Source organism: Actinacidiphila yeochonensis CN732 (assembly GCF_000745345.1).
Taxonomy (GTDB): Bacteria; Actinomycetota; Actinomycetes; order Streptomycetales; family Streptomycetaceae; genus Actinacidiphila; species Actinacidiphila yeochonensis.
Map to the genome: position 1 here is coordinate 1,268,423 of NZ_JQNR01000004.1, position 57,671 is coordinate 1,326,093.

Sequence of the window (57,671 nt, forward strand, 5' to 3'; positions counted from 1 at the left end):
CGGGCCGTCCCGGGCTGTCCGAGCCTGTCCGAGGCCGTGCGGGACGGTGATCCAGCCGGAAGGGGTTCGTCAGAGGGGAACGTGCCGGACCAGCCGCCGCGACTCGCGCCGCCGCGAAAGCTCCAGGCCGCGGCGGTAGCGTGGAGGACATGACCGCCAGCGGCCGGCGCGCGGGCCTCGCCGTGTCGCGCTGCCTCTCCTCGCCCCGCGTCCGGCTCGCGGCGCCGTTCGCGGCGCTCGCCGTGCTCGTCGCCGTCGACTTCGCCGGGGGCCCGGACATCCGGATCAGCGGTCTCCTGATCGCCGTACCCGCCCTGTCCGCCGTCTTCCTCGCCGCGCTGCCCGTGCTCGTGATCGCCGTCGTCGCCCTGGGGTGCGTGGTGGCGACCGCGGTGGAGAACGGCACCGTCGGCACGGAGAACTTCCCGGTGGTCATGGTCACCACCGTGCTGGTCGGGGCCGGATCGGTGCTCGCCGCCCGGCTGCGCAGCAGCCGCGAACGGCAGCTCGCCCAGGTGCGCAGGGTCGCCGAGGTCACCCAGAGGGCACTGCTGCGGCCGCTGCCGCCCCGCCTGGGCCGGGTCACCATCTCGTCGATGTACCTCGCGGCCGACGAGGAGGCGGCGATCGGCGGCGACCTGTACGCCGCGGCCCGCACGTGCGGCGCCTCCCGGGTGATGGTGGGCGACGTGCAGGGCAAGGGGCTGGGCGCCGTCGAGGTCACGGCGCTGCTGCTGGGCGCGTTCCGCCGCGCCGTCCGCGACGGTACGGCGCTCGCCGCCCTGCCCGCCTACCTCGACGCCGACCTGCGCGCCGACCTCGCCGACCTGGCGCGGGACGCCCCGCCGACCCGCCCCGCTGCCGCAGGGCCCCGGCGCGGCCCTCGCCGAACCCCGCACGATCTCCCGCACCGGCCCCACGTCCGAGCCGGTCCCAGCCGCCTCCCCCGGACCGGGCTCCGGCTACGGCGAGCTGTTCGTGACCGCCGTCGTCATCGACGTGGCCGACGACGGCTCGGTGGTGCGGGTGGCCAACTGCGGCCACCCCCCGCCGCTGCTGATCCACGACGGCACCGTGGCCACGCTCTTCCCCGGCGCGCCGGAGCTGCCCCTCGGCCTCGGCGACCTCTCCGAGGGCAGGCACCACATCGACGTCCACCCGCTCGCCGTCGGCGACATCCTGCTGCTCTACACCGACGGCGTGATCGAGGCCCGCGACCCCGCCGGGGAGTTCTACCCGCTGGCGGAGCACCTGGCGCGCTGGACCGCCGACACCCCCGAGGCCCTGCTGGAGGACATCCGCGCCGACCTGCTCCGCCACGCGGACGCCCGGCTGTCCGACGACATCGCCATGGTCGCCGTCCAGCGCGTCGCCTGACCCGGCCGCGCCTGCCCCCGGCCCGCCGACACCCCGCCCCCTCCGCGGCCGTCCTCGTGCCTCTCCCGGCAGGGTGTGCCCCTCTCGCCGCCCTGGCACGGACCCTCGCGGCGTTGGCCGAAAGAGCCACGTAGCCGACTACGTGGCTTTCCGGCCGCCTGGTGACGACCCGCGCCAGCGCACCTCGCCACCGGGCAGACCCTGCCGGTCGCGGCACGAGCGGAACCGGCTCCGGGGGCGGCGCGTCGGACCCGTACAGCAGCGACGGCGGACATGGGGGCGGGCATGCGCGGGGGAGCGGGCGGACAGGGAGCGGCGGCGGTGGTCCTGCTGGCCGCGGGGGCGATCGGATGCGGCGGCGGGACAGGGCACCTCGTGGTGGCCGGCCGTCCGCCGGCGGTGCCGTACGGCGGACCCCTGCACGTCCCCCGCAGGGACACGGCCGGGCGGGACGACCCCGCCTCCGCGAAGGCAGCGGCGGGGGCGGCCGGGCTCGCGCTGGAGTGCTCGGGGGAGGTCTACTCCGGCGGTACCAGAGACCCGTGGAGCAAGGGCGACGGCGGGCGGACCCCGGAGGAGGGGCTGAAGGCGTACTTCTCCGTCGAACAGCCGGACCTGCCGCGCTACGGCTACCGGGTGGAGCGCAGGGACGCCCAGCGGGTCCTCTTCTCCTTCGACGTCGGCGGCCGGACCAAGGTCGCCGTCATCGTGGCCAGGGACCAGCCCGGCCGGCCCGGCTGGGGTCCGGAGACCAGCGCCTCCTGCGACCCGGCTGAACTGCCCGCGAGCTTCACCGGCAAAGAGCCCTACGAGATCTGGTCCGACCGGGCCGGCCACCGCGTTCCGGTGGCGAAGGTCAACAGCACGGCCGGCCCCGCGCACTGCGGCTGGCAGCAGGCACACTTCCTGGAACTCGACGAGGCGGCGGCCGACCGGCTCTACGCCCGCGACCCCGAGGGCGTCCTGCCGCCCGGCACGCTCACCTCCCGCTACGAGGGCGACGCGACCCTGCCCGCCGACGCGCGGGACACCGGCTACCACTGGCACGACGAGGAACTGTGGACCTCGGCCGACACCTCGAAGGTGTACGTGCGCACCTCCGACCGCGTCGAGGCATGGCCTGCCGTCGCCCCGGACCACGCCTGCCAGTGACGCCGCCGACATCCGTACGGAGGCCGGAGAGTGCCCGGGCGGAGCCCCGCTCCTCGTCCAGGGCGGGGCTACCCGGGTGTGCGTCACATGACCTGGCGCCGAGGGTCCGTGGGTGAACCGGAGTCCCGTGTCCACGGGGCCGGTTCCGCGCTGCCGGGCCGAGCCTCGCGGCCGGGAGCCGGGGGCACCGCCCCGGCCTGCGCGGGCACGGCGGCGGTCGCCGGGAGCAGCGCGCGCACCAGCAACGTCGCGCCGGCCACCGCGCCCGGCATCAGCACCACCGCGGCCACCGGCACCAGGAAGGCCAGCACGAGGGGCACGCCGAAGCCCAGCACCATCGGCAGATGTCCCCGCAGCAGCCGCAACTGCTCCTTCACGGGCACATCCCGCCGCTGGAAGGCGACGGCCGCCAGCTCCAGCACCAGGAAATAGCCCGACACGCAGAAGCCGGCCACGGGCACCGCCGTCTGGCCCAGCACCGGAACGAAGCCCAGCGCGAACAGGACGACGCCGAACGCGGCGACCCGTATCAGCACCCGGACCGCGTCCCGCAGCCCGATCCACAGCTCTCGCCACCAGGGCCGCTCCGGCGCCTCCGGCGCCCCGCCCTCGGCGGCCTCCACCCGCTCGGCCAGCGCCTCGTAGAACGGACCGCCGACCAGCAGTGCGACGGCCGTGAACGACACCACCGCCAGCAGCAGCCCGCCGCCGACGACCACCGCCGTCAGCAGGTCGCGGAACGCGCCCCGCCAGAGGGAGGGCCAGTGCGCCGCGAACGGCGTGGCCCAGGCCACCAGGTCGTCGCCCCACACCACCAGGGCGACCAGCGCCACGGCGTATCCGGCCAGGGTGATCAGGGCCGGCAGCATGCCGAAGCGCCAGTCCCGCCCGTGGCGAGCCACCCACCGCTGACCCTCGACGAGCAGCCGAAGACCCGTCACCACCTCACCCATGCTGGGATCGTACGCGCCCCCACCGACAGGGGTACCGGTGACGGGTTCCGGCGGTCTCAGCTCTCCGCTGACCGGCGTCCCGCTGGGCTGCCTTCGGGTTGTCCGGGTCGTTCTGTCCGCCCGGCCGGAGCCCGTTCCCACGGCTCCGGCGGGGCGGAACCCGACCTGGCAGGAGCTCGGCCGCAAGCCTCCGACGTCCTCCCCGCGCCGCCCGGCCGGTGCCTACCCTCGGGCGGGAAGGGTGTGTTCGGCGGGGTCCGCTCCCAGGCCGGCTCCCGTGTCGACGCCCTGGGGAGCGGTGTCCGCGCCGGACGCTGACGGAGTCCGCGGTGCCGTCCGGTGGGTGCGTTCGACGGTCTGGCCCCAGGAGGTTCCGGCGATCATGAGCACGGCGCCGAGAGCGGCCCAGAGGGTGAGCCGTTCGCCGCCGACGCTGATCCCGACGGCGACGGCCCAGATCGGTTCGGTGCCCAGCAGCAGGCTGGCCCGGCTGGCTGAAGTGCCCTGCACGGCCCAGGTCTGGGCGAGGAAGGCGAACACGCTGCAGAACAGGGCGAGATAGATCAGCTCGGCCCAGGTGGCGGCACCGCGGTGGACCAGGCCGGGCAGGCGGGTGACGGCGAGCGGCAGGAACAGCGCCGAGCCGACGAGGGTCTGTGCGGTCGTCAGGTGCAGCGGGTCCATGGGGCGGCCCGCGGTGAGCCGTCCGACGAGAGCGACATGCCCGGCCCGGACGACCGCGGCGGCGAGCACCAGCACGTCTCCCAGCCGTGGTGCGTGCAGCCCGGTGCTGGAAGCGAGCAGGCCGACGGCCACGACGCAGAGCCCGGCGGCCAGGAAGAACGTCCACGGCAGCCGGCGGCTGCCGGTGCGGTCCAGAAGCGGTGTCAGCACGATGGTCAGACTGATGATCAGCCCGGCGTTCGCGGCGCTGGTGTGCGCCACCCCGTAGGTCTCCACGACGAGCACGGCCGCCTGGGTGACTCCCAGCAGCGAGCCGACCCGGACCTCCGCGCGGGCCCAGCGGCGCCGCCGCCTGCGGGAAGCGAGCAGGGCTCCGCACGCGAGCGCGGAGATCGCATACCGGGCGAACAGGACCACCAGGACCGGGAGCGCTTCGGTGGCCGTCTTGGCCGCGAGGTAGCTGGAACCCCAGACCAGTGCGACCAGGAGAAGTACCGCGTCGGTGCGGCGGGCAACATGCATGCGCCCACGCTGCCCCACCACTACCGTGAAGACCACAACCAACCTCTCAACCTGAGGTGTAGCAGCCCTACACTGTCAGGGGTGGACGAACGGCAGCTGCGCATCCTGCGCGAACTGGGAGACCTGGGCAGCGTCACCGCGGTCGCCGAGGCACTGCACGTGACGCCGTCCGCGATCTCCCAGCAACTGCGGCTGCTGCAGCGCGCGATCCCCGTCCCCCTCACCGAACGCGCCGGACGCCGCGTGGTACTGACCGACGCCGGGCAGGCCCTGGCCGCGGCGGCCGTCAAGGTCGAGACCGCCCTGGCCCAGGCCCGGCACACGATCACCGACTTCGCCGAGCAACCCGACGGCGACGTGTCCGTGGCCGCGTTCCACAGCGCGGCGTCCGCGTTCTTCCCGTTGCTGCTGCGCGGCCGAGTCGTTCCCGGCCGACCCCGCCTGGCGCTCGCGGACGAGGACGTCGCCCAGGACCGCTTCCCGGCGCTCACCCGGACTTACGATCTCGTGCTCGCCCACCGCCTCGACCACGCTCCGCCGTGGCCGCGCAGCGTGACGGCCACGACGCTGCTGCGCGAGCCCCTCGACGTGGCCCTGCCGGCCGGCCATGAGCTGGCGTCCAAGCCGCAGCTCACACCGCGGGACGTGGCGGACCAGCCGTGGATCACGGTGCACGACGGCTTCCCGCTGATGTCCACCATCGAGGCCATCGCGAGCGTCGCCAACCGCCGACTCGAAATCGTCCACCGCATCAACGAGTTCGCTGTGGTCGCCGAGGCCGTCGCCGCCGGCGGCGGCCTCGCGCTGATGCCCCGTTGGACCGCCCGACCACACCCCGACGTCGTCCTCAGGCCGCTCGGCGGAGTGCACGCTCGACGCGACATCGACGTCCTCCACCGGCCGGAGCGCACCGCCCGAAAGGCCGTCCGAACGGTCCTTGACGAGTTGCGCCGCGCCGCCGCACAGATCCAGGGCCCCGGCCGCTGAGCCACCCGCCACCGGTATCGGTGTGCCCATGCCGAGGAAGAGCCGGCAGCGACCGGACGGCCTCCGCCCGTCCGGTCGGATCGGCCGCACCCGCCGGTGCGCACGGTGCGGGAACGGAGACCGGCGGAGAACAGGGCCGTCGGTCCACGCCCGTCCTCGACGATCGGCTTCTCCGCCCCGGCCCATCGCCCAGGCGGTCCGGGCCTGGGCGGACGAGGCCCGGAACGCGGCGGATCAGCCCGGGGTGATCACCGTGATGCCCGTCGGCGAGCCCTGGCTCAGCGCGGCCAGCGCCCGCGGCGCCTCGTCCAGGGTGATGGAGCCGCCGAGCAGCAGATCGGGCCGGAGCGAGCCGGCGGCCACCTGCCGCAGCATCTCGGGGTAGGCGTGCGCCGCCATGCCGTGGCTGCCCAGGAGTTCGAGCTCCAGCGCCAGCACCCGTCCCATCGGGACCTCCACCGCGCCCTCGGCCAGCAGCCCCACCTGCACGTGCCGTCCCCGGGCCCGCAGCCCGAGCACCGAGGCCGCGCACGTCGCCGCCGAGCCGAGCGCGTCCAGCGACAGGTGCGCGCCCCCGGAGGTCGCCGCCCGCACCGCCTCCGCCGTCTCCGGCGCCGAGCCGCCCGGCGCCAGGCACACCGCGGCGCCCAGCGTCCCGGCCAGCCGCAGCGCGCCGGGCGACGGGTCGACGGCCACCACCCGCGCCCCGCAGGACGCCGCGACGGCCACCGCCGAGAGCCCGACACCGCCGCAGCCGTGCACGGCCACCCACTCGCCCGGCCGGGCCCTGCCCCGCGCCGCCACCGCCCGGTAGGCGGTGGCGAACCGGCAGCCCAGCGCCGCCGCCACGGAGTACGGCAGCTCCTCGGGCAGCGCGACGAGGTTCACGTCCGCCCGGTGCACGACCACGTACTCGGCGAACGATCCCCAGTGGGTGAAGCCCGGCTGCTCCTGCCGTTCACACACCTGCTGGTCGCCGCGGGCGCAGGCCGGGCAGTCGCCGCAGGCGCACACGAAGGGCGCCGTCACCCGCTCCCCGCCCCGCCACCGCCGGACGTCCGCGCCCACCGCCACGACCTCGCCGGCGAACTCGTGGCCCGGAACGTGCGGCAACGCGATCCCGTCGTCGTGGCCCATCCAGCCGTGCCAGTCGCTGCGGCACAGCCCGGTGGCCGCCACCCGCACCACCGCGCCGCCCGGCGGCGGCGCCGGGTCCGGCACCTCGCGCACCTCCGGCAGCACTCCGAACTCCCCGAACCACACGGCCCGCACCGCCCACCGTCCTCCGCATCCGACCAGCACACCCGGCGCGGCGGCACGTCCGGTGCCGCCGCGCCGCCAGCATCGCAGGCGGCCCCACCGCCCCCGTCGGCGGCACCCCGCCCACCGCCGTGCGGCGGGGTGCCCCAGCCCGGCCCCGTCGAGCGCGGGGGACACGGCCCCCTCGGCGTGGACGGTACCCCGCGCGACCCCGCCGGGGCCGGGCCGGACAGCGCCTCGCGCCCCTCCTGACCTGGGAGTTCACCCGCCCACAGCGCTCCTCGCACACCTGCGTGTGACGATATCCACAGCACGCCGACAAGACGGTCGAACGTGGCTATACCCTCATCTTCGTGACGACTAATCAGCGACGGCGCCGCTCAGGCCCCCCCGATCGCCGGCGCGGCCTCGTGAACTGGTCGCCGGTGCTGCTGGCCTGCCTGATCGGCGCCCTGGCGCTCGCCACGCCACGCCAGTTCGCCATCAGCCGGCTGCTCGCCGCCGCCCCGGCACTGGCCGCGTCGATGTGGTCGGTCGCCGCCACCGTGCTGCTCGGCCTGGCCACCCTCGCCGCCGTGGTCTGCGTCCAGTTGGCCTTCCACATGCCCGCCACCGCCACCGCCTTCGCCGCGGCGGCGCTCGCCGCCGTCACCGCCGCGGCGGGGTACGCCGCCCACGTCCGGCTGCACCGCGAGCACACCCTCTCCCAGGTGAGATCCGTCGCGGAGGCCGCCCAGGCGGTGGTGCTGCGGCCGGTGCCGCCGCGCCTGGGCCCGGTCGGCATCGAGACGCTCTACCTCGCGGCGGCCGAGGAGGCGCGGATCGGCGGCGACTTCTACGAGGCCGTCAACACCCCGCACGGGGTACGGGTCCTCATCGGGGACGTGCGCGGCAAGGGGCTGTCCGCGGTGGGTGTGGCCAGCGCCGTCACCAACTGCTTCCGCGAGGCCGCCTACGACGAACCCGACCTGACCCGTCTCGCCCGCCGCCTCGACACCAGCATGGTCCGCTACACCGCCACCATGGCCCCCTCCGCCCTGCCGGACGCGGGGGAGGGGTTTGCCACCGCCGTCCTGGCCCAGATCCGCCCGGGCGTCGGCGGCCTGGACCTGGTGAACTGCGGCCACCCCCCGCCGCTGCTGATGCGCCGGGACGGCGTGGTGGCGCTGGAGCCGGCCGCCGCGTCGCCGCCGCTGAACATGGCCGCGCTCATCGGCGGGGAGTACACCGTGGACACCGTGCCGTTCGTCCTCGGCGACCGGCTCCTGCTCTACACCGACGGCGTCACCGAGACCCGCGACGCCGCCGGGGTGTTCTTCCCACTGGAGCAGTGGGTGGACCGCCAGGACGGCGTCTCCGACCGGAAGCTGCTGGAGCTGCTGCACGAGCGACTCCTGGTCTACAGCGGCGGCGCGCTCGACGACGACATCGCCGCGCTCGTCGTCCACTACGACGCGCCCGCCACCGCGGTGCCCGCCACCCCGACCAGTGCCAGCCGCCCCTGAGCCGGCGCCATCAACGACACCCGCCCAGGCCGACGCCTTCCGCTGGGAGTCGGGCGTCGGGCCTCCGGCGCACGGGTCCGCTTCCGCCCCGTCCCTCCCCGTGCCGCCGCCACCCCCCGTTCCCCACCCGACGGCCCGTGTCCGCCGACCCCCCGCCGGACCCCCTGGGCCCGACGCGGGCGCCCCGCCGCGCCCGTCGGACGGCGACGCCCCGTGACACCGGACCCCGGCGCGTGCGCGCGACCACTGCGGCCCTGCCGGGACGCGAGAGAGGCGCCCGCCGCCATGGCCGCACCCCGCCACGTCCCCGACCTGCTGCCGGACGCCGTCCTCTCCACCCGAACGACCCGCGGAGCTCCGCCGACTCCGCCGACTCCGCTTACTCCGCCGACTCCGACGGCGACGGCCACGGGATCGGCGACCTGCCCGACCTGGCCGTGCGTGCGTCCCGCGCCGGCCGTGCACGGTGCGCGGCTCGGCGCCGCGGGGCCGCCATCGGCCCCCGCCCCGCGGCGGCTACGCGCGGCCGTCCCCGTCCCGGATCATCCCCGCGTCGCCACAGGTGGCGGCTCCGTCCGTCCGTCCGGGTGAACGCGGACGGCGGCCTCGGACGGTCGCCCGCCCGTGCCCGGCTGGCGCGGCGACAGTAGGTGCGCCCATCAACGTCGAACGGCGGGAGTCAGCGCACCATGGCAGTCCGAGTTGCCGTCATCTACTACAGCGCCACCGGAAACGTCCACCAGCTGGCACAGGCAGTCGCCAAGGGCGCCCAGAGCCGGGGTGCCGAAGTGCGCCTGCGCCGAGCCGCGGAACTGGCGCCCGACACGGCGATCGACTCCAACCCCGCATGGCGCGCCCACGTCGACGCGACGAAGAACTCCGTCGAGGAGGCCACGCTGGAGGACCTGGAGTGGGCCAGCGCCTACGCGTTCGGCACCCCGACCCGCTTCGGCAACACCTCCGCCCAGCTGAAGCAGTTCATCGACTCGGCCGGTGGCCAGTGGCAGGCGGGCGTCTTCCACAACAAGCCCGTCACCAGCTTCACCTCGGCGATGAACCGGCACGGCGGTCAGGAGTCGACGCTGCTGTCGATGAACAACGTCTTCTACCACTGGGGCTGCATCATCGTCCCGCCCGGCTACACCGACCCGCTGCTGTTCGCCGCCGGCGGCAACCCTTACGGCACCAGCTGGCCGAGCGGCGGCGGCGAGGGCCCGGACCAGGCGACCCTTGCCGCGGCCGAGTACCAGGGCAGGCACCTCGCGGACATCGCGACCCAGCTGGCGAGCTGACGCGGGGCCGGTCCCGAACGGCGGCCTGATCGGATGCGGCGCGCCGCCGGCCCGTCCGCCCCAAGGACCGGGACGGTGCTCCGGGCACGCCGAAGGACGCCCGATCCCGCCGGCCGCGCACCCCGCGCCGGCCGGCGGCGGCCACCGCCGTTCCACGGGACACGTGCGCCCGGCCGCGGTCTGACGGCACGACCGTTCCGCCGGCGCCTCGCCGGGCGACACGGACCGCGTGGCCGGGAACCCGCGCGGCCGGGAACCCGTGCGGCCGCCTGCCGCCTGCCGCCTGCCGCCTGCCGCCTGCCGCCCAGCCCCCGCCGCTCCAGCCGCTCCCGCCGTGCCCGCCGCGTCCGTGCTGTCCGGTGCCGCCGCCTCGGGCAAGACCGTCCCCGGTCCCCGGCCCCGTCCACCTGGCCCCGTCCACCCGGTCCCCGTCCACCCGACCCCCGCACCGGGCTCCGTGAGGACCCCGGCAGCCGGCCCCTGCCATCGCCCCCCTCCTCGACACTCCGGGCCCGCCCGCCGGGCTCGCACAACGACATGAACCTCCGCACCGGCTGAACGGCCGTCAAACGTCTGCCCCGCCGTTCGCCTGTTCGGCGTACCACCCGGCCGGTCGTACCACGGGACGGCGCGGCCAGGTGGTACGCATGACCGGGCCCGGTCCGGCACGCACGCGTCCGAGCCGCGTCACGGCGACCGCCGGCCGGCGCACCACCGAAACGGGGGCGGCCGCCGCCCGGCACCCGCCGTCCGGCCGCCGTGCCCCGGCACGGCCGGGCCCGGAACAGGTGCCCGCCCCGAGCACCCCCGTCCGGCCGCGACCGTCTCCACCCGCCTGATCAGCCCGAACCACCCGAAACCGCCCAACGGAAGGACCGCAGCCGTGGGCTCAGCGCAGACCGCACACTCCCCCGCCGCACAGGAGGGGCAGGGCCCCGACCGCCGGTGGCCGGCCCTGGCGGTGTGCCTGATCGCGAGCTTCATGACGCTGCTGGACGTGAGCATCGTCAATGTCGCGCTGCCCTCCATCCGCACGGGTCTCGGCGCCTCGCAGAGCGGCCTGCAGTGGGTGCTCTCCGGCTACGCGCTGACGTTCGGCCTGGTCCTGGTGCCCTCCGGGCGGCTCGGTGACGTCCGCGGCCGGCGGACGGTCTTCATGACCGGGCTGCTGCTGTTCACCGCCGCCAGCGCCCTGGCCGGGGCGGCCCAGAACGAGGGGTGGCTGGTCGGCGCCCGGCTGGTCCAGGGCATGGCGGGCGGCGTGCTGGTGCCGCAGGTGTCCGGGTTCATCCAGCAGATGTTCCGCGGCGCCGAGCGCGGCCGCGCCTTCGGGATGCTCGGCGCCACCGTGGGCGTGTCCACCGCCGTCGGCCCGCTCCTCGGCGGGCTGCTGATCCAGGCGTTCGGCACCCACGAGGGCTGGCGCTGGGTCTTCTACGTCAACCTGCCGATCGGACTGGCGACGCTGCCGCTGGCCCACCGGCTGCTGCCCGGCCCGCCCCACCGCGAGGGCGACCGGCCCCGGCGCAGCGACCTCGACCCGCTGGGCGTGCTGCTGCTGGGGGCCGGCACGGTCGTCCTGCTGCTGCCGTTCGTCCAGGAGGCCCAGTGGCACGGCCCCGAGAAGTGGCTGCTGATCCCGCTGGCGCTGCTGATCCTGGCCGGTTTCGTCGCGTGGGAGCGCCACTACCGGACCCGGCACGACCCGCTGGTGGACCTCACGCTGTTCCGGCAGCGGTCCTACGGGCTGGGCACGCTGCTGTCACTGCTGTACTTCGCCGGCTTCACCGCGGTCTTCTTCATCCTGACGCTCTACCTGCAGAACGGGATGGGCTACACCGCCCTGGAGGCGGGGCTGTCGATCATGCCGTTCGCGGTGGGCTCGGGGGCCGCCGCGGCGGTCGGCGGCCGGGTGGTCATCCGGATCGGCCGTCCGCTGGTCGTCGCGGGGCTGTGCATGGTGATCATCGGCCTGCTCGGCGCGGCGCTGGCCGTCCACCTGGACAGCACCCGCTCCATCGGGTTCCTGACGGCCGCGCCGCTGCTGTTCGCCGGGCTCGGCAGCGGTCTGGTGATCTCCCCGAACCAGACGCTGACGCTGAGCGAGGTGCCGGTGGTCCGCGCCGGTAGCGCGGGCGGGGTGCTCCAGACCGCGCAGCGCATCGGGTCGGCCGCCGGAATCGCCGCGGTCGGCTCCGTCTTCTTCACCAAGGTCGGCACGGGCAACAGCGACTGGGCGGGCGGCTTCGAACTCGGCGTCCTCACCGCGACCGGGCTGGCGGCGCTCGCCCTCGTCGTGGCCCTCACCGACGTCCTCACCGGTCCGCCCAACGCCCCCCAGAGCCGGGACGAAACCCAGGGCCAAGGCCACCCGCAGGGCGACGGTGATCCCGCCCGCGCCTGACGGGTCCCCCCGCCTCCGTCGTACGGAATCGCCCGGGGGCCGGACCGGCCCGAGGTGAACGGCAGCCCCGGAGGCGGGATGCGTCGGGCCTGCCCGCGAGCGGTCACCGAGCGCCGTCGGCGCGCCCGCGCGAACGGTGTCCGCCGGGCTTCCGGGCCCCTACCGCGCACCCGTCGGCCGAGGGGCTGACGACCACCGGTCTTGACTTGGAGTAGTGGTTTGGAGATGCTCACTTGTGGGAGCGCTCCCATTCATCGCCGCACCGGCCCCCGCCGATGCGGCCCCATGGGCGTGCTCCCGCGGGCACACCCCTGGTTTCCGCCGAGCACTGCCCGTCGTTGTACCTGCTGTTCGAGTTTGCCGTTGCTGTCTGCTGTTTGGGAGCGCTCCCGTATGAGTATCGCTGATGCTGCTGATGTGTCAGGCCCTTCCGAGGCTGTCGGAACAGGGGTGACCGCGGTGTCCGACGCGCCGGGCGGAGCGTTCCCCGCGGGGTTCGCGTTCGGCGCCTCGACCGCGGCCTACCAGATCGAGGGCTCGGTCGACGTCGGCGGGCGCACCCCGTCGATCTGGGACACCTTCAGCCACACTCCGGGCAAGGTCGCCAACGGCGACACCGGCGACGTCGCCGTCGACCACTACAGCCGGTTCCGCGACGACGTGCGGCTGATGGCGGACCTCGGCCTGACCGGCTACCGCTTCTCGCTGTCCTGGCCGCGCGTCCAGCCCGGCGGCAGCGGCCCGCTGAACCAGACCGGCCTGGACTTCTACCGGGCGCTGGTCGACGAGCTGCTGGAGCACGGCATCACCCCGGCCGTCACGCTGTACCACTGGGACCTGCCGCAGGAGCTGGAGGACGCGGGCGGCTGGCCGAACCGCGACACCGCCTACCGCTTCGCCGAGTACGCCGCCGGCGCCGCGGAGGCGCTCGGGGACCGCGTCTCCACCTGGATCACCCTCAACGAGCCGTGGTGCAGCGCCTACCTCGGCTACGGCTCGGGCGTGCACGCCCCCGGCCGTACCGACGACGCCGACGCGCTGAAGGCCGCCCACCACCTCAACCTCGGCCACGGCCTGGCGGTCGGCGCCATGCGCTCGGTCCTGCCGTCCGACGCCAAGCTGGCGGTCTCGCTCAACCTGCACGCGGTGCGCGCCCTCACCGACCACCCGGACGACCTGGACGCCGCGCGCCGGATCGAGGCCGTCGGCAACCGCGTCTTCACCGGACCGATCTTCAAGGGCGCCTACCCCCAGGACCTGCTGGCGGACACCGGCCACATCGTCGACTGGGACGCCCTGGTCCACGACGGGGACCTGGCCGAGATCTCCCGCCCGATCGACCTGCTGGGCCTCAACTACTACAACCCCACGCTGGTCTCCGCGGTCTCCAACAACCACCCCGTCGACCGCCACGAACTGCACGGCAAGGGCGCGCACTCGCCGTGGCCGGGCGCCGAAGGGGTCGCCTTCCACCAGGCGCCGGGCGAGGTCACCGCGATGGACTGGCCGGTGGACCCGTCCGGCCTGTACGACAGCCTGACCGGCCTGTACAAGGAGTTCGGCGTCCCGCTGATCGTCTCGGAGAACGGCGCGGCCTACGAGGACACCGTCGACGCGGACGGTGTCGTCGACGACCCGGAGCGGATCGCCTACGTCCGCGGGCACCTCGGGGCGGTCAGCGACTCCATCGCGGCCGGCGCGGACGTCCGCGGCTATTACCTGTGGTCGCTGATGGACAACTTCGAGTGGGCCTACGGCTACGAGAAGCGGTTCGGCGCCGTGCGCGTGGACTACGAGACGCAGGCCCGCACTCCGAAGGCCAGTGCCCGCTGGTACGCCGAGTTCATCCGTACCCACCGCCGCTGACCCCGACCGCCGGCCGGCCGCCTCGCCGCTCCCATCGATCCCGGTGCTCCCCCGCCGGGTCCGTACGGGGAGCGGGCGCGGCGGGCGGGCGGCCCCACGGACGCCAGGCCCTCCCCGACGTCGGCAGACGTCGGGGAGGGCCTGGCGCCGCTCCGGGCTCCGGAACCGGGTCCGACTCCGCTACGAACCCGCCCGCTCCACGTCCCTCCCGCCCACGGCGTGTCCGCCGCCGCCCGCCAACCATGGACGGTTCCACCCGCCCACCGGCCGCAAGCGGACCCGGCCGGGCCCGATCTGACCTGATAGGGCCCGACCTGACCTGACCCGGCCCCCGCAAACCGTTGGACAACGTCCGGGCCGGGGGTCAGCGTGGACGGCATGCAGCAGGAGCAGATCTGGAACGCCGACGTCGCCCAGAGCTACGACACACCCGGTACCGGCCAGTTCGCGCCCGAGGTCCTGGGGCCGACCGTGGACCGGCTCGCCCGGCTCGCGGGGGAGGGGAGCGCACTCGAGTTCGCCATCGGGACCGGCCGGGTGGCCGTCCCGCTGGCCGAACGCGGCGTCCGCGTCACCGGTGTCGAGCTGTCGCTCCCGATGGTGGAGCGCCTGCGCGCCAAGGTGGACGAGGCGACGATCCCCGTGCTCATCGGCGACATGGCGACCACCCGGGCACCGGGGACGTACACCCTCGTGTACCTCGTCTACAACACGATCTCCAACCTGCTCACCCAGGACGAGCAGGTCCAGTGCTTCCGCAACGCCGCCCGCCACCTCGCGCCCGGTGGCCGGTTCGTGATCGAGCTGTGGGTACCCGAGCTGCGCACGCTCCCCCAGGGCCGGAAGGCCACCGTCTGGCAGTCCGAACCCGGCTACATCGGCCTGGACACCTACGACGTCCTGAGCCAGCACGTGGTGTCGCACCACTTCCACTTCGACGAGTCCGACGACACCGAGCCGGTGCGGCTGTTCCGCAGCCCCCACCGCTACGTCTGGCCGGCCGAGCTCGACCTCATGGCCAGGCTGGCCGGATTCGAGCTGGAGAGCAGGCACGCGGACTGGTCCGGCGGCGAGTTCACCGCCGAGTCGCCCTCGCACGTCTCCGTGTACCGGCTCCCGACGGAGCGGTAGCCCCGGGTGGACCGCCGCCCCGGCCGTCGAGCGGACCGGGGCGGCGGAGTACGGGGCGACGGCGGCCGACCTGTGGCCGACCTGTGGCCGGTCAGTGGACGTCAGTAGTCGATCGACGCGCTGCCGGTGACTCCGGTGGGCTGGAGCGGTTGGAAGCCGCGGGCGAGGAGCTCGGCGGTGACGGTCAGGGTGCCGTGCTCGCCGCCGCCGCCGCCACCACCCCCGCCGCCGCCCCCGCCGTAACCTCCGTGGCCGTAGCCGGAGCCGTAGCCTCCGTGGCTGGAGCCGTGACCGCCGGAGCCGTAGCCCCCGCCGCTGCCGCCTCCGTCACCGTCGCCGTCTCCGTCCCCGGAACCGGCGGGGAGGGTGACGGTGAACGCCACGGTCAGGGTCCCGCCGGGAGGCAGGCGGTCGGCCAGGGCGTTCGGCAGCTCGGCGACCAGGCGGCCGTCCTGCTCGATGGCCTCGACCGGGGTGCCGTCGATGGTCACGTGGACGTCGGCCGGGTCGGCGCCGCCGGCGTCGATCGTCAGCCGGGCGCCGGGGTCGAGGAAGTCCGGCCCGTCGGCAGGGCTGTGGAAGACGGCCGTGCCGTCGAAGCGGGTCCCGTCCGCGCCCGCGGACTCCTCGCGCAGGCTCACCCGCGCGGTCGCCGTTCCGTCCACGGCGAAGTCGTACGTGGTGCCGTCCACCGTCAGGTTGTCCACGTAGGTGTCCAGCGAGGCGGTCGTGTCGCCGAGGCTGCCGACGTTGCCGATCAGGCCGATCACACCGCTCTGGTCGCCCTGGCACGCGGCCGCGAAGTCGCTCAGCGGCGCGTCGCCGCCCGCGGCCACACCGCCGACCGCGCGCGAGGTCCGCCAGACACCGGACGGGCCCGACACCCAGTGCTGCCACACGTCCGGAACGACGCCCTGCCGGCCCTGGGCGTCCACCGCGAGCTGGGGCTGGAAGCTCAACGTGGTGAAGGCGCCGTCGCAGAACATCGGCAGCTGGAGGTTGGGCCCGGTGTCCGTCACGGTGGAGTGGGCGCTGTCCACGTACGAGTCGTACGAGATCTCGGACTCCAGGACGGTGCTCAGCTGCACGGCCGCGCTGTAGTAGTGCGCGGCCTGCGACTGCTGCCCGGGCCCGATGGCCAGGTGCAGGCTGCCGTTCCAGTTGACCGGGTCGGCGAACGGCGACACTTCCTCGACGCCGGGCGGCCGGGTGGAGGCGGGGTCGTCCTGGAGCCGGATCCAGGCGCGGCCGGGGCCGAGGTCGGCCGCGGTCACGCGCTGGGTGGCGGCCTGCGCCGAGGGCGCCAGGCAGAGCACGGACGTGCCCGCGGCCAGCGCGGCGGACACGCACGCGGTCAGTCTGTTCATGCGCACGGGAAACTCCCATCGGGGGTGGCCGAGCAGGTGTGCGGAGCCGGCCGAGTTCAGTTCGCCATACTCTGACCGGAATCGTCCCGTAGCTCCCGTCAACGGCACCCTTGCACCGCTCTGTCTCACCCGATGGGCCCAGCGTCGAAGGACACGCGCGGGCCGACCGGGACCGGGCGCCGGGGCCCGGTCCCTGCCGTTCGGCGCAGGGGAGGCGGTCAGGACGCCGTGGTCGGGCTGTCCCGCAAGGTGACGTTGGCGTGGCTCTCCTGGAAGCTCTGGTCCGAGACCAGGGTGAGCCGGGCCGTGGCCTGGAACTCGGGCAGCGTGGCGGAGCCGCAGGAGACCATGGTGTTCCTCAGCTTGGCCATGGTCGTGGCGAGGCCCTCGCTGAGGTCTCCGGCGTAGGGGACGTAGCCGTCGACCCCTTCCTCGAAGACCAGCCCCTGCCCGCCCTGCCCGTAGCGCTGCCAGTTGCGGGCCCGGTTGGAGCCCTCGCCCCAGTACTCCTTCACGAAGCCGTCGCGGGTGGGGAGTTTGGCCCCGGCCGCCTGGTCGAAGCGGGCGAAGTAGCGTCCCATCATGACGAAGTCGGCGCCCATCGCCAGCGCCAGGGCGACGTGGTAGTCGTGGACCAGGCCGCCGTCGGAGCAGATCGGCACGCGGGAGCCGGTGCGCTCGGTGAAGGCGTCCCGGGCCGCGGCGACGTCCAGCACGGCGCTGGCCTGGCCTCGTCCGATGCCCTTCTGGTCGCGGGTGATGCAGATGGAGCCGCCGCCCACACCGACCTTGACGAAGTCCGCCCCGGCCTCGGCCAGGAAGGTGAAGGCCGCACCGTCGACGACGTTCCCGCCGCCGGCCGGAACCTCCGGGTGGTGCTTCTTCACCCAGGCCAGGGCCTGGGCCTGCCAGTCGCTGTATCCGTCGGAGGAGTCGAAGCACAGGACGTCGGCCCCGGCCTCCACCAGTGCGGGAACGCGCTCGCGGTAGTCGTGGGTGTTGACGCCGGCGCCCACGCGCAGGCGCTTGGCGGAGTCCACGAGCTGGTCCGGGAAGCGCTTGTTGTCGGCGTAGTCGGACCGGAAGACCAGGTACCGCAGGCGGCCGTCGGCATCCACCACGGGCAGGCAGTCCAGCCGCTGGTCCCACAACCGCGCGTTGGCCTCGGAGAGCGTGGTGTCGGCCCCGGCGCGCGGCAGCGCCTCGACGGGGGTCATCCGGCCGCTGACCGGCTCGTCCAGTCCGTGGCGCTGGGGATGGAAGTCCCGCGAGGTCACCAGGCCGAGCAGGCGGCCGGTGCCGGTCCCGTCGTGGGTGACCGCCGCGGTGCTGTGGCCGGTGCGGCGCATCACGTCCACCAGGTGGCGCAGGCTGTCGTCGGGGGCGACGTTGGTGTCGCTGACGACGAACCCGGCCTTGAAGTTCTTCACCTCGCGTACGGCCGCGGCCTGGTCCTCGATCGGCTGGTTGTGGTGCAGGAAGCTCAGCCCGCCGGCGCGCGCCAGGGCGATCGCGAGCGCGGGTGTGCTGACGGCCTGCATGATCGCCGAGGTGAACGGGGAGGTGAGTTCGATCGCCGGGGTCTCGCCGACGCGGTGGCGTACCAGCGGAGTGCGGAGATCGACGGCGGCCGGCGTGCAGCCGGCGCGGGTGCGGTTCGGCAGGAGCAGGAACTCGTTGAACGTCCGTGAGACCTCGGCGATGATCTGTGCCACTCTTCCTCCTGGGCCGTCGACCGGGGCCCGACCGCCCGGCCGTGAAGACCGCCCCCCGTGGCCGAACGTCCGGGACCGGGTGAGGAGGCGCCGCGGTGGCGCGCCACCGTGCCTGCGGAGCCGAGGACCCGCGGAGGAACCCGCCGGGGCCGTCGACGGCACGTCGATCCAGGGGGTGCGACCGTGGCTCAGCACCCTACTGATCGCCCTGCCCGCCGCACGAATCCGCGCCGGTGGACACGCGCGTGCCGCCCGGAGCGGTGACGGCCACGGTGTGCTCCCCGGGGCCGGCGGCGCGTCGGCCGCCCGCCCCGGGGGCACCCCGCGCTACCGCCCCGCCGGGGACAGCCGCAGGGTGAGGATCTGGAACGGCCGCAGGGTCAGGGCCACCCCGCCGTCACCGGTGTCGACCGCGGCGCCGTCCTGGTCCTCGGCGTCGGTCCACGGGCGCTCCAGAAGGTCGGTCACGGTGGCCGAGGCGAACGGGAAGGACGCGCTGAGCGTGGCGCGGGTCCGGCGGCCGTGTGCCTCGTACAGCCGGACGACCACGTCGCCCGTGCGGTCGTCGGCGAGCTTCACCGCGGAGACCACCACACCCTCCTGGTCGACGGCGACCAGCGGCTCCACCGGAGCCGAGCCGGCCACCGAGCGCTCCGGCAGGTTCATCCGGTAGCCCTCGCGGACGGCGTCGCCGATCCGCGCCCCCACCACCAGCCCGTACCGCAGCCGGTGCCGGCCCTGGTCCTGCTGGGGGTCGGGGAAGCGGGCCGCGCGCAGCAGGGACACCCGCGCCGTCGTCGTGGTGCCGCCGTCGGGGCGGATGTGGCGGGTGATGTCGTGGCCGTAGCTGGAGTCGTTGACCAGCGCCGCACCCCAGCCGGGCTCGCCGAGGTGGAGGAAGCGGTGCGCGCACACCTCGAACTTCGCCGCGTCCCAGCTGGTGTTGGCGTGCGTGGGCCGCTCGACGTAGCCGAACGGGATCTCCGCGGAGGAGTGGGCGGCCCGCACGTCCAGCGGGAACGCCGCCTTCAGCAGCTTCTCCCGCTCGTGCCAGTCGATCACCGTGTCGATGTCCACCTGCCGCCGCCCCTCGCGCAGCGACAGGACCTGCTCCACCCGGGAGGCGCCGAAGGTGCGCACCACGCGGACGCCGTGCCCGTCCTCGGTCTCGACCGCGGCCACGGAGTCGGCGGCGTCCAGGTCGCGCACGGTGTGGCGGTAGAAGGCGTCGAGGTCCCAGGCGTCCCAGCGGTTGGGGAAGTCCTGGTGGAGCTGGAGCAGGTTCCCCGCCGTGCCCGGCGCCAGCGCCTCCCGCCCGGCGCCGATGTCGTACGCCGAGACCAGCAGCCCCCGGCGGTCCACGGTGAACCGCACCACGCCGTTGTCCAGTACGAAGCCGCCGTCCACCGGCTCCGGAACCACCGTCCCGGCCCCTTCGGCCCCGGCCCGGAGCACCGCGCCGAACGCCGGGACGCCGTCCCTGGCGTGCGGTGCCGCGTTGAACACCAGCCGGGTCCCGGCTTCGGCGCCCGCCCGGGTGCCGCCGTCGGCTCCGGCACCGGCCAGCGACCGCTGCGCGTCGCCCACCAGCTCCAGCAGCTCCCGCGTCACCTCGGCGTGGGTCTGCTCCGCCTCCCGGTGCACCCACGCGATCGACGTACCCGGCAGGATGTCGTGGAACTGGTGCAGCAGCACCGTCTTCCACAGCCGGTCCAGCGCCTCGTACGGGTACGCCGCCCCGGCCCGCAGCGCCGCCGTCGCCGACCACAACTCGGCCTCGACCAGCAGGTGTTCGTTGCGCCGGTTGCCCTGCTTGGTGAGGTGCTGGCTGGTCAGGGTGCCGCGGTGGAACTCCAGGTACAGCTCGCCCACCCAGACCGGCGCCTGCGGGTAGTCCGCCAGCGCCTTCGGGAAGAACTCCGCCGGCCCCTCGATGTCCACCCGCGGCGAGCCCTCCAGGCTGGCCAGCCGCTCCGCCCGGGCCAGCATCTCCCGGGTCGGGCCGCCGCCGCCGTCCCCGTAGCCGAACGGCACCAGGGAGCGGTGGGTGTGCGCCTTGTCCCGGAAGTTCCGCTCGGCGTGCGCCACCTCGGCGCCGGTCAGCGCGCTGTTGTAGGTGTCGACCGGCGGGAAGTGGCTGAAGATCCGGGTGCCGTCCACGCCCTCCCACCAGAACGAGTGGTGCGGGAAGGAGTTCGTGGTGTTCCAGGAGATCTTCTGGGTCATGAACCAGCGCACCCGGGCGAGTTTCATCAGCTGCGGCAGCGCCGCGTTGTAGCCGAAGGTGTCCGGCAGCCACATGTCCTCGGTCTCGACCCCGAACTCGTCGAGGTAGAACCGCTTGCCGTGGACGAACTGCCGCACCAGCGACTCGCCGCCGGTGATGTTGGTGTCCGGCTCCACCCACAGGCTGCCGGTCGGCACGAACTGCCCGGTCCGCGCCTTCTCCTGGGCCCGCGCGTACACGTCGGGGCGGTGCTCCTTGAGCCACGCCAACTGCTGCGCCTGGCTCATCACGAAGCGGAAGCCGGGGTGCGTGTCCATCAGCTCCGTGACGTTGGAGACGGTGCGGGCGACCTTGCGCACCGTCTCGCGCAGCGGCCACAGCCAGGCGGAGTCGATGTGCGCGTGGCCGATCGCGGAGATCCGGTGCGCCCCGGCGGAGGCCGGCGCGGCCAGGGCCGGCGCGAGGGCCTTGCGGGCCCCGGCCGCGGTGCCGCTGATGTCCTGGAGGTCCACCAGGTCCAGGGCGTCCTCGACCGCGCGCAGGATCTGCCAGCGCCGGGTGGACTGCTCGGGAAGCTCCCGCACCAGCTCGCCGAGCACGTCGAGGTCCTGGACGAGCTCGAAGACCTCCGCGTCGAACACCGCGAGGTCCAGCCGCCGCAGCCGGTACAGCGGATCGCCGGCCGGTACGGCGCCGTCGTCCTGCCCGTTCCCCGCGTCCTCCCGTCGCCGGCGCCGTCCGGGAGCCAGCCCGCCCGGTCGCCCGCGGCGGTCACCGCGAAGGTGTGCTGCTCCGGGCCGGTGCGCATCACCAGCGGGTTCGCCGCGGCCTCGACGTAGAAGACCACCTCCTCGCCGCCGTGGGCCGAGGCGGCGACCGGGAGGTGGGTGTTGCGCGGGTTGAGCGCCTTCACCGCGGTGCCGTCGGGCCGGTACGCCAGGCCCTCCGCGGAGAACCCGGGCTCGATGGTGCTGAACCCGAGGTCCACCACCGCCTCCACCGGCAGGCCCGCCCACTCCCGCGGCACCCGCCCGGTGAGCCGGAACCAGCTGGTGGTCCACGCCGGCCCCCACCGGTCGCCGACCCGCGCCGGCTCGTAGGCCGCGGCCAGCCCGGTCTCCACCGGCACGGGTTCGCCGGCCACGTGCCAGACCTCGACGGTGAGCGGCACCGCGCGGGCGTGCACCGCGGGACGCAGCCGCTGGTCCAGGACGCGTTCGAGCCGTTCCTGTGTGCTTGCCGGATCGCTGTGCATGGAAGGTGGCCTCCCTCTCGTTGAACTCTCGTTGGGTGTGCCGGGACACCGGCCGCCGTGCTCGGCCGAGGACGAGGCCGAGGCTGATGACGGGGCCGGGTGATCGGGTTGCCGGCGGACGGCGCGGGGACGCCGTGAAGGCGTCCCCGGGGTCAGCCCTTGAGCGCGCCGCCCAGGGCGAAGCCGCGGCCCAGCCGGCGGGCCAGCAGCAGGTAGAGCATCACCACGGGGAGCGAGTACAGGATCGAGAACGCCGACAGCTGCCCGTACTGGGTCTCGCCGTGCGCGCTGAGGAAGGTGAACACGCTCACCGACGCCGGCAGCTTCTCCGGCGACAGCAGCAGGATGAACGGCACGAAGAAGTTCCCCCACATGCTGATGAAGGTGAAGATCGTCACCACGGTCACGCCCGGCCACATCAGCGGCAGGACGATCCGCCACAGCACCTGCATGGTGTTGGCGCCGTCGATCCGGGCCGCCTCCTCCAGCACCACCGGAACGCCGTCCATGAAGTTCTTCATCAGCCAGATCCCGAACGGCAGCGCCGAGGCGGCCAGGAAGAGCGTCGCCGCGGGCATCGAGTCGATCAGGTCGACCTGGACGAACATGCTGTAGACCGGGATCATCACCGCGGTGATCGGCAGGCCGGTGGAGAAGAGGATCGTGTAGAGGAACGGCCGCCGCAGCCGCGAGCGGAACCGCGACAGCGGGTACGCGGCCAGGATCGCGCAGACCACGCACAGCAGGGTGCCGCCCCCGCACAGCAGCAGGCCGTTGAGCATCGGCCGGTAGGTGGTGTCGTAGTTGAGCGCGTGGCGGAAGTTCTCGGTGGTCGGGTGCGGCACGGAGAGCGTGAAGTCGGCGTGCGCGTTGACCGAGGCGAGCAGCATCCACGCCAGCGGCACCAGGTAGAGCACGGAGAAGAGCAGCAGCAGCGTGTTGACGCCGGTCCGCGCCGCACGGGCCCGCCCGCGCCGCGACCAGCCCGGCCGCGAGGCCGACGGAAGCGGCCGGGGCCGCTCCAGCCGCGGGCTCTCGGTGACGGCCATCAGTCCTCCTCCACGTTCAGCAGCCGGATGTAGACCACGGAGAACAGCGCGCCCACGACCAGCAGCACCAGAGCGACGGCCGTTCCGTAGCCGATCAGGCTGTCGTTGAACGCCTCCTGGTACATGAAGATCGGCAGCGTCTCGCTCTTCCTGCCCGGACCGCCCTGGGTCATCGTGTAGATCAGCCCGAAGACGGACAGCGTCTGCAGGGTGATCAGCATCAGGTTGGTCAGGATCGACCTGCGGATCAGCGGCAGCGTCACCCGCCACAGCCGCTGCCACGGCCCGGCGCCGTCCATCTCGGCGGCCTCCACCAGCTCCTGCGGCACGTCGCCGAGCGCGGCGGAGAACACGAGCATCGAGAAGGCCGTCCCGCGCCAGACGTTGGCGAGGCACACCGCGAGGATCGGCAGCGTGTACAGCCAGTCCTGCTGCGGCAGGTGCAGGAAGTGCAGGATCGCGTTGAGCGAGCCCCGCTGGTAGAAGAACGCGTACATCAGGTAGCCGGCCACCACCTCCGGCAGCACCCACGCCGCGATGACCACCCCGCTGGTGATCGAGCGGACCGGCTTGGACGCCTTCTCCATGAGCACCGCCAGCGCCAGGCCCACGGTGTTCTGCCCGATCACCGCCGAACCGACCACGAACAGCAGGGTCAACTCGACCGCGTTGAGGAAGTCGGAGTCGCCGAAGGCGCGGGTGAAGTTCCGGAATCCGACGAAGTGAGTGCCGACGGCTCCGGTCAGCTGCATGTCGGTGAAGGCGTAGTAGACGCAGTACCCGATCGGGCCGGCCAGGAAGACCAGCAGCAGCACCAGCGAGGGCAGCATCGGCAGCCCGCGCAGCAGGCCCGGCAGGAAGGTGGCCCGCCGCGCGGGGGCCGCCGCGCCGCCGTCCTTCCGCCGGCCGGCGGAAGGCGCGGTGGCGGCGGCGCTCACTGCGCGTCCTGCGTGGTCTTGTCCGCGCCCACAACGGACTTGACATCGTTGTCGTACGTGCTGGCCGCCTTGTCGACCGACGCCTGGCCGGTGGTCACCGATTCCATGGCCTTCTGGATGGCGGAGGAGACCTGGGTGTAGGCGGGCAGGCCCGGCCGGTAGAAGGTGTCCGCGACGAGGGAGTTGAAGAACGCGTTGGTGGGCAGCGCCTGGAGGTACTTGGGGTCGGCGGCCACGTCCGAGCGGACGGCGATGGTCGCGTTGACCATGTTCCACTTCGCCGAGGCCGACTCGGTCTCCAGCGACTCGACGAACTTCCAGGCCAGGCTCGGGTTCTTGGCCTTGGCCGGGATCGACCAGGCCCAGCCGCCGGACATGCTGACCTTCCCCTTGCCCTGGCCGTTCTGCGTGGGCATCGCGGCCTCACCCATCGTGTTCTGCCACTGCGACCACGGCTTCTGGCCGGTGCTGATCCAGCTGTTGGGCATCCACGAGCCGTCGACGTCGATCGCGAGCTTGCCCTCGGGGATCAGCTGCGTGTTGAGCTCGGTGTTGAAGTTGGCGCTCAGCGCGTCCTGCGCCTTCGGCGCCAGGCCCTGGTGGTAGATGGTCTGTACGAAGTTGAGGGCGTCCTTGAACCCGCTGCTGCCCACCACCCACTTCTGCTGGGTGCTGTCGTAGAGCGAGTTGCCGGCCGCCGGGGTACCGTACAGCAGCATCTCGAAGCCCTGCATGGACGACTGCTCACCGCCGGCGGTGCCGGTGTAGAGGTTCATCGGGGTCACGCCCGGCAGCTTCGACTTGATGGTGCGCGCGGCCGACAGGATGTCGGCCCACGTCTTGGGCTGCCACGGCACCGGTAGGCCCGCCTGCTGGAAGAGCGCCTTGTTGTACCAGATCCCGCGCGTGTCGGTGTTGTCCGGAACTCCGTAGGTCTTGCCGTCCGCGGCGTACTTCATCGCCGCCTTCGCCGCCGACGCGTACCTGGACCAGTCGCTCCACGTGGAGAGGTAGGAGTCCAGCGGCTTCAGGTAGCCGCTGGCCACGTCGGAGTTGATGGTGGCGGTGTCCTCGTAGACAAGGTCTGGCGCGGTCGCCGGCGAGCGCATCATCAGCTGGATCTTCGTGTAGTAGTCGTTCTCGCTGGCCGTGACCGGCACGAGCTTCACCGTGGTGCCGGGGTTGGCCTGCTCGAACTGCTTGACCTCGGCGGCGAGGTAGTCCGGCTGGACGGTGTTGCTGCTGTTGAGCTGCTTCTGGTACACGACCTTGATCGTCTTGCCGGAGCTGCCGGAGCCGGAACCGCAGCCCGAAAGGGTCGTCGCCAGCACGGTGGCGACGACGGCGATGCCGGTCGCGACGGGGAGTCTCGTACGCACGCTAATCCTCCGGAGGTTGCCCGATCGGGCCCGCAAGCGGCTGCGGGACACGCCGAGAGGCGGGGCCTCCCGCACGGGAAACCCCTGTACAGCCAGGGCTACGGCGCCCGGCATGTCGGCGAAACTAAATCCATTGGATGGAGCAAGTCAACGGATGTGACATGTAAACTTCCCCTGCGCAAACGGCAGTTGGGGAGTGCGTCGGAGGCGTCAGCAGGAGTTCCGGGGGTGCGCCAGCAGCGGTGGAGCGCGGTGCCCGGCCGAGGGAGCCGGCCGGTCAGGTGCCCCGGGTGCCCACCGGTGGCGTCCGTACGCGGCCGCGGCGGAGTCGGGCCCGTATCCGCGCGGCCGAACCCGACGACCGGCCGGGCGGGCCCGGAAAGGAGACGTGACGCGGTGACGCAGGGTGGTACGAACCTGCCCCGGGTGGGGGGCTACAACCAGGCGGTCGTGCTGGACGCGATCCGCACGGCGGGCCAGGTCAGCCGGGTCGAGCTGGCGCCGCTGACCGGGCTCACCAGCCAGACCGTCTCGAACGTGGTGCGGCGGCTGCTGACGGCCGGCCTGATCACGGAGTCCGGGCACGCCCCCTCGAACGGCGGCAAGCGCCGGACGCTGCTGTCGCCGCGGGCCGACGGGGCGTACGCGGTCGGTGTCCAACTCGACCCGGACGCCGCGGTGATCGTCGTGGTGGACCTGGCCGGCACCGTCCTCGGCACCCGGCGGGTCAGGCTCACCGAACCGGGCGATCCGGCCGCCGTGGTGGAGAAGGTCGCGGCCGCCGCCCGGCGGCTGACCGCCAAGGTCCAGGTGGACCCGGCCAGGCTGCTGGGCACCGGCATCGCCACCCCCGGACCGATCGACGGACCCGCGGGCGAGGTCGTGCTGCCGCCCAACTTCCCCGGCTGGGGCCGCGTCCCGCTGCTGGAGATGTTCCGCGCCGCGACGGGCATGCCGGTCGCCATGGACAACGACGCCACCGTCGCCGCGATCGGGGAGCGGTGGATCGGCGGCCGCGAACGGGCCGGCAGCTTCCTGTTCATCTACCTGGGCACCGGCATCGGCGCCGGGATCGTACTGAACAACACCGTCCTGCACGGCGACTCCAGCAACGCCGGGGAGTTCGCCCACATGGCCGTCGCGCCCGGCGGACGGGAGTGCCACTGCGGCGGTACGACCTGCCTGGGCCCCTACGTCTCCCCGGCCGCCGTGGTGGCCGACCTGGTGGAGCGGTACGGCCGCCCCGCCGCCGTCCGGCTCGGCCTGGAGGGCACGCCCGCCGCCGTGCACACGGACTGGCAGCGGCTGAGCAGGGCCGCCCGCCGGGGCGACGCGGTGGCCGAGGGAGTGGTGCGGGAGGCCGGCGCCCGCATCGGCCAGGCCGCGCGGGGCGCGGTGGCGCTGCTGGACGTCAGCCGGGTGGTGCTGGGCGGCGAGGCGGTGCGCGGCATCGAGGAGCTGATGTGCGAGGAGATCGAGTCGGCGGTCAACGCCACGGCGGTCGCCCGGGCCATCCGGCCCATCGCGGTGGAGAAGAGCGTGATCGGCGACGCGGTGGGCGCGGTCGGGGCGGCCTCGCTGATCCTGCACGGCGCCTATGCGCCGGGCTGGCGGATGCTCACCGAGCGCTGAACGGGAGAACGGGAGCCCGCTCCCGGGCGGCTCGCAGCCCGGCCGCTGGGGGCGGCCGACCCGTCCCGGCCGCTCAAGTCACCGGGGGGCAGCCCACGCGGCGCGGCGCCGCGCCGCGTCCGAAGCCGCACCGCTGACGGGTCCACCCCGGAGGGATGACCCCGGAGGGACGAGCGTTCGATGACGGGGCGATCTCGCCGGCCGCCAAACAACGAGGGGAAGCGCATGGACGCAAGTGAGCGCATCGCACGTGGTCTGCTCTACACCGAGAGCGACGCGGTGCCCATGAGCGGGCGGCGCCGCGCCGACCTGCTGCACGAGTACAACCTGACCGCACCGTCCGAGACCGGACGGCGGGCCGAACTGCTCGGCCGGATACTGGGTTCGGTCGGGAAGGGGGCGTCCATAGAGACCGGGTTCAACGCCTCCTACGGCAGCAACACCCACATCGGGGACGACTTCTTCGGCAACTTCAACCTCTCCATCGTCGACGACGTCGAGGTGAGGATCGGCGACGGCGTCATGGTCGCCCCGAACGTCACCATCACCACGACCGGCCACCCGGTCCACCCCGACCTGCGGTACGACCACAACCGGTTCTCCGAACCCGTCACGATCGGGGACAAGGTGTGGATCGGCAGCAACGTCGTCGTCCTGCCCGGCGTGACGATCGGGCACGGGTCGGTGATCGGGGCGGGAAGCGTCGTCACCCGCGACATCCCGCCGATGGTCGTCGCCTTCGGATCACCGTGCCGGGTCGTCCGGCCGATCACCGACGACGATCTGACGCGGCGTCGGTAAGCGCCGTCCGGACCGCTGTCCGGTCGTCCGGTCGTCCGCTCGTCCGGTCGTTCGCGAGCTTCGGAACGCCGTACGGAGGCGCTGGAACGCCATGCGGATGCTTGGGAACGCCGTTCGTAGCTTCTGAACGTCGTATGTGAGCTTAGGAACGCCGTACGACGGGGCCGCCTCGCTCAAGGAGACACGCTGCCCGCCAGGAGGACGCGCGGGTGCGGGGCCGGGGAACGAGGCGCCGCTGCCCGACGCCCGCCAGCCCGAGGCGGCCCGGCCCGGCGGGTGAGCCGCCTCACCGCCCCAGGGCCGGCCCGCCGCCGTCCGCGGCGGCCAGCGGCCGCCGCAGCGCCGACCGGCCCTCGCGCCAGGCCCGCAGCAGGACGGCGCCCAGCCGGTCCTCCAGCAGCTCCGTCGCCTCCACACCGAACGCCGCGTCCGCCGCCAGCCGCGGATCGGCCTCGGCCAGCGGGCCGACCACGTCGTGGCGCACCACCTGCTCGTGGACCGCGTCGGCCTCCACGTGCTCGTCGTAGAAGCGTTCGGCCGAGGCTCCCGCGCCCACCCGCCGCATCGCCGCCGCGAGCAGGCGGGAACCGGGCGAGGAGGCGGTCTCCACCGCGGCGAAGTGGCCGGCGAGCGCACCGCGCAGGGATCGGTGCAGGCCCAGCAGCGACATCAGGTTGACGGTGGCCAGCGCCTCGGCCGGGGCGGCGTCCACGTAGCGGCCGTACGCGTGGTCCAGACCGAGGCCGTCCATCAGGTCGGCGAACAGCCGCGCGTGCACGTCCTCCGCGCGTCCGGCACCGAACTCGTCGAACTCCACGGCCACCATCGCCGCCTTGGCGCGGCCGTGCAGGCGGGGAATGGCCCAGGCGTGCGGATCGGCCTCCTTGAGGTGGTAGACGGAGCGCAGGGCGGCGTACTCCCGCACCTGCCACAGCTCGCCCTCCCGGGCCAGGTAGGCGCTCACGCCGGGGTCCTCGCCCGGCGGGGGCTCGCGCAGGACGCCCTCCATCGCCTCGTCGAGACCGCCGCCGGGAACGCCCGCCCGCAGCGCGGCGAGGAACGGCTCCTCCAGCGCGTTGCGGGCCCGGATCACCTCCGGGTCCCACTCGGCGCCCTCCGCGACCTCGGCGAACCCCTGGTAGTGCAGCTCGTAGAGCATGTGCAGCGCGAGCTGGAGATCGCCCCGGTACGGATCGGCCCGGTCGGCGTCCGCGGGCCCCGGCAGCCGGTCCGGCCCGCCGGACAGGGCGTCGCCGACCGCCCCGGACAGCGCGCCGCGCGGCTCGGGCAGCGGAGGGCTGGCGGCGCGCGCCTCGCGGTAGCCGGCCGGCGTCACGGCTGACCGTCCCGTCCCCGGCGGGGCCCCGCGCAGGGGCGGCCGGCGCGGCGGTGGCTGGTGTCGCACCACGGATAGGCGCGGCTGCGGCGGCAGGTGCACACCGCGACGACGAAGCGGTCCGACCGCACGGTCACCCCGTCGTCCCCCGTCACCTCGACCGGCCCCTCGACGAGCAGCGGCCCGCCCCGCTCCAGCCGGATGCGGCGCGCACGTCCGCGGCCGGACCCCCGGACCTTGTCCTGGCCCGGTTCCCGGTCCAGCCCCTGCCCTCGCTCCCGGCCCTGCTCCGGCGGGTCCCCGGCCGGGCGGGGCCGCCCGCCGGTCCGGCGGCCGGTCCGCCGGCCGCGGTCATCGCTGTTCGGCACGGATCACCACCAGCTCCTCCGTCTGCTGTCCGTTCCCCACCAGGCCCCGGTCGCGCAGCCAGGGCAGCCGGTCGCGCACCACGGGCCCGAACGGCACCCGTCTGCTGTCCACGACACCGCCGCGCATCCCGGCCTCCGCGAGCCGCGCCAGCGTCGCCCGCGCCCCGCACATCCCGGAGTGGACCATCAGCAGGACCCCGCCCGGCCGCAGCGCCGTCGCCGCGGAGCGGCAGGCCCGGTCCACCAGGGCCCGCCCGTCGGGGCCGCCGTCCCAGGCCCGGGCCCTGCCGTGGCGGCCGGGCGCAGGCAGTGGACCAGGGAGGTACGGCGGGTTGCTGACCACCAGGTCGTAGCGGCCCGCCGGTCCCGCCGCGGCCAGGTCCCGGCGGCGCACCGCGACGCGCTGGCGGGACAGGACCGCGTTGAGCCGGGCGCACAGCACGGCCCGGTGGGACACGTCGACGGCGGTGACCCGGGCGCCGAGCCGGGCCGCGCACACCGCCAGCGCCCCGCTGCCCGTGCCGAGGTCCAGTACCTCGCTGCCGGCGCCGATCGGCTCCCGGCGGATGGCGCCGATCAGCAGGCGGGTGTCCTCCTGGGGCGGGTACACACCCGGCAGGGTCACAGAGGGACGGGTCGTGCCGCCCACGAGCAGAGGCATGGGCCACCGCCTTCCCGCCGCCGCGCCCGGTCCGGGGCCCGCCGACCACGTCCGGGTACCCAGCACCCGGCGGGGAACACCCCGGCTCCGGGGGTACCGACCGCATGCACGGACTCGACGGACTCGGGCCTCGTGTCACGCACGGGCGGTGTGATCGGGACGGCCGCGGGTGCGCCGCCGCTCCTTCGGCCGTGTCTCCGGCAGGTGGCGCCCGCCGCCGGCCCGGGTCTCCCGCAGGTGCCGCTCGGCCGCGACGAGGGCGGCGCGGTACGTGTCGTCACAGCCTCGACAGGGTGGAAGGTCCACCTTCCGGCGACCACGTCGCGCCCGACGGTCTCCCGCTCCGGCAGGTCGGCCTCGGCGGCCGCCTCGGCCGCCCGCAACTGCTCCACGCCCCTCCCCGGCAGCAGTTCCGCGCCGCCGGTGAGCTGGTGGAAGACGTGACAGCCGCCGCCGGGCCCATTCCACCGGCTCCAGCGGCTCCGTCAGCGAGCCCAGCGCCTCTGCCACTTCCCGGCTGATCCCCTCCGGTGGTGTGTGCTCCGGACCGACGGGGGTACCGCGTTCTCGCTCACGGATGCCCGCCCCCGCGGTGAACGGGGTGGATGCGGTGGATGGGGCAGACGGGATAGACAGGGTGGACGGGGTGGACGGGGTGGACGGGATAGGCAGGGCGGACGGGGTGGACAGGGCGGACGGGGTGGACGCGGTCGGGCGGTACGAGCCGAGACGGCAGCGGAGTTGCCGGACCGACGGGCGCGGCTCCGGCGCCGCCCGCCCGCGCCCAGCCCGGACCGGGGCACCGCCGACGGGGCGCACGCCCGGCCCGGTCGCCCGGGAAGTGCGGGCCTGCGCGCGGCCGTACGGCGCCGCGCGAGACGTGGCCGACCCCGCGCGGGACGCCGCGGCGACGGCCCCCGCGCTGCCGGAGGTGCCCGTCTACCTGCCAGAACGCCGGTAGGGGGCCCACTTTCACCCCTTGACGCCCGTACGTCGGTAAGCGTTCGCCATACCGCATTTGAGTAGCAAGGTTGCAGTACCCAAACGCCCTTAGCGTTGCGCCGTCCGATCCCCCGTACCACCCCCAGCACTTGGAGCGGGAACATGCACGCCTCCCCAGCGGACGGCCGCCGCAACACCGGCCACGACGACCACGAGGGCCTCGGCCCGGAAGGCGGCCACGCCGTCGACTGCGGCTGCCCGCGCACCGCCGACCTCGACGGGAACGGTCTGGCCGCCGCGAGCCGCCGCACCTTCCTGCGCGGAGCCGGCGCCCTGAGCGCGGGAGCCGGTGCGGTGGCCGCCGGCCTGCTCACCGCGACCCCCGCGCTGGCGGCCGACCGCCCCAACGGGGACACCGGTCCGCTCGGCAAGAAGGACGCGGACGACCTCTACGGCCAGACCTCCATGACGCCCGCGCCGCGCGGCACGTGGAAGCCGGACGCCGACGACCCGCGGTTCACCGTCGTGGTCATGCCCGACACCCAGTACATGTTCGACCAGGACCGCATCCACCCGGTGCCGATGGAGGCGTCCTTCGAGTACGTCCTCGACCCGCAGTCCCGCGAGGGCGGCGACGACGAGAACATCGTCTTCCTGGCCCACCTCGGCGACGTCACCAACAACGGCCTCGCCGAGGAGTACGCGGCGGCCACCAAGGTCTTCGACATGCTGGACAAGGCGGGCGCCTCCTACAGCGTGCTCGCCGGCAACCACGACGTCAGCGGCGACGACCAGCGCGGCACCACGCCGTACCTGGAGACGTTCACCACCGCGCGCGCCCGCCGCTCGCCCGGGTTCCTCGCGGCCAGCCCCGACGGCTACAACACCGCGCACGTCTTCACCGGCGGCGGCCGCCAGTGGATGCTGCTGGCGCTGGACTGGCGGCTGTCGGCGCAGGGCTTCACCTGGGCGAAGTCGGTGCTCGCCGCGCACCCGACGCTGCCGGTGATCCTCACCACCCACGAGATCGTCGGCTCCTACGACGACGGCACCGCCGGCCTGTCCGACTATGGGCAGCAGCTGTGGGACGGCCTGATCAAGGACCACGACCAGATCTTCCTCACCCTCAACGGCCACTACTGGCCGCCCGGGAACACGGTGCTGAAGAACAGCGCCGGCAACGACGTCCACCTGCACATCACCAACTACCAGGACCGCTACTACGGCGGCGCCGGCATGATCCGCTCCTACCGGTTCGACATGAACCGGGGCCGGATCGACGTGGCCACCTTCTCGCCCTGGATCCGCGGGCTGGCCGCACGCGACGAGGCGAACGCCCTGGCCGCCCAGGAGGTGGAGCTGACCTCCGCGGTGGACCGCTTCTCCATGGACATCGACTTCGACGAGCGGTTCGCCGGCTTCGCCCCGGTGGCGGCGCGCGGTTCGCGCCCGGCCCGGCGGATGGTGGTGCCCGGAACGCTCGCGTACTGGCGCTTCGACGAGGGCGGCAAGCCGGGCACCGACGTCGCGGCGAGCACCGTGGTGCGCGACCAGACGGGGAACGGCAACGACCTGGTCACCAAGACCGTCGCCGGCAGCCCCGCGCACGCCCTCACCTGGAGCGACGACCACCACCCCGACCAGCCCGGGCACGCCTCGCTGGTCTTCGCCGGGGAGGGCAACCCGGTCAGCGGCTCCTATCTGCAGACCGTCGACAAGGCCCCGATCAACAAGGAGACCTTCTCCCACGGCTACACGTTCGAGATGTTCTTCAAGCTGCCGGCCGACTGGGACGGTGGCCGCAACGGCTGGTCGTCGATGCTCAGCCGCTGGGGCAACGCCGGCCAGGCCGGGAAGAACGGGGCCGGATCCACGGCGCAGGAGCCGGTGCTGACGCTGAGCCTGTCCAGCTCCATCGAGCTGCAGTGGAACGTCTACCCGCTCAACCAGGACGGCGCGACCACCGCCTGGAGCCACCTGCTCCAGCAGGAGCAGTGGTGGCACGTCGCCGTCGTCAACGACGGCCGGATCAGCAAGCTCTACGTCAACGGCTGCGAGGAGGGCCGCAACCCCACCTCGACGGCCGTCGGCCTGGCCTCCCTGGGCCTGCCGTTCATGGTCGGCGGCTACGCCTGGGACGGCTCGGTCAGCCAGGTCTTCCACGGCACGATCGGCGACGTGCGCGTCAGCGGCCGCGCGCTGGCGCCGACGGAGTTCATGAACGCCTGACGTCTGCAGCGGCATCCGGTCTCCCCCGGCAGCGGGGGAGACCGGCGGAAGCGGCGGTGCCCGGGAGGTCGAGACCTCCCGGGCACCGCCGTCGGCGTACCGGCCGGTCGCCTCCTCCGGCGCGGGCCGGAGGAGGCGGGGCGGCCTACGGCTGGTCGTACCCGGCGGTGCCGTGGACGACCTGGGTGAACTCCTTGCCGCTGGTGGTGAGGTTGAGCTCCACGTCGATCTCCCACCGGCCCGCGGCGGGCGCCGGCGCGACCAGGCGCGCGGTGGCGGTGGTGGCGCCCGAGGCGTCCGTGGTGGCCGTCGCCGCGACCTGCTGGACGACCGTGCCGTTCGGGTCGATGAGCCAGAACGTCATGGGGTTGTCGGCGCTGGCGTCCGGCGTGCTGAACGTGGCGTCCAGGTCCTGCTTGCCGGCCGGGACGTCGATGTCGAACGTGCTGATCTGGCCGACGCCGCGCCCGACACTGCTGGTGATCGTGGTGTCGAAGCTGCCGCCCGCGGAGGGGATGAGGGTGCGGCGGGCGACGGGCACCGAGGTGCGGGCGCCGTCGGCGGCGGTGAACTGGACGGACTCGGGGTGGTCGCCGGGCGCGGCGGGCATCGCCACCCGCAGCGGCACGGTGACCGTGGAGTGCGCCTTGACCCGCGCACCGCGGACCGCCGGCGACGTCACGTAGTGCTGGCCGGTGGTGCGGAACGAGATGTCGCCGGTGTAGGTGCCGGGCACGTTCGGCGGCGACTGGAGGTGCGCGCGGCCGTTGGCCCACAGGATCTGAGCGGTCCAGGTGCCGGCCGTGGGCGCGGCGACCTCGACGTGCTGGATGTCGGAGACGGTGCCCGGACGCCCGGCCTTGGTGGACGCCGTGCCGTAGTCGTAGGAGATCTGGGTCAGGGCGCCCTTGGGGTCGACCAGCGTGAACGACAGGATGGTGGAGTTCGTCGGGTCGGGGATGACCATGTCGGCTTCGAGCCGGTCCAGGCCCTTGGGCACCGTGAAGGTGATCGGGGCCGCGGCCCGGGCGCCCTGGGCGGGAACCGGCAGGCTCGGGTCGGGGGCGCTGACCGGCTCGGTGACGGTCCGGCCGAACTGCTTGACCGCGCTCAGCGAGCGGTAGTCCGCGTTCACCTCGGTGTCCTTGGCGCCGGCGTTGAAGAGCGTCACCGACTGGTCGCTGGTGCCGGCCTTGGCGGTGACGTCCAGCTGGGTCGGCGAGGTCACGACGAGGCCGCCGGCGGCGGCCGGCTTGCCCGCCTGCTGCCGGCCGCCGTGGGCGTGGGTCAGCGTGCTGCCGGGCTCCTGCTGGGCGGCCTTCACCGCGGCGTCGATGTCGAGCAGCCCCGCGCCCTGCTGGTCCGCGGGCGCGCCGACGTCGGTGGCGGTGCTGGTGAGGATGGCCTTGACCAGCGCCGGGGTGGGCTTGGCGCCCTTGTGGGTGTCGGCGTAGGCCTGGATGACGTCGGCCGCGGCACCCGCCACGAGCGGGCAGGCCTGGCTGGTGCCGCCGAACGCCTCGGTCTGGGTGTTGGTCGGGCAGTCGCTGCCGCCGGGGTTGCAGGCCGCCTCACCGCCGTAGCCGGGGGCGACGAGGTCGACCACGCGGTTGTTGGGGGCGGTGCCGCCCGAGGACAGCGGGGTGATGTCGTTGTTGGTCCAGCGGCTGTAGCCGGTGGCCTGCGCGTTCAGCCGCAGCGTGTTGGTGGCGCCGACCGCGATGGCCAGCGGGTCGGTGGCGGGGGAGGAGACGGTGCCGGAGACGCCGCTGTCGCCGGAGGAGACGACGACGGTCACCCCTGCGGCGATCGCCGCGTCGTTGGCGGCGTAGAAGGCGGCGTAGCGGCCGGGCCGCTGGCTGAAGCCGTAGGACTCGGAGATGATGTCGGCGTGCTCGGCCACGACCGCGTGGTCGATGCCCGCGACGACCTCCGACTCCGGCTGCTGCACGGCGTCGCCGGCACCGCTGGGCGGGGTGTCGACGAGGGAGGTGTCGACCAGGGACGCGTCGGGGGCGACCCCCTTGATGGTGAAGGTGCAGCCCGCGGGCAGGCCGGAGTACGGCAGCTCCTTGGAGTAGTCGTAGACGACCGTGCCCTGGCCGGCTATGGAGGAGGCGTCGCCGTAGTACTCGCCGTCACTGTGGTCGGCGGTCGGGTCCGGGGCGTCCAGGACGACCGGAGTGCCGTCCGCGCGGGTGAAGTTGGGGTTGCCCGCGAGTTCGTTGATGCCGTCGTTGGCGACGATCACGCCCTTGCCGGTCGCGATCGAGTTGGCCTCGTCGGCGGCCTTCGGGTCGTCGGACGAGGCGTGGACGACGGACAGCGCCTCCGGCTCGGTGAACGGCTTGGCCGGGTCGGCCGGGCACAGCTTCGAACTGAGCTTGGCCGGCTTCGCCTTGGGCGAGCTGCTCTGCGGGGCGACGGTGACGGGCGCGGCGGGCAGGATCTCGGCGACAGCCGGATCGGCCCGCAGGCGCTTCACCTCCGCCGCGCTCAGCCGGGCCGCCACGGCGTTGACGCTGACCAGCTGGCGGATGCCGGTGCCGCCGTGCGACCTGATGTCGGAGACGATCGAGCTCTGGTCGGAGCGGGTCGCGGTGGTGCGGGCGGCGCCGTGCGCCTTCAGGGTGAGGTCGGCGTGCTGGTCGGCGAGGACGACGATGACGGCGCCGCCCGCGTCCGTGCCCTCCGTGGCGGGGGCCAGGGACGAGGGCGCCGAGGTGGCGGCGGGCACGGCGGAGGCGGCGCCGGCGCCCATGGCGGTGAGCGCCAGGCCCGCGGTGAGGGCGGTGGCGAGGGTGGCCAGCCGGGTTCGGTTCACTGGGCGCTGCTTTCGTCAGGGCGGATTCCCGCAGCGGACGGGGCGGCAGTGGCGGCGACGGCGGTGAGCGGGGCCCGCGGCGGCGCCGAGGAGCGGGCCGACGGTGCGGGCGGGCGGCGGGTACCGGTGAGGCCGGTGACAACGGCGTTGGCGGTGTTGGCGGTGATGACGACTCCCACGTGAAGGTCCGAACGGAACTGTCAGGAGGTGCAAGCCGTGCGGGAGTGCCCAGGGAAGCACTGGGTGTAGTGTGCACGACAATCTGCCGGTGTGGGAACGCCTGATGACCTTGCTTCAACGGATCTTTGAACGCGGGCCGAGGAATTCACCGATCTTGTACCGTTTCCGCCCCGCGGCGCTGGTGGCGCCGGGCCTTGCTGGGCATCCGGGGGTCTGGCGGCCGGGCGATCGGGAGGCCGGGCGGCCGGGTCGTCGGTGAGGCGCTCTCGGGTGAGGCCGAACCGCCCCTGGAGCGGCGGCGGTCGGAGGCGCCGATGTCGGAACACCCCCCGCCCTGGGCTGGCGGAGCCCGCCCCCCGGCGGCCGTGCTCGGCAGGCGGGAAGGGGGCCGCGCCGCCCGCGTCGCGCTGGCCTCCGCTCAGTTCAGGGCAGGAGGTCCCGAACGGCGAGCCGTTCGCGGGCCTGGTCGCGGGTGGGGTCGGGCCGGAGGTGGCGGAAGAGCCGCTGGAGCGGGGCGGTCGCGTTCCTGGCGCGGCGGAGTGCGCCGAGCCGGTCGGTGGGTAGCGCCCGCAGGCGGCCGCTCAGGTCGCGGGTGCGGGCCGGCGTCAGCGTCAAGGCGGCGAGGATGTCCGCTGCGAGCAGGTCGGGATCCCAGTCGGGGTCCCCGCGGTCGGGGCCGAGGCGCTCGATGACGAACGCCCGCAGCCTGGAGCCGTTCCCCGCCCGGCGGGTCCGCTGCCAGTGTCCGTCGCCCGGCATGCGGGCGCTGACCTGGAGCGAGAGCTTGGCCCACCGCTTGCGCGACTCGGCGTCGAGGCGATCGTCCTGGGCGTGGGAGACGCCGACCCCGCGGACGCGTTCGAGCTGCTGGCCGTGGTGGCCGGGCCTGCCGGCCCGCGCCTGGACCTCCTCGAAGGTCCAGGCGTGCGACGTTTCGGACCGGCCTCCTCGTGCCCGCTCCCCCCTCCGCGGGTCAGTCGTGCCGTACGGTGCGCGCCGCCGGATTTCAGGCGCCGGGCTGGACCGGACCGACGAGGGTGCCGGCGGCAACCTGGAGCGCGCCGTCGGCGAAGGAGGTGCCGGGGATCTCCCCGTCCGGGGCCTGGAGCGTGAACGACGCCTCGTCCGCGGCGACACCGCGGCCGCTGTCGGGAACCTGGATGTCGAAGTGCACCGGGTGGCCGGGGCCGAAGACCACCACGCCGTCCTGGTCGCCGTAGCGGCCGGCGGTGACGCCGGTGTCCGCGCCGCCGTCCGAGAACCGCGCGTCGGTGGGCGAACCGGCCAGCTCGCACGGCTCGTAGCCGCGCGGCGCCGTCAGGGTCACGCGGTAGTGGCGGTGCCCGGCGGTGCCGTCCGCCTCGGTGATCTCCGCGAGGTGGTTGGCCGGACGGCAGGCCGAGGGGGCGGCGGCGCGGGGCACCGCCGGTACGGCCTGCGCGACTCCCGCACCCGTTCCACCCGCCAGCGCGGCGGCGGTGGCGGCGACGGCGGCGGCGATCCTACGGCTGGTACGCATCGTGCGTGCTCCTTGCCTCGCTTGACGGTGCCGGCGAGTTCCGTACCGGCGCCATGGTCAACGCCATTCCTGCCCGCTCCCGCCCGTCGGGAATGTCCCAGGATCGCCACATTCGCGTCTCGGGTGGGTGGCGGCTCTCGCGGGCGGACCGCTGCCTCCTGAGGGTGAGATGTCCGGGCTGTCCGGGAATGCGCGCCCTTGCCGGGGTGTTCGCACGACCATGGACGCCGAGCCCGCCGCCAGCCGCCAGCCGTCCCCGGACGGCGAGGCGGTGCGCGTCCGGCTTGCCGTGGAGCGCGCGAGCGAGCAGGCCCGGATCGAGGCCCTGAGCCGCGAGTTCGACGGCATCGTGGCGGCCGGCGCGCTCGTCGCCGTCGACGACGAACACGACCCCGAGGGGTCGAGCACCGCTTTCGAGCGCGCCCACGTGGCCTCGCTGCTCGACCAGTCGCGGGACCGCCTGGCCGCGCTGGACCGGGCCGCCGAGCGGCTCGCCGAGGGAACCTACGCCCGGTGCGAGCGGTGCGCCGGCCCCATACCCGCCGAGCGGCTGGAGGCGCTGCCGGCCACGACCCTGTGCTTCGGCTGCGCCTCGGCCGGGCCGCGCTGAGGGGCAGCGTGGCCCGTGCCCGGGCTCACGTCCGCGGCGAACGGTACGGGGCCCGATGGGGCGGCGGCCGCCGGCGTTGCGTGACACCCCCGGCGGGCGCGGGTGGCCGTCCGCGCCCGCTCCTGCCGTAGCGGCCGCGGGGGGATCAGGAGAAGACCACCGACCGCGTCTTGAGCCGGTCGCCGAGCTTCTTGCCCGGGGTCATGACGTAGTAGACGTCGCCGCCGCAGTCGGCGTCGAGGTAGACCGTGGCCGTCGACGTGGTCAGGTTCTCCGGAGCGAAGCCCGGCGCCTCCTCGGTCGTCCACGGGAGGTCGATGCACACGCCGCTCTCCGGGTCGGGCAGGCCCACGGGTACCCCCGGGCCGACCTTGTAGTAGAAGTCGCCGGTCGCGGCGTTCGCGGAGACAGGGACGGCGAGGACCAGCGCGAGCGCGCTGGCGGCGGCGAGCGCGATGTTGCTGAAGAGACGCATGAGAAACGACCCTTTCAGGGCGGAACCCGGTTCAAGGTGAGTCATCGGTACAAGATCACCCTAGACTTCGCGTATCAGCAGAAACGTTTCCCAGCGCTCAGCCTTTCGGGTGATGTGAGAAGCGAATCGCCGCAGCCGACCGGAAGTCCGGTACGGACGAGCCCGCCGCCCAGGTGCCGTTGGCCGCCGCCGTGCCCCGCACCTCAGCGCGCACCGGGTTCATCCGAGGCGGGGGCCGGGGCCGGGGCCGGGGCCGGGTTCGGGGCCGGGGTTCGGGGCCGCCCGGGGCTTCCGTCCCCAGGCGGTGAGCAGGCCGGCCGACAGCGCGGCGCACCCGTCGGAGTCCAGGTAGCGGAGCGCCTGGTCGAGGGCGGCGTCGTCGACCAGGCCGGTGGCGACCATCGCCGCCCTGCCGCGCTCCCAAGTGTCCGCCCAGAAACGGCTGATGGGGGTGCCCGGCCGGAGCGGCGGTACGTGGATCCCGGCGCCCACGGCCTCCAGACCTGCCCCGCGCAGCAGTTGCGGGTACGACGGTACCCAGGAGACGTCGGTTCCGATGGTCGCCCGCAGCCCATCCCACATGGCCAGCATCGCCGTGCTGTACGGGGTGGCGGGCGCCCGGTCGCTGGTCAGGTCGACGGCGTCGCCGAGTACGAGCACCCCGCCGGGCGCGACGAGGTCGGCCAGGGCCGCGACCAGCCGTTGACGGTCGGGCAGGTGCATCAGCACGAAGCGCGCGTGGACGAGCTGGAAACGGCCCGTGACGGCGCCAGGGGCGGTGATGTCGGCCTGGAGCACGTCGAGCCCGGGCACGGGCTCCCGGCGCAGGAAGCGCACGTCGCGGTCGACGGCGAGCACGCTCGTCACCCCGGCCTCGGCCAGCAGCCGGCGGGAGACCGTGCCCGTGCCGGCGCCGACGTCGAGGCAGCGCCACCCCGGCCCGGCGCCGAGCGCGCGCAGGTGCGCCATCGTGACGTCGTCGTAGGCGAGGGCGCCGAAGTCGACGCGCTCGCCCTCCCCTGCCTGTCCGGGACGGAAGACGGCCTCGCCGTAGCGCCCGCCCGCCGGCCCGTCGTCCCGGGAACCGCCGGTCATGCCGCCCCCGGCGTGGCACCGGGAACGCCGCCGGAGCCGGGGAACGGGAGCAGCGGGCCGTCGGAAAGCGTCATGGCCGGACCTCGTCACGTGGGGGGTGCCCGGCAGCCCGTGCCCGGCCGCCGCCCCACCGATCCTGCGCCGTCGGCCACCGGTACGGCGCAGGCGCGCCGATCCTGCGCCGATCGGCCCACAGCGACGCGCCAAACGGGAGACCGCCGCCTCCCCCCCCGTGCCCCCTTCCACCCCGTGCCCTTCGACCCCGTTCCCGGAGCGCACCGGTCCGGAGAGCGCCGGCCGCGCGAGCCGGCACCGCCCGTTCCGGTCACCGTCCCGGTCACCGTTCGGGCAACCGTTCCCGTCGCGGTCCCGTCCTGGGGCCACTCAGCTCCGGAAGCGGACGCGGACCAGCGTCGTGTCGTCCGTCTCGATCTCCCCGGTCTGCCGCAGGCGGGTCACCATCCGGTCGAAGTCGGCCGCGCCGAGCCGGCCCATCACGTGCCACCACAGAGCGGCGTCCGGGGCGTCCGGGGTCCCGTGGGTGAGGAGGAGCTGGGCCAGCGCGTCGGTCACCAGGTGGAGTTCGTCCCCCGGCCGCACCGTCTGCCTGGACGTGCGCAGCCGCGACGCGTCCGCCCCGTCCGCCTCCTCCCGGGTGAGCACGAGGTCCGGACGGTCGTCGAAGGCCGCCGCGGACGTCACCGGGAAGGCGTGCAGCAGGTGGCCGCCGCGGACGTGGAACAGGCAGGTGTCGCCCACCGCCGCCGCCGTGTACTGCCAGCCCTCGGCGGCCCAGCGCAGCCGCACGCCGAGGAAGGTGGACGCCGATCCGCGGGCGACGGCGTTGGCCTGGAAGAACTGCTGGCCGACGGCCCCGCCGGACGCCGGACGTGCCGCGGCCTGGTCGTTCCACCATCCGCGGCAGGCGTCGAGCCACGGCAGTACCGACTCCGGCTCGGCACCGGGGTCGTCGAGGGAGAAGCTCCCCGACAGGAGGCCCGCCCAGTCACCCGCCCGGTACGCCGAACTCGCGCCGTCGCACAGGGCGAACGCCCGGCGGTCCGCCGCCACGGCGGCGATGTCGCGGCAGTCGCCCGGCGTCTCCGGCGCCGACGGGACCACGTACACGTGGACGTCGACGTCGGGATCGCCGGCCGGCGCCGTCATCGCGGGTTTCCGAAGTTCGGGTCGTTGGAACCGATGCTCAGCGCCTCGACCATCGCCGCCAGGTCCGCGTTGAAGACGAAGGCCCGCGCGCCGGCCCTGAGCGGCGGGCGGCCGGCGGCGGTGGCGAAGTGGTTCGCGTACTCCACCAGGCGGGGTGTGAGCACCGAGGAGATGTCGAACAGCGCCTTGGTGTACTTGTCCGGAAGCCCGTTCGGGCTGTCCGGGTAGTACTGGGGCGTCTCGGACTGGGACGCGATGGCGATGTTGAAGAGCTGCAGTTCGCCACCGTCGGTCCGCAACTGCCGCAGCGCGGCGGCGCGCTGGGCCAGGTCGTCGATGCCGCCGTCGGTCGCCTCGCCGTCGCTGATGTTGATCACGACCGGGGCCGGCGAGTCCTGGTGGCGCGCGACCCAGGAGCCCACCAGGTCGCGGGCCAGGTCGAAGGCGGCGCACATCCGTGTCTCGCCGTCCGCGCGCGGTTCGATCCACACCGGCCAGGAGGTGCCGGAGGCGTCGGTGTGGACGCGGGACACCGCCTCGGCCATCTGCGCCGGGGAGACGAGGAACTGTCCGGTGAGCGGCCCCTGGAGCAGCGGGCCGACGCCGTCCGAGTAGCCGATCAGCGCGATGTCGAAGAAGTGCCGGGCCTCCTCGTCCACGAAGCACCGCTGTACGAGGCGGCCGAGCAACTGGTTGGTGCTGTCGGCCACCGCGTCGGCCTTGGACGCCCCTCGGCCGCCCGACATGGCACCGGACATCGAGTAGGACTGGTCGATCAGCAGGACGAAGCACGCGGGGTGCTTCCTGGTGGCGCGGATCGCGGGGTTCACGGCTGTCCCTTCAGGAGGAGCGGAGGTGACGGGGGTCCAGGAGGAGAGCGGGGGGACGGCCGGACGCGTCCGGTTCCCACCGGTCGTCGCAGCGCGCACAGGTCCGGGTGCCCGCCTCGTTCTCCTGCGGGCCGAGGGCGAAGGCACCGCACCTCGCGCACTGCGGTTCGGTCTCGGGGCCGCTCAGGGTCTGGGCGAACGCGTGGATGTCGAAGGGAGCGGGCCTGGGCGCCCGTCGCACCGGAGGCGGCGGCGGGGACGGCAGCGGTGACGGGGCGGCGTCGACCGGTCCGCCGTCGCCGCCGGTGTCCTCGTACGGCGAGTCGTCGGGCGAGCTCCCGTCGGGTCCCCCCGGCGGGGCCGCGGGGGCGGGGGTGCCCACGGCGCCGTGTCCTGGTGGGCGGCGCCGTACGGGTCGAAGCCGGGTGCCGGCCGGCCCGCCGACCGTTCCTGGTCCCGTGCCGGCGGCTGTGCGGGTGCCGCCGCCGTACTGCTGGAGGCGGGCCCGCTCCGCTCGGGCAGCAGCGCCGCCGCGGCCCGCAGTGACGGGACGGCCAGCAGCCCGACGGCGATGAGCCCGAGGAGTCGCAGCAGCGGCGTGGAGGCCGGCGCGCGGGACGCGGCCGAGGCCCGCAGCAGCACTCCGTGCGCGCCGACCACCTCGACGTCGGGCGGCTGCGTGCCCGCCGCGTCCTGGACGGAACGGCTTCCCGCCACGAGCACGGCCGGCGGCGAGGCGGCCTGGGCGACCCGCGCGAGCAGGGCGGCCGGCACCTCCCACGGGGCGGGCGCCCGGCTCGGCGCGAGGGGCGGCCGAGGGACGGCCCCGTGCGGGGTGCCCGGGGTGACCAGCACGAGGCGGACGGCCTGCTGGGCGCGGGCGTCCGCCTCCAGCGCGGCGAGTCGGGGTCCCGCCCCGGCCGCCGCCGAGGGAATCGTCGCCACCATGACGCGGTCGGGTGCGGGCGGCCGCGGCCCGTCGGGCAGCACCGCGCACAGCGCCGCCACCCCGAGAGCGACGAGCAGCACCGCGAGTCCGCGCAGCCGCTGGGCCACGGTCCGCCCACGGGACCTGGAACGGGGCATGGGTCTCTCCTCTGCCGGGCCCGCGGCTACCGGGCGAAGCCGATGACGCCGGCGGTCACGATCGCGAGGACGACCAGCACCGCGACCACGGCGACCGCCAGGGTCCGCAGCCGGGACCGCCCGGTGGGGCGCGGTGCCGGGGTGCCGGTACGGGCACGGGGGCCGGTGCGCCACCGAGCCGCGCCGTTTCGTCCGGCGTTGGCACCGCAGCCGCCGCACCGTCCGGGTGCCCGACGGATGCGGGCGCCGGTGTCGGAGGCGGCGCGGGCGGCGCGGGCGGTGCTTCGCGCGGTGCGGGCTCGGCGGGAGACTGGCCGGAGACCGGCCAGTCGGCCGGACGCACCTGCTGCCCCACCTGCGGGGCCGCCAGTTCCGCGATCCCCGGCACGTCGGACAGGCGTCCCCCGCAGGCCCGCGCCAGCTGCGCCGTCAGCCGGCGCACCTCCAGGCTGCGGCTCGACACCAGCCGGAACCACAGCCCGTCCCGCATGACCTGTTCGAAGTGGGCGGCGGTGAAGATCAGGTTGTCGTCGTCGTGGTAGTCGTCCCACAACTCCGGGTCCGCCGCCAGCGCGCGCAGCGACAGCAGCACCACCAGTGCCGAGAACGGGTCCGTGCCCGGTCCCCAGGCGGAGGTGCGGATGCGCTCGGGGTGCTGGTAGTTGGGGTGGCCCGACTCGTTCGGGGTGAACGCGGCGAGCGAACGGGACCACACCGCGTCCAGGTCGACCAGCCGCACCCGGCCGTCAGGGCCGACCTTGATGTTGTCGTGCTGGAGGTCGCAGTGCTCCACCCCGTCCGCCGCCAGCAGCCGGACGACGCGCAGCCACTCGTCGGCCAGCGCCTCCAGGGCCCGCGGATCCTCCAGGTGCGCACGGACGAAGGCACGCAGGCTCTGCCCCTCGACGTACTCCATGACGACGGCGGGCCACCACGCGCCGTCGATCCGCACCGCCTTCTCCAGCCACCGCGCGTCGGCGAACACCGGGTGCCCGGCATTCGCTTGCCGGGTGAGTGCCCGGTAGCGGCCTTCGACGTCCGACGAGGGGCGTTGTTTGAAGACGCGCAGGATCGAGTTCCCCGCCGGCGTGACGAGCAGGTACGCCATCGCGTTCGCGCCCTCGAAGCGCCGCGGCAGCCCGTTGGGGGTACGGCTCACCGTGGCCCGGGCGAGCCCGCCGCGCGGGTGGAAGGCGGCCTGCTGCACCGCCGTGTCGAACTGCGAACTGTTGGGCCAGCGCGTGTCGGTGCGCCCCACCGTCAGCTCCGATCCGACCCGGGCGTGCCCATCACGTCGAGGACGGCCCCGGCGGCGCGGCGCAGGCCGTCGGCGTCGCGGGCGAGCAGGCTCACGGCCTCCTCGACGGCGGCCTCCGCGCCGTCGAAGGCGCCGGGCCACACGCTCCGGCGCTCGGGCCGGCACAGCAGCTGCAGTTCGTGCTCGATCCCGGGGGTGCCCATGACGTCGAAGAACTGCTCCGCTGCGGCGCCCAGCACCCTGATCATGGTGAGTGCCTCGGCGCGCATCTCCCGTTCCAGGTCGGCGACGGCGCCCTCGACGGAGTTGCCGAGGTCCTCGCGCAGCCGCCGCATCTCCGCGACCGCCCAGTTCGCCAGCCCCTCGTCAGCCGCGTCCGCGTCGCCCTGCGGCACCACGGCGGGAGGCGGGGCGGGAGTCTGGGCGGCGGCGCCGCCGGTTGCGGGCGGTCCGGCGGGGGCGGGGGCGGCAGGGGGCTTCGGCTGGCGGAACCAGTCGGCGGCCGTGCCGCCGAGCCGTGGAGCCGACGGCACGGCCGGGGCCGGGCCCCGCCGGTACCGCCCCCGCCGGCCGGGCCGACCTTGCCGGAAGGGGCCGGGTACGTCGCGCGTCGGTGCGTCACCTGGTTGACGACGGGCCGGCCGATGCGGAGGAAGAGGCTGCCGTAGTCCGTGCGCAGCTCGGTGAGTTCGCGCAGGCTCTTGCGCAGGACCGGCGCGTGGACCTTCTCCACCCGCCCGAGCAGGTACTCCAGCGGGCGGCCGCCCGTCGGGACCAGCTGCTCGGAGAGCCGGCCGCGCAGGGTGTCGGCGATCCGCTGCCACAGCACCTCGACGGCGCGGTCCACCGAGGCGTCGACGTGGGCGAAGGTGTCCGTGAGTCTCATCCTGGCGCTGTTGAACAACTCGTTCCGCACCCGGAAATCCTTGTGGTACATCGCCGCCGTGCAGCTTTGGGCCCACTCCTCCGGGCTGCCCGCGTCGAAGCCCCCGGCCACCCAGGAGCGCATGCGCTGAGCGGCCTGGTCGATGGCCTCCTTGATCTGCGGCACCTGCTCGCCGCGCTTGAACATCGCCTTGTACGACGCGGCCACGGCGTTGAGATCGCTGGACAGGTCGTTGCTCAGCGCCTCTGCGAGCTGGAGGAGGCGCTGCTGCTCGCCGGGGGCGCCGACCTGCCACTGGCCGGCCGCGTCGGCCATCCGCCCGGCCACCGCGGCGACCTCCCGGGCGTCCTCGGCCATCCGGCGCGTCAGACCGTCGAGGTTGGCCCGGTCCATCGCGGCCAGCCGCTCGGCGAGGTGGCCGAGGACCACCGGCAGCAGGTGCTCGCGGACCGATGCCGAGCACTGCTCCGGGTCCGTACTGAGCGGGCACTCCACGATCCGCACCTGGTCGGTGCGCACCGCGACCCTGGCGGAGTCGAGCGTGTTGCGGGCGGAGGAGTCGGCGAGCTTCTCGTCGGCGTTGAGGACGACGATCGCGAAGTCCCTCAGGCGGACGTCCCCGCGGGCCTTCTCCGCCAGGCGCAGGTCGGCGTAGTCCTCGCTGGCGAAGAACGCCCCGCCCGCCGCCCCGCGCTTGACGTGCAGCAGCAGGTCGACCTCGTGCCGGAGATCGTGCAGGAAGTGGCTCTGGACGTCGAGGCCGGGCTCCCCGGAGCCGGGCAGGTCCACCAGTACCGCGGACGCGGTCTCCAGGTACGGGAACTCGCAGTAGAGGTTGATGTCCTTGACCGCGTGGTAGAGCCGGGGCGTGTCGTTGTCCGTCGGCTTCGGGTAGGCGACGTAGGGCGCGACGGCCGCCAGGGCGACGGTGAGCACGCGTTCCCTCCCGGTCAGCAGGTGGCGGTACTGGGGAAGGGAGTTCTGCGCCTGGTGCAGCTTTGTGAGGTAGGGGATCGTGTCGACTCCGGACTCGTCCTCCCGGCCCTGCGCGTTACGCGCCTCACGCGCCTCACGCGCGGCACGACCGTAGTCGAACCGGGCGAATTCCTCGACGCCGTGCGGCGGCCGCTGCAGGAGCTTGGCGCCATCGTGCAGCGAGGCGAGGTAACCGTCCCGGAACTCCTCCCAGCTACGCAGCGCGATCACCGCTTCGGACGCGCCGCGGCGGTGGTGGATCCAACTGCGCGACGCGGTGGTGGGGTTGTCCGCGTGGGAGGGAATGATGTCCTTGCCGAGACCGCTGGTGGCACGCAGGATGCTGCTCTTGCCGGCCTGGGTGCGACCGATGACCCCGATGTTCACGGTGTCACGGTTGATCCGGGACCTGACCGAGCCCAGGAAGACGTCGGTTTGCGCCAACCGCGCTGCCAGCCGGTCGAGCTCGTCCGTCGTTCCCGTGCCGCGGAGTTCCGCCCCCTTGTGCCGGGGAGTCCGCAGCGCTCTCAGATCCGCGAGCGCGCGTTCCTGTTCCCCAGCGGGGCGGGGTGCGGCGTCCGCCTTTGCGAGCACCTGGTCGACGGCTCTTACCGCGTCGTTGAAGTTCTCCCGGAAAACCCGCCAGCGCGACGCGATCTCCTCGACCAGTGGACGATTGAGGGCCCTTTTCGACAGAGCGCTCTCGATCGACGATTCCAGCCGTGACGTGTCCACGAGCTTCCCCCCTCGGAAGACCTGTGCGGGACCCCACCCCCGCGTGAGCGAACCCTACCAACGACCGGGTGCCGAGTAACGGTGTCCGGCAAAGGATTCGAGCGCTCCGGCAGCAGCCCGCCGCCGGGGATCTCCCGGTGGTCGGCAGGCTTCCCGTGACGGCTCACCGGTCCCACCCGGAACGTCGATACCTCGAAGGCGGTGGGATATCACGAGTGAACACGAGCGGCCATCGCAAAGGCGCCGAGACGGCCGGAAATCGCGGGGGATGACGGAACAACGCGGGAATTCACCAGGCGCAAGAATTCTGCCGTACACCGCGGCCCTGTACGACCCTTCCGCTGTTCCCCTGCGCCGGTACACGCGATTCGCGGCAGCGCTCGACACCCACGCGTTCGACGGCATGGGCGAGTTCCTCCATGACCGGGTCCTGCCGGCGGCGAGCCCGGCACCGGGACGGCCTCGTCGCTGTCCCGAAGGGGATTCGGCAGTCGACCGGCTGACAGCGGAGGCCGTCGGCCGGCTTCCGGGAACAGCCGGCCAACGGCCCGAGTGGCCCGGCGGCCGCGCGGAAGGAGGACGGCGGCGCCCCGGCTGCCGAACGCGGGGGCACCGCCTCAGCCTCGGTGTCGTCCTCGGTGCCGGTGTCGGCCTGGGTGCCGGGACGGCCGGTCGGCTCTCAGCCCGCTTGCTGCGGTAGTTCCAGCCCCAGGTTCTCGCGCAGCGTCGTCCCGGCGTAGTCCTTGGCGACGAGGTTGCGCTTGCGCAGTTCGTGCAGCAGCCCGTTGACGGCGAAGTCGTGCTGGCGCGGGTCGGCGAGGCCGCCGAGCATGATGACGTCCAGCACCCCGGCCCGGAACCGCTCCTCCACGGCGTCGGCCAGCTGTTCCGGGGTGCCCGCGGCCGCCCAGTGCCCGGTGTCCTGGGCGGCGATGACCAACTCCCTGAGCGTGTAACCCTGCCGCGCGTACCCGGCGAAGACGTCCACCCGGCCGCGCCGCCGGTTGACCGTCGTGACGTCCGGCAGCAGGCTCTCCGGCAGCTTCGCGTCCAGCGGCAGCTCCGAGAGGTCGACGCCGCCGCCGAGCATGTCGGCCACCTGCGCCCGGCCGCGCTCGAAGTCGATCGCCTCGCGCCGCTCGCGCACCAGCCTGCGCGCCTCCTCCTCCGTCGCGCCGTAGGTGGCGTGGAACGAGCTGAAGATCAGGGGCAGCCCGCCGGGCCGGCCGAACTCCTCGGCCTGGCGGCGGATCGAGCGGGTGAAGTCCCGTGCGACGTCCAGCGTGGGCAGCGAGGTGAACACCACCTCGGCGTAGCGTGCGCCCAGCCTCCGGCCCGCCTCGGACTGCCCGGCCTGGAACTGCACCGGGCGGCCCTGCGGGAGCGGCGGGATGTTCAGCGGGCCGGCCACCGAGAAGTGGCGGCCGGAGTGGTTGACGGGCCGGACCCTGGAGGGGTCCAGCACCGCCCTGCCGTCCGGTCCGCGGGTCAGCGCGCCCGGCGTCCAGCTGTCCCACAGGGCGTTGACGACGTCCAGCGCCTCCGCGGCCCGTTCGTAGCGCTCCTCGGGGCTGGGCAGCTCGCCGGGGCCGAAGTTCTCCTCGCCGAGCGAGGACGTCACCAGGTTCCACCCGGCCCGCCCGTTGCTGACGTGGTCGAGCGTGCCGAACAGCCGCGCCAGGTTGTACGGGTGGTGGAAGGTGCTCGACACGGTCGCTATCAGGCCGATCCGCGAGGTCACCGCGCTCAGCGCCGACACGAACACCAGCGGCTCCTGCGAGCCGATCGGGCCCTGCGCGCCGAAGCTCAGCAGGTCGGCGGTGAACAGCGCGTCGATCCGTGCCGCCTCGGCGAGCTCCGCGACCCGCAGGGCGGTGTCGAGGGTGGACCGCCGCGGGTCGAGGGCCAGGTCGTACGTCTCCGACGTGCCGCCGGCTCCGGTCACGGTTTTCAACGTCCTCGGGGGTGTGGCGCTCACAGGTCGTCCCTTCTCGCCGGCGGCGGTCGCGCCGGCGGCATCGTGTGGCTGAGGGTCGTCCTCCTCGGCTCGGGCCGGCGGTCGGGAGTGCCGGACCGGGCGCGTGCGCGCGCCCGTGCCTGCCCGCACGAGAGGAGGCGCGGGGAGGCACGGGGAGGCGCGGGACGGACGGCAGAGGCCGAGAGAGGCCGAGAGGGGTGCCGTCGTGGACGGCGGATCGTCAACGACAGAGCGTGGTGTGGGTCCGGCACAGATCGACGTGCCGACGCTTCGTCCGGCCGGGCCGCAGAACCGCGGCCCCGACCGGCACGACGCGCGGTCCCTTCACGACGACTCCGATCGGCCCGAGCACGAGAGCCGGGGTTCCGCGCGGTCGCGCGCAGGGCCCGGCGGTGTGCCGCGTGTTGACGGTGTGGGAGGAACGTACGTGCCGGGTGGCGGGCCCTGTCAAGACCGCCTGGCCGCCGGGCGGGACCCGGGTGCCGCCCTTGGACCCCCGCCCGCGGCCTGACCTGCGGTCCGCTGGGCGGCTACGGAGACCTCGTCACTTCCTGGGAGGGGAGGCCGCCGTGCCGGCCCGGGGTGCTTCGGCGGGGTCGGCCCCGCCGGCGTGCGGGGCCCGGGCGGCGTCCCGGCGGTGCGCTGCTCGTCGGCGAGCCGGCCGATGAGTCCGGCCAGGACGACCGCGAGCAGGGTGCTGACCGGTCCCGCGCCCCAGCCGAGGCCGCCGCGGGCCAGTGGTGCGGCCATTCCGTCGGCACAGCAGGCGCCGAGCGGGCGGATCAGCAGATAGGCCGACCAGAAGGCCGCGGAGGGGCGCAGGCCGAAGCGGAGCGCTCCGATCGCCGGGACGGCCGCCGGCAGGGCGAGGACCGCGCAGGCGGTGACGTGGCCGAGGCCGCGGACGGCGGCGTCGGCGAGCGCGGTGCCCAGGCCGCACGCGGTGAGGAGTGTGGCCCAGTGGAAGGCCTCACGCCGGGACCGGAGCGGCCGGCACGCCGTCGGTGCGCGCTCGCCGGTCCGCCGGCCGGCCAGCGTCACCGCCGCGGCCAGGCCGAAGACCCCCGCGGCGACCGGGTGGGAGACGCCGCCGGGCGTGTGCGAGGCGTCGGCGGCGATCGCCCCGGCCACGCTGACCGCCGTGACGGCCGGCCAGTACACCCAGGCCGTGTGGCGGTCGGTGCGGAACTGCGCCACGAGCGCGGTGGCCGCCGCGAACAGGGCCAGTGCCGTGGCGAGTACGGGTCCCGCGAGGCGGAGCAGGACGTCGGCGGTGGTGCCGCCGACCCCGGCGGTGAGGATCTGGGTGATCCAGAACCAGGGCGTGGCGTCGGGCAGCCTGCTCCGGCCCGAGGCCGGGGCCGCGGCCGGTCCCGCACCCGCGGCCGGCTGTCCGGCGCGGGCGGCGGCGATCGGGGCCGTGTCCGCCCCTGCCGCCCTCTCCTGCGAGGACCGTTCCATCCGGGCACCGCCTCCCGACGCTCCGTGGCGGACCACCAACGACTGACTACACAACTGTAGACGCTCGTTGGTGGTCCGTACCGGTCCGGCCCCGGCGCGCCGCGGCCGGACCGCTGGGTCACACGGCGGGGTCACACCGCCGCGAGCAGGCCGCGGCCGAGCCAGTCCCGGTTGTCGCGGACGCCGGGCAGGGTGAAGAAGTAGCCGCCGCCGGTCGGGGAGATGTAGTCGACCAGCGGTTCGTCGATCAGCCGGGTCTGGGTGGCCTCGAACTGCCGGACCACGTCCTGCTGGTAGCAGCAGAAGACCAGGCCGAGGTCGAGGTCGCCGACCGCGTCGACGCCGCGGTCGTAGTTGTAGCCGCGGCGCAGGACGCGGGAGTCGTCGGTCCTGGCGGTGCGCGGGTTGGCCAGCCGGATGTGCGCGTCCAGGGGGATCGCGTCGCCGCGCGGGTCCCTGGCGTAGTCGGGCGTGTCGGTCTCCAGCGCGCCGTCCAGCGGCGCCCCGGTGTCCTTGCGGCGGCCGAACATCTTCTCCTGCTCGGTCAGCGAGACGCGGTCCCAGAACTCCGCCAGCATCCGGATGATCCTGATCACCTGGTAGCTGCCGCCGGTGGCCCAGGCGGGTTCGCCGAGCGTGTCGGTGACCCACACCAGGCGGTCCATCTCGCGGCCGGAGCTCACGTCGGGGTTGGCGATGCCGTCCTTGAAGCCGAGCAGGTTGCGCTGGGCGCCGGTGGGCCGCGGGGCGTTCTGGAAGCCGTCGACGCGCCACTTGATCTGCATGCCGCCGCGGGTGTGCCGGGCGATGTCGCGCAGCGCGTGCAGCACGGTGTCGGTGCTGCCGGCGCAGATCTGCAGGCTCAGGTCGCCGTGGCACTCCTTCGACCGGAGGTTGTCGTTGGGGAAGGCGCGCATCGGCGTGAGACGGCGCGGCCTGGCGGCGGCCAGCCCGTAGCGGTCGTCGAAGAGGGAGGCTCCGACGCCGGCGGTGACGGTCAGCGCGTCGGCGGGCACGACCGGGCCGAGGATGCCGTTGTCGGAGGGCGGCGCGCCGACGCCGAGGTCGACGGGGGTGCCGCCGGCGGTCAGGAACCGGGCCCGCTCGGTGAGGGTCCTGAACAGGTCGGCGAGTTCGGCCCTGGTGTCGGCGATGACCTCGAAGGACACGAAGGCCGCCGCGGCGGGTGCGGCGGTGGTGACGCCCGCTTGGTGCCTGCCGTGGAAGGCCACGGCCGGCGCCTGCCCGCGCGCCGGGCCGTCCGAGGCATGGGCGGTGCCGCCGCCGGCCGCGGTCAGGGCGAGACCGCCGCCGGCCAGTGCGGCGGCCCCGGCCGAGGCACCGATCGCGCTCCGCACGAAGGAGCGGCGGCCGTGGCCCGTCGGGCAGCCGCCCTGCGCCGCCCGGGGGTTCTCGGCGTGGGGGAGGTCGGCGGGCATGGGCGGGTTCCCTTCGGTGTGCTGCGGGTCGTCGGCGCCGGCGGCGGTCTCGCCGCGGGAACGAGGGCGGGGATCGTCGTCGCGGCCGCGCATCAGGCCGACTTCCGGATCTCGAGAAGGTCGGGGATCGGCGCGAGGTCTTCGAGCAGCCGGCCGGTGGCGCCGTCGACCTTCGCGCGGGCGGCCGGGTCGAGGGACTCGACGGGCGTCCACGCGGTGCCCTTGTGGGCGGCGTCGAGCAGGGCCTGCAGCCGGGCCGCGTCGGCGTCGACGACGGTCAGCTGCCCCGGCGCCCGAGCCGTGATCAGCGGGCGCAGCACGGTGAGCAGTTCGCGGGTGCCGGCGAGGTTGGCGCCGGCCGTGGCGAGGTTGCTGCCGCTGCCCTCGTCGGTGTCGCCGGTCAGCTCGAACTGCAGGGTGTTCTCCAGGATCTCGTGGCTGCGCAGCGGCAGGTCGGCGGGGTCGAAGTCCTGGGTGGGGAACGCCTCGCGCAACCCGGTGACGTCGCTCGCCAGCCGGTCGGCGTACGGCAGCAGGGACTTCGCGGGCTCGCCGTGCCACAGGCCGTACTCGATCCGGTGGAACCCGGTGAAGCCCGGGTCGCGGACGCCGCCGGGCAGGCCGTCCTCGCGGCCGTTGATCCGGCTGTCGAAGTCGGCGAAGGTGCCGTAGGCCGCGCCGAGCGAGGAGTAGGTCAGGTGCGCGGTGAGCCAGTCGGCGCGGGCCGAGCTCGTGTCGCCCGCCTTCAGGTCGGAGCGCAGCCGCGCGGTCCGGCCCTGCAGGGTGGCGAGCCCCTGGTCCACGTAGGCCCGGTAGGCGGCGAGCGGCGGCTGGAGTTCGGACGCGGCGAGCGGGAGCACCGCGCGGGTGGTGCCGCCACCGCTGACCCGTACGGACGCGGAGGTGACCGCCTTGCCGCCGGTGGGCACGCAGCGCCAGGCGTACGTGCCGCTGCCGACGCTGGCGACCAGGTCGCGGGTGGTGCCGGGGGCGAGGCCCTCGATCTCGCCGTAGACGGCGCCGGTGGCCGGGTCGATCAGATAGACCTCGGAGGTCCTGCCGCCGGTGTTGCGCATCTGGAAGGTCTGGCGGCCGGGCCGGGGGGCGGTGAACCCCTTGCCGCAGTCGGTCTCGGAGACCGCCACCGTCTGGGTGCCGGCGGGCTTGCCGCCGCTGAACGCCACGATCGCCGCTGCCACCCCGGCCGGTACGGCCACCACCGCCACCGGTACCGTCCAGCGGGGCGTCCGCCGGGAGGCCGGGGCCGGCCGGGAGCCCGGCCGCACGGCCTCGGGGGTCGCGGGGGACGGGGCGGCCGGGCGGGGCTCGGGGGCGCGCAGGCCACGGACGAACAGGGCCATGACCACGGCCAGGTAGGCGACGTAGGCGGTGACCTGGAGCCAGGTCATCTGCGTGGTGAGGTTGAGCACTCCCTGCACGAGCTGGGCGTACCAGGAACCGGCGTCGACGTGGCCCGAGAGGTCGACCAGGTAGCTGCCGCCGCCCGGCAGCACCCCGCCCTCCTGCAGGTCGCGCAGGCCGTAGCCGAGGACGCCGGCCGCGATGACGACGAGTCCGAAGCCGGTCCAGGTGAAGAACCTCGTCAGGTTGATCTTCAGGACGCGCTTGTAGAGCGCCCAGCAGAGCCCGGCGGCCAGCACCAGACCCACGGCCCCGCCGAGCAGCGGGCCGGTGCCGGAGCCGTGCGCGGTCTCGGCGTTGGTCCACAGGAACAGCGCGGTCTCCAGGCCCTCGCGGCCGACCGCGAGGAAGGAGGTGACGACCAGGGGCCCGGCGCCCATGGTGAGGGCCGCGGTGACCTTCTCCCTGATCTCGCCGGAGAGACCGCGCGCGTTCCGGCGCATCCAGAAGACCATCACGGTGACGAAGCCCACCGCGACGACCGACAGGACGCCGCCGAACGCCTCCTGGGCGGTGGTGGGCATCTGCTGCGAGCCGAACGTCAGCACCGCGCCGAAGCTCAGGGACAGTCCGACCGCGGCGGCGACGCCGGTCCACACCTGGGGCAGCCGCTCCTTGTTGCCGCCGCGGACGAGGGTGGCCACGAGGATCGAGACCACCAGCCCCGCTTCAAGCCCTTCCCGCAAACCTATGAGGAAGTTGGGGAACAAGTTGTCCCACATGACGATGCCCCTCCCCGGGACCGGTCCGACACCTGTCGGCGCGCTGAGCTTAGGCAAACCTTAGCAGTACCGTCTACAGCGGTGTAGACGGATCGGCCGCCTGTCCGAGGCGCGCCTCCCGGCCTCCCGGCCCGAGGGGGCGGCGGCGCGGCGGGCGGGCCTGGCGCGGGGGATCAAGCGGCCGCTGTGACGCCGCGGTGTGGCGCGCGGCCGGCGAGGGGGAGTGGCCGAGGTCCAGGGGTGGCGGCTGTCGCGGCCGCCGCGAACCTGCCGGTTGCCGTCGGCTGCCGCCTCGGCGCGCGCCGGTCGAGGGGGCGGGGCGGGCGTACGTGCGGGGTCGCCGCGGCGTCGTGGCCCGCTGGGGCCGCCCATGCGCCCGAACCGCCCGAGGGGCCGGGTTGCGGCTACCCGCCGTGACGGCCGGCGGTGCGCAGGGGGCGTCCCGCCGGAGGTCGTTCCGCAAATTCTACATCGTGTAGTAGTTTCGCTTGCGTTGCTCCGCCGCCGGTCCGAAAGGCCCTGCCATGCCGGGCGGCCGCTTCCCCGTGCCCCGGGAGCAGGCCCCACGCCGGCAGATCCGGAGGCGACGTCGCTCTGCCCTCGCATACCAGGAGGCTGTCAGCCGTGCCCCGAAACGCCACACCGGCATCCGCGTCCACCAACGCGCCCCGGTCACGGATCGTCATCATCTCCGCGGGGATGGGCGCGGGCCACGACGGTGCGGCCCAGCAACTCGCCGAGCGGCTGCTCGCCGACGGCTTCACCGTCGACCGGCACGACTTCCTCGACCTGCTGCCGGCGCGCCTCGGCACCGTGCTGGCCGGGACCTACCACCGGCTGCTGGTCCGCGCGCCGGGCGGCTACCAGCGGATCTACGCCTCCACCGAGCGCGGATCACGACCGGGGCCCGCGGTGGCGGGACTGCTCCGCGCGACGCGCCGGCGGGTACTGCGAGCGATACCGCCCGACACCGCCGTGGTGGTCTCGACCTACCCCGGGGCCAGCCAGGTGCTCGGCGGACTGCGACGGCGCGGTGAACTGGCCGTGCCCGCGGTGACGTACCTGACCGACTTCTCGGTGCACCCGCTGTGGGTGGCGCCGGGCGTCGACGTGCATCTGGCCGCGCACCGCGTGCCCGCCCGGCAGGCGGCGGACCGCGACGCGGCCGGGGTACGGGTGTGCGCGCCCGTGGTGGGCCGGGCGTTCAGCCCCGCCTCGCGGGCACAGCGGGCGGCAGCCCGCGCGGCCTTCGCCCTTCCCCGGGAGGCACCGCTCGCACTGCTGGTGGCGGGCTCCTGGGGGGTGGGCGCGGTCGAGCAGGCCGCGGCCGACCTGCGGGAGTGCGGGGCGGTCGAACCGGTCGTGGTGTGCGGGCGCAACGAGCGACTCGCCGCCCGGCTGCGGGCGCGGGGCTTCGCCCACGTGCACGGCTGGGTGGCCGACATGCCGGGGCTGATGCGTGCCTGCGACGTCCTGGTGCAGAACGCCGGCGGCCTCACGTCGCTCGAAGCCTTCGCCGCCGGACTGCCGGTGCTCAGCTACCGCTGCATACCCGGTCACGGGCAGACGAACGCCGCCGCCCTGGCCGAGGCGGGGCTCGCCCCCTGGGTGCGCGACCCGCGAGCCCTCGCCGCGGCTGTCGGCCAGGCGCTGGAGGGCGACGGCGCGGGACGGGCGCTCTTCGACGGCGGCGTCTGCGCCGCGACAGCGGTCGCCGATGTCGCCAGGGGCGCGGCCCCGGCGCCCGCGGCACCCGTGGCGGTACGCCGCCCGGCGGGGCGCCCCCGGCGCTGCGCGGGGTGCGCGCGCTGGCACTGACCGCAGCGGTGACCCTGCTGCTGGGGGTCGGCGCACCCCTGGCCGAGGCCTACGGGGACTCCCCGGGCCACTTCGCCTCGCTCAAGGCGTTCCTGGAAGGAGACCCGCGATGACCGCGACCCGCTCCCTGCGCACCGTGCTCGGCGCCTGCGCCCTGGCGCTGCCCGCCGCCGCGCAGGCCGGCCCGGTCGTCAGCACCTTCGGGCCGCTGCGCAACCGGCTGATGCCGCGACTGGCGGGACACGGCCGCAGCGGCCATGTCGCGCTCACCTTCGACGACGGGCCCGACCACCTGTCGACGCCGCACTTCCTGCGGCTGCTGGACACCCGCGGACCGCGGGCGACGTTCTTCATGCTCGGCTCGATGGCGGCGCGCTCTCCCGGACTCGTGCGGGAGATGGCGCAGGCCGGGCACGAGATCGCCGTGCACGGCTGGGAGCACCGCCCGCTGCTGCTGCGCGGCCCGCGGGCCACGTACGACGACCTGGCCCGTGCCAAGGACCTGATCGGCGGCCTGACCGGCGTGCAGCCGCGGCTGTTCCGTCCGCCCTACGGCGTCATGACCGGTGCGACGTACCTGGTGTGCCGGCGGCTCGGCCTGACCCCGGTGCTGTGGACGGCGTGGGGCGAGGACTGGCGGGCCAGAGCCACACCGGCCAGCGTGCACGACACCGTGGCCCGCGACCTGCGCGACGGCGGCACGATCCTGCTGCACGACTCCGACTGCACCTCGGCCACCGGCTCGTGGCGCAACACCCTCGGCGCGCTGCCCCGGCTGCTCGACACCTGCCAGGAGCGCGGGCTGAGCGTCGGTCCGCTGCGCGAGCACGGCCGGCCGCCGGTCGCGGGCTGGCGCGGCGGACGCGGCTTCGGGTCACCGGGGGCGTAGTAGCGTGGACGCCAGGTGCGCTCCGGGGGTTCACGCTCCGCGGTCCCGACCGCCGCACCGGCACCCCCGAAGAGACCGGCACCCCCGAAGAGGCTGAGGAGCGGCGAGCGTGGCAGGACAGGACCGTCCGGCGGTCGGACGGCGCGCACCCGGAGAGCTGGAGAGCGAGGTGCTCGCGGCGCTGTGGGCGGCCGGCGAGCCGATTGGCGCCGGAACCGTACGCGAACAGGTCGCCGGCGAACCCGCCTACACCACCGTGCTGACGATTCTGACCCGGCTGCACCACAAGGGCCTGGTGGTGCGCACCCGCGCCGGCCGCAGCCACCTGTACGCCCCGGTCCGCGACGAAGCCGGCCAGGCCGCGGCCGGCATGCGGGAACTGCTGGAGCACGGTGGTGACCGTGCCGCGGTGCTGGCGCGGTTCGTCTCCGAACTGCCGGCCGAGGACGAGAAGCTGCTCGAACAGCTGCTGCGCGGGCAGTCGGAGGACTAGGACACCGTGGGCCTCATACTGTGCGTTCCCGCGCTCGTGGTCACCTTCCTCGTACTCGCCGCGCCTGCCGCCGCCCGCAGGATGCCGCCGCGGACAGCCACCTGGATCCTGGCGTCGGTCGCGGTGCTCGGCGCGGGCACCTGGCTGACGGTGCTGGGGATGCTGGGCGTGACCCGCATCGGTGAGATCCCGCAGATCGCCCAGATCGGGCGCTGGTCCCCGCACGCGCTGGCCGCGCACAGCCCCGTCGACCGGCCGGTCGCCACGCTGTCGGTGCTCGCCGCGGCGCTCGGCCTCGCGGTCACGGTCTGCGCGGCGGGGCGGCGCCTGACGCTGCTGGCCGACGCGCGGCGCAAGGGCCGAGCCCTGCCCACCGCCGGCGACCTGGCCGTACTCGACGACCCGGTGCCCTCGGCCTTCGCACTGCCGGGCACCCCGGGCCGGGTCGTGGTGTCCTCCGGCATGCTGCGGGTGCTGAACCCGGGCGAACGCGAGGCGCTGCTTGCCCACGAGCGCGCCCATCTGGCCCACCGCCACCACCTCTTCCTGCTGGCCTTCCAGGCCGTGGCAGCCGGCAACCCGCTGCTGCGCCCCCTGGCCCGTGCCGGCACCTTCGCACTGGAGCGCTGGGCCGACGAGGAGGCGGTGACGGTGGTGCGCGACCGCCGGCTGGTCGCCCGCGCCATCGCCCGCGCCGCACTCGCCGGCACGGCGTCACCGCGGTGGGCGCCGGCCGCCACCGGCGGCCCGGTCCCGCAGCGGGTCAGCGCGCTCCTG

The 57,671-nt window shown here is 74.4% G+C and carries 44 protein-coding genes and 2 pseudogenes (1 of these 46 cut by a window edge); 18 read left to right on the plus strand and 28 right to left on the minus strand.

What is annotated here, in order from left to right; genetic code table 11:
* Positions 1–677: 677 nt before the first annotated feature.
* From BS72_RS39870 to BS72_RS11880, 3 genes and pseudogenes are all read left to right on the plus strand, one after another.
* Positions 678–812: pseudogene (locus BS72_RS39870) on the plus strand (SpoIIE family protein phosphatase); the annotation flags it as partial.
* A gap of 166 nt (positions 813–978) precedes the next feature.
* Positions 979–1,377: a PP2C family protein-serine/threonine phosphatase gene (locus BS72_RS39180; protein WP_037909233.1), complete on the plus strand. Its 399-nt coding sequence runs from the start codon at positions 979–981 to the stop codon at positions 1,375–1,377.
* Positions 1,378–1,662: 285 nt separating this feature from the next.
* Complete coding sequence (locus BS72_RS11880) at positions 1,663–2,529, plus strand: hypothetical protein (RefSeq protein ID WP_037909234.1); 867 nt, start codon at positions 1,663–1,665, stop codon at positions 2,527–2,529.
* 83 nt (positions 2,530–2,612) lie between these two features.
* On the opposite strand, the gene BS72_RS11885 is transcribed toward BS72_RS11880, so the two are convergent.
* Together BS72_RS11885 and BS72_RS11890 are read right to left on the minus strand one after the other, a co-directional pair.
* A complete protein-coding gene (locus BS72_RS11885) occupies positions 2,613–3,482 on the minus strand; it encodes an EI24 domain-containing protein (RefSeq protein ID WP_051950958.1) in 870 nt (289 codons plus the stop codon).
* 222 nt (positions 3,483–3,704) lie between these two features.
* Positions 3,705–4,688, minus strand: coding sequence for a DMT family transporter (locus BS72_RS11890; protein WP_078901248.1), 984 nt, complete (start codon positions 4,686–4,688; stop codon positions 3,705–3,707).
* An 81-nt stretch (positions 4,689–4,769) separates the two neighbouring features.
* On the opposite strand from BS72_RS11890, the gene BS72_RS11895 reads away from it, so the two are divergent.
* Positions 4,770–5,675, plus strand: a complete 906-nt coding sequence (locus tag BS72_RS11895) for a LysR family transcriptional regulator (RefSeq protein WP_037909237.1) — start codon at positions 4,770–4,772, stop codon at positions 5,673–5,675.
* 234 nt (positions 5,676–5,909) lie between these two features.
* On the opposite strand, the gene BS72_RS11900 is transcribed toward BS72_RS11895, so the two are convergent.
* Complete coding sequence (locus BS72_RS11900) at positions 5,910–6,947, minus strand: alcohol dehydrogenase catalytic domain-containing protein (RefSeq protein ID WP_037909239.1); 1,038 nt, start codon at positions 6,945–6,947, stop codon at positions 5,910–5,912.
* Positions 6,948–7,288: 341 nt separating this feature from the next.
* On the opposite strand from BS72_RS11900, the gene BS72_RS11905 reads away from it, so the two are divergent.
* The 5 genes from BS72_RS11905 (at position 7,289) to BS72_RS11925 (ending at position 15,133) form a co-directional block, all read left to right on the plus strand.
* Positions 7,289–8,440, plus strand: coding sequence for a PP2C family protein-serine/threonine phosphatase (locus tag BS72_RS11905; RefSeq protein ID WP_232792342.1), 1,152 nt, complete (start codon positions 7,289–7,291; stop codon positions 8,438–8,440).
* Positions 8,441–9,129: 689 nt separating this feature from the next.
* On the plus strand, positions 9,130–9,732 hold the full coding sequence (gene wrbA, locus BS72_RS11910; protein ID WP_037909241.1) for an NAD(P)H:quinone oxidoreductase: 603 nt from the start codon (positions 9,130–9,132) through the stop codon (positions 9,730–9,732).
* Between the two features lie 883 nt (positions 9,733–10,615).
* The gene (locus BS72_RS11915; RefSeq protein WP_051950959.1) at positions 10,616–12,136 is read left to right on the plus strand and encodes an MFS transporter; all 1,521 of its coding nucleotides are present in this window, start codon (positions 10,616–10,618) and stop codon (positions 12,134–12,136) included.
* Between the two features lie 393 nt (positions 12,137–12,529).
* On the plus strand, positions 12,530–14,002 hold the full coding sequence (locus BS72_RS11920) for a GH1 family beta-glucosidase (RefSeq protein WP_078901250.1): 1,473 nt from the start codon (positions 12,530–12,532) through the stop codon (positions 14,000–14,002).
* 378 nt (positions 14,003–14,380) lie between these two features.
* Complete coding sequence (locus BS72_RS11925) at positions 14,381–15,133, plus strand: class I SAM-dependent methyltransferase (RefSeq protein WP_037909247.1); 753 nt, start codon at positions 14,381–14,383, stop codon at positions 15,131–15,133.
* A gap of 101 nt (positions 15,134–15,234) precedes the next feature.
* On the opposite strand, the gene BS72_RS39185 is transcribed toward BS72_RS11925, so the two are convergent.
* From BS72_RS39185 to BS72_RS11955, 6 genes and pseudogenes are all read right to left on the minus strand, one after another.
* On the minus strand, positions 15,235–16,500 hold the full coding sequence (locus BS72_RS39185) for a hypothetical protein (RefSeq protein WP_037909249.1): 1,266 nt from the start codon (positions 16,498–16,500) through the stop codon (positions 15,235–15,237).
* Positions 16,501–16,718: 218 nt separating this feature from the next.
* Positions 16,719–18,215, minus strand: coding sequence for an IMP dehydrogenase (locus BS72_RS11935; protein WP_037909251.1), 1,497 nt, complete (start codon positions 18,213–18,215; stop codon positions 16,719–16,721).
* 327 nt (positions 18,216–18,542) lie between these two features.
* Positions 18,543–21,697 (minus strand): annotated as a pseudogene (locus tag BS72_RS11940) (alpha-mannosidase).
* A gap of 152 nt (positions 21,698–21,849) precedes the next feature.
* Positions 21,850–22,746 (minus strand): carbohydrate ABC transporter permease, encoded by an 897-nt coding sequence (locus BS72_RS11945; protein WP_078901251.1) that lies wholly within the window; start codon positions 22,744–22,746, stop codon positions 21,850–21,852.
* Positions 22,746–23,576 carry a carbohydrate ABC transporter permease gene (locus BS72_RS11950; RefSeq protein ID WP_107498764.1) on the minus strand — a complete coding sequence of 277 codons (831 nt, stop codon included), beginning with the start codon at positions 23,574–23,576 and terminating at the stop codon, positions 22,746–22,748. The genes BS72_RS11945 and BS72_RS11950 overlap by 1 nt, the downstream gene beginning before the upstream one ends.
* A 104-nt stretch (positions 23,577–23,680) precedes the next feature.
* Positions 23,681–25,063 (minus strand): extracellular solute-binding protein, encoded by a 1,383-nt coding sequence (locus BS72_RS11955; RefSeq protein ID WP_037909255.1) that lies wholly within the window; start codon positions 25,061–25,063, stop codon positions 23,681–23,683.
* A gap of 396 nt (positions 25,064–25,459) precedes the next feature.
* Here BS72_RS11955 and BS72_RS11960 point away from each other — a divergent pair, with 396 nt between their 5' ends.
* Both BS72_RS11960 and BS72_RS11965 read left to right on the plus strand, forming a co-directional pair.
* Positions 25,460–26,695 carry an ROK family transcriptional regulator gene (locus BS72_RS11960; RefSeq protein WP_037909257.1) on the plus strand — a complete coding sequence of 412 codons (1,236 nt, stop codon included), beginning with the start codon at positions 25,460–25,462 and terminating at the stop codon, positions 26,693–26,695.
* Positions 26,696–26,920: 225 nt separating this feature from the next.
* Positions 26,921–27,496, plus strand: a complete 576-nt coding sequence (locus BS72_RS11965) for a sugar O-acetyltransferase (RefSeq protein ID WP_037909259.1) — start codon at positions 26,921–26,923, stop codon at positions 27,494–27,496.
* A gap of 286 nt (positions 27,497–27,782) precedes the next feature.
* Here BS72_RS11965 and BS72_RS11970 read toward each other — a convergent pair whose 3' ends face one another.
* From BS72_RS11970 to BS72_RS11980, 3 genes are all read right to left on the minus strand, one after another.
* On the minus strand, positions 27,783–28,832 hold the full coding sequence (locus BS72_RS11970; protein ID WP_051950961.1) for an iron-containing redox enzyme family protein: 1,050 nt from the start codon (positions 28,830–28,832) through the stop codon (positions 27,783–27,785).
* Positions 28,829–29,095, minus strand: coding sequence for a CDGSH iron-sulfur domain-containing protein (locus BS72_RS11975; RefSeq protein ID WP_232792373.1), 267 nt, complete (start codon positions 29,093–29,095; stop codon positions 28,829–28,831). Before BS72_RS11975 ends, BS72_RS11970 begins: the two co-directional genes overlap by 4 nt.
* An 88-nt stretch (positions 29,096–29,183) precedes the next feature.
* The gene (locus BS72_RS11980; protein WP_037909261.1) at positions 29,184–29,861 is read right to left on the minus strand and encodes a HemK2/MTQ2 family protein methyltransferase; all 678 of its coding nucleotides are present in this window, start codon (positions 29,859–29,861) and stop codon (positions 29,184–29,186) included.
* A 1,104-nt stretch (positions 29,862–30,965) separates the two neighbouring features.
* Here BS72_RS11980 and BS72_RS11995 point away from each other — a divergent pair.
* A complete protein-coding gene (locus BS72_RS11995) occupies positions 30,966–33,032 on the plus strand; it encodes a LamG-like jellyroll fold domain-containing protein (protein ID WP_078901253.1) in 2,067 nt (688 codons plus the stop codon).
* 145 nt (positions 33,033–33,177) lie between these two features.
* Here the strand turns inward: BS72_RS11995 and BS72_RS12000 are convergent, their stop codons facing one another.
* The 4 genes from BS72_RS12000 to BS72_RS12015 all read right to left on the minus strand — a co-directional run bounded on the left by BS72_RS12000 (position 33,178) and on the right by BS72_RS12015 (position 37,555).
* Entirely contained in the window at positions 33,178–35,856 is a 2,679-nt protein-coding gene (locus tag BS72_RS12000) for a S8 family serine peptidase (RefSeq protein ID WP_051950962.1), read from the minus strand.
* Positions 35,853–36,035, minus strand: coding sequence for a hypothetical protein (locus BS72_RS12005; RefSeq protein WP_037909267.1), 183 nt, complete (start codon positions 36,033–36,035; stop codon positions 35,853–35,855). Before BS72_RS12005 ends, BS72_RS12000 begins: the two co-directional genes overlap by 4 nt.
* A gap of 424 nt (positions 36,036–36,459) precedes the next feature.
* Positions 36,460–36,795, minus strand: coding sequence for a hypothetical protein (locus tag BS72_RS36450; protein WP_157856205.1), 336 nt, complete (start codon positions 36,793–36,795; stop codon positions 36,460–36,462).
* 247 nt (positions 36,796–37,042) lie between these two features.
* Complete coding sequence (locus tag BS72_RS12015; RefSeq protein WP_037909269.1) at positions 37,043–37,555, minus strand: DUF4232 domain-containing protein; 513 nt, start codon at positions 37,553–37,555, stop codon at positions 37,043–37,045.
* Positions 37,556–37,775: 220 nt separating this feature from the next.
* Here BS72_RS12015 and BS72_RS12020 point away from each other — a divergent pair, with 220 nt between their 5' ends.
* Entirely contained in the window at positions 37,776–38,165 is a 390-nt protein-coding gene (locus BS72_RS12020; protein ID WP_037909271.1) for a TraR/DksA family transcriptional regulator, read from the plus strand.
* A gap of 145 nt (positions 38,166–38,310) precedes the next feature.
* Here the strand turns inward: BS72_RS12020 and BS72_RS12025 are convergent, their stop codons facing one another.
* The 12 genes from BS72_RS12025 to efeU all read right to left on the minus strand — a co-directional run bounded on the left by BS72_RS12025 (position 38,311) and on the right by efeU (position 53,694).
* Positions 38,311–38,640: a hypothetical protein gene (locus BS72_RS12025; RefSeq protein WP_037909274.1), complete on the minus strand. Its 330-nt coding sequence runs from the start codon at positions 38,638–38,640 to the stop codon at positions 38,311–38,313.
* 219 nt (positions 38,641–38,859) lie between these two features.
* Positions 38,860–39,735, minus strand: a complete 876-nt coding sequence (locus BS72_RS12030) for a class I SAM-dependent methyltransferase (protein WP_078901254.1) — start codon at positions 39,733–39,735, stop codon at positions 38,860–38,862.
* 384 nt (positions 39,736–40,119) lie between these two features.
* Positions 40,120–40,902, minus strand: a complete 783-nt coding sequence (locus BS72_RS32230) for a hypothetical protein (protein ID WP_051950964.1) — start codon at positions 40,900–40,902, stop codon at positions 40,120–40,122.
* Entirely contained in the window at positions 40,899–41,732 is an 834-nt protein-coding gene (locus BS72_RS12040) for a vWA domain-containing protein (protein ID WP_037909276.1), read from the minus strand. Before BS72_RS12040 ends, BS72_RS32230 begins: the two co-directional genes overlap by 4 nt.
* Before the next feature lie 183 nt (positions 41,733–41,915).
* Positions 41,916–42,818 (minus strand): hypothetical protein, encoded by a 903-nt coding sequence (locus BS72_RS12045; RefSeq protein ID WP_157856206.1) that lies wholly within the window; start codon positions 42,816–42,818, stop codon positions 41,916–41,918.
* A 55-nt stretch (positions 42,819–42,873) separates the two neighbouring features.
* Complete coding sequence (locus BS72_RS32235) at positions 42,874–44,076, minus strand: protein kinase domain-containing protein (RefSeq protein WP_051950965.1); 1,203 nt, start codon at positions 44,074–44,076, stop codon at positions 42,874–42,876.
* Between the two features lie 2 nt (positions 44,077–44,078).
* Positions 44,079–44,345 carry a hypothetical protein gene (locus BS72_RS37170; protein ID WP_198545856.1) on the minus strand — a complete coding sequence of 89 codons (267 nt, stop codon included), beginning with the start codon at positions 44,343–44,345 and terminating at the stop codon, positions 44,079–44,081.
* Positions 44,321–46,672 carry a P-loop NTPase family protein gene (locus BS72_RS12060; RefSeq protein ID WP_107498738.1) on the minus strand — a complete coding sequence of 784 codons (2,352 nt, stop codon included), beginning with the start codon at positions 46,670–46,672 and terminating at the stop codon, positions 44,321–44,323. Before BS72_RS12060 ends, BS72_RS37170 begins: the two co-directional genes overlap by 25 nt.
* A 679-nt stretch (positions 46,673–47,351) precedes the next feature.
* Entirely contained in the window at positions 47,352–48,617 is a 1,266-nt protein-coding gene (locus BS72_RS12065; protein ID WP_232792343.1) for an NtaA/DmoA family FMN-dependent monooxygenase, read from the minus strand.
* 480 nt (positions 48,618–49,097) lie between these two features.
* Complete coding sequence (locus BS72_RS12070; protein WP_051950966.1) at positions 49,098–50,111, minus strand: COG4705 family protein; 1,014 nt, start codon at positions 50,109–50,111, stop codon at positions 49,098–49,100.
* A gap of 131 nt (positions 50,112–50,242) precedes the next feature.
* On the minus strand, positions 50,243–51,550 hold the full coding sequence (efeB, locus tag BS72_RS12075) for an iron uptake transporter deferrochelatase/peroxidase subunit (protein WP_037910252.1): 1,308 nt from the start codon (positions 51,548–51,550) through the stop codon (positions 50,243–50,245).
* A 92-nt stretch (positions 51,551–51,642) separates the two neighbouring features.
* Positions 51,643–53,694 (minus strand): iron uptake transporter permease EfeU, encoded by a 2,052-nt coding sequence (gene efeU / locus BS72_RS12080; protein ID WP_037909287.1) that lies wholly within the window; start codon positions 53,692–53,694, stop codon positions 51,643–51,645.
* Positions 53,695–54,318: 624 nt separating this feature from the next.
* On the opposite strand from efeU, the gene BS72_RS12085 reads away from it, so the two are divergent.
* The 5 genes from BS72_RS12085 to BS72_RS12100 all read left to right on the plus strand — a co-directional run.
* Positions 54,319–55,512, plus strand: coding sequence for an MGDG synthase family glycosyltransferase (locus BS72_RS12085; RefSeq protein ID WP_051950967.1), 1,194 nt, complete (start codon positions 54,319–54,321; stop codon positions 55,510–55,512).
* Positions 55,494–55,625, plus strand: coding sequence for a hypothetical protein (locus BS72_RS39190; RefSeq protein WP_265736791.1), 132 nt, complete (start codon positions 55,494–55,496; stop codon positions 55,623–55,625). The genes BS72_RS12085 and BS72_RS39190 overlap by 19 nt, the downstream gene beginning before the upstream one ends.
* Positions 55,622–56,401, plus strand: a complete 780-nt coding sequence (locus BS72_RS12090) for a polysaccharide deacetylase family protein (protein WP_051950968.1) — start codon at positions 55,622–55,624, stop codon at positions 56,399–56,401. The genes BS72_RS39190 and BS72_RS12090 overlap by 4 nt, the downstream gene beginning before the upstream one ends.
* Before the next feature lie 109 nt (positions 56,402–56,510).
* Positions 56,511–56,894: a BlaI/MecI/CopY family transcriptional regulator gene (locus BS72_RS12095; protein WP_037909288.1), complete on the plus strand. Its 384-nt coding sequence runs from the start codon at positions 56,511–56,513 to the stop codon at positions 56,892–56,894.
* Between the two features lie 6 nt (positions 56,895–56,900).
* Positions 56,901–57,671 carry the 5' portion of a M56 family metallopeptidase gene (locus BS72_RS12100; RefSeq protein ID WP_051950969.1) on the plus strand. The gene runs 150 nt beyond the window's last position, so 771 of the gene's 921 nt are visible here — the first part of the coding sequence; it begins with the start codon at positions 56,901–56,903; its stop codon lies off the right edge, out of view.

Excerpts from the sequence above, each read along its gene's own strand:
- BS72_RS11880 (WP_037909234.1), top strand. The coding sequence starts at position 1,663 with ATGCGCGGGGGAGCGGGCGGACAGGGAGCGGCGGCGGTGGTCCTGCTG.
- BS72_RS11885 (WP_051950958.1), bottom strand. The coding sequence starts at position 3,482 with ATGGGTGAGGTGGTGACGGGTCTTCGGCTGCTCGTCGAGGGTCAGCGG.
- BS72_RS11890 (WP_078901248.1), bottom strand. The coding sequence starts at position 4,688 with ATGCATGTTGCCCGCCGCACCGACGCGGTACTTCTCCTGGTCGCACTG.
- wrbA (WP_037909241.1), top strand. The coding sequence starts at position 9,130 with ATGGCAGTCCGAGTTGCCGTCATCTACTACAGCGCCACCGGAAACGTC.
- BS72_RS11920 (WP_078901250.1), top strand. The coding sequence starts at position 12,530 with ATGAGTATCGCTGATGCTGCTGATGTGTCAGGCCCTTCCGAGGCTGTC.
- BS72_RS11925 (WP_037909247.1), top strand. The coding sequence starts at position 14,381 with ATGCAGCAGGAGCAGATCTGGAACGCCGACGTCGCCCAGAGCTACGAC.
- BS72_RS39185 (WP_037909249.1), bottom strand. The coding sequence starts at position 16,500 with ATGAACAGACTGACCGCGTGCGTGTCCGCCGCGCTGGCCGCGGGCACG.
- BS72_RS11945 (WP_078901251.1), bottom strand. The coding sequence starts at position 22,746 with ATGGCCGTCACCGAGAGCCCGCGGCTGGAGCGGCCCCGGCCGCTTCCG.
- BS72_RS11950 (WP_107498764.1), bottom strand. The coding sequence starts at position 23,576 with ATGCTGCCCTCGCTGGTGCTGCTGCTGGTCTTCCTGGCCGGCCCGATC.
- BS72_RS11965 (WP_037909259.1), top strand. The coding sequence starts at position 26,921 with ATGGACGCAAGTGAGCGCATCGCACGTGGTCTGCTCTACACCGAGAGC.
- BS72_RS11980 (WP_037909261.1), bottom strand. The coding sequence starts at position 29,861 with ATGCCTCTGCTCGTGGGCGGCACGACCCGTCCCTCTGTGACCCTGCCG.
- BS72_RS11995 (WP_078901253.1), top strand. The coding sequence starts at position 30,966 with ATGCACGCCTCCCCAGCGGACGGCCGCCGCAACACCGGCCACGACGAC.
- BS72_RS36450 (WP_157856205.1), bottom strand. The coding sequence starts at position 36,795 with ATGCCGGGCGACGGACACTGGCAGCGGACCCGCCGGGCGGGGAACGGC.
- BS72_RS12015 (WP_037909269.1), bottom strand. The coding sequence starts at position 37,555 with ATGCGTACCAGCCGTAGGATCGCCGCCGCCGTCGCCGCCACCGCCGCC.
- BS72_RS12020 (WP_037909271.1), top strand. The coding sequence starts at position 37,776 with ATGGACGCCGAGCCCGCCGCCAGCCGCCAGCCGTCCCCGGACGGCGAG.
- BS72_RS12025 (WP_037909274.1), bottom strand. The coding sequence starts at position 38,640 with ATGCGTCTCTTCAGCAACATCGCGCTCGCCGCCGCCAGCGCGCTCGCG.
- BS72_RS12030 (WP_078901254.1), bottom strand. The coding sequence starts at position 39,735 with ATGACCGGCGGTTCCCGGGACGACGGGCCGGCGGGCGGGCGCTACGGC.
- BS72_RS32230 (WP_051950964.1), bottom strand. The coding sequence starts at position 40,902 with ATGACGGCGCCGGCCGGCGATCCCGACGTCGACGTCCACGTGTACGTG.
- BS72_RS12045 (WP_157856206.1), bottom strand. The coding sequence starts at position 42,818 with ATGCCCCGTTCCAGGTCCCGTGGGCGGACCGTGGCCCAGCGGCTGCGC.
- BS72_RS37170 (WP_198545856.1), bottom strand. The coding sequence starts at position 44,345 with ATGCGCGCCGAGGCACTCACCATGATCAGGGTGCTGGGCGCCGCAGCG.
- BS72_RS12070 (WP_051950966.1), bottom strand. The coding sequence starts at position 50,111 with ATGGAACGGTCCTCGCAGGAGAGGGCGGCAGGGGCGGACACGGCCCCG.
- efeB (WP_037910252.1), bottom strand. The coding sequence starts at position 51,550 with ATGCCCGCCGACCTCCCCCACGCCGAGAACCCCCGGGCGGCGCAGGGC.
- efeU (WP_037909287.1), bottom strand. The coding sequence starts at position 53,694 with ATGTGGGACAACTTGTTCCCCAACTTCCTCATAGGTTTGCGGGAAGGG.
- BS72_RS12090 (WP_051950968.1), top strand. The coding sequence starts at position 55,622 with ATGACCGCGACCCGCTCCCTGCGCACCGTGCTCGGCGCCTGCGCCCTG.